Origin of the sequence: Polaribacter sp., assembly GCF_965656025.1 — a bacterium.
Taxonomy (GTDB): domain Bacteria; phylum Bacteroidota; class Bacteroidia; order Flavobacteriales; family Flavobacteriaceae; genus Polaribacter.
Genome location: NZ_CBFHJT010000011.1, coordinates 1 through 52,567 on the forward strand (window position 1 = coordinate 1; position 52,567 = coordinate 52,567).

General features: G+C 30.4%; 39 protein-coding genes, 3 tRNA genes and 1 pseudogene. 21 read left to right on the top strand and 22 right to left on the bottom strand.

Going from position 1 to position 52,567, the window contains the following annotated elements:
- Positions 1-382, bottom strand: a pseudogene (locus ACTG3S_RS03290) (hypothetical protein); the annotation flags it as partial.
- 681 nt (positions 383-1,063) lie between these two features.
- A complete protein-coding gene (locus tag ACTG3S_RS03295) occupies positions 1,064-1,906 on the bottom strand; it encodes an AraC family transcriptional regulator (RefSeq protein ID WP_439127948.1) in 843 nt (280 codons plus the stop codon).
- Positions 1,907-2,080: 174 nt separating this feature from the next.
- Between ACTG3S_RS03295 and ACTG3S_RS03300 the strand changes: the two genes are divergently transcribed.
- From ACTG3S_RS03300 to ACTG3S_RS03360, 13 genes are all read left to right on the top strand, one after another.
- Entirely contained in the window at positions 2,081-3,013 is a 933-nt protein-coding gene (locus ACTG3S_RS03300) for a dihydrodipicolinate synthase family protein (protein WP_439127949.1), read from the top strand.
- Positions 3,014-3,204: 191 nt separating this feature from the next.
- Positions 3,205-4,788 (top strand): aldehyde dehydrogenase (NADP(+)), encoded by a 1,584-nt coding sequence (locus ACTG3S_RS03305; RefSeq protein WP_439127950.1) that lies wholly within the window; start codon positions 3,205-3,207, stop codon positions 4,786-4,788.
- Positions 4,789-4,791: 3 nt separating this feature from the next.
- Positions 4,792-6,516: a DUF885 domain-containing protein gene (locus ACTG3S_RS03310; RefSeq protein WP_439127951.1), complete on the top strand. Its 1,725-nt coding sequence runs from the start codon at positions 4,792-4,794 to the stop codon at positions 6,514-6,516.
- The gene (locus ACTG3S_RS03315; RefSeq protein WP_439127952.1) at positions 6,509-7,519 is read left to right on the top strand and encodes a 4-hydroxyproline epimerase; all 1,011 of its coding nucleotides are present in this window, start codon (positions 6,509-6,511) and stop codon (positions 7,517-7,519) included. Before ACTG3S_RS03310 ends, ACTG3S_RS03315 begins: the two co-directional genes overlap by 8 nt.
- 23 nt (positions 7,520-7,542) lie before the next feature.
- Complete coding sequence (locus ACTG3S_RS03320) at positions 7,543-8,790, top strand: NAD(P)/FAD-dependent oxidoreductase (RefSeq protein WP_439127953.1); 1,248 nt, start codon at positions 7,543-7,545, stop codon at positions 8,788-8,790.
- Positions 8,791-8,802: 12 nt separating this feature from the next.
- Positions 8,803-10,017 carry a M24 family metallopeptidase gene (locus tag ACTG3S_RS03325; protein ID WP_439127954.1) on the top strand — a complete coding sequence of 405 codons (1,215 nt, stop codon included), beginning with the start codon at positions 8,803-8,805 and terminating at the stop codon, positions 10,015-10,017.
- A gap of 34 nt (positions 10,018-10,051) precedes the next feature.
- The gene (locus tag ACTG3S_RS03330) at positions 10,052-10,654 is read left to right on the top strand and encodes an alpha-ketoglutarate-dependent dioxygenase AlkB family protein (protein ID WP_439127955.1); all 603 of its coding nucleotides are present in this window, start codon (positions 10,052-10,054) and stop codon (positions 10,652-10,654) included.
- Between the two features lie 33 nt (positions 10,655-10,687).
- On the top strand, positions 10,688-11,578 hold the full coding sequence (gene rluF / locus ACTG3S_RS03335; RefSeq protein WP_439127956.1) for a 23S rRNA pseudouridine(2604) synthase RluF: 891 nt from the start codon (positions 10,688-10,690) through the stop codon (positions 11,576-11,578).
- A gap of 250 nt (positions 11,579-11,828) precedes the next feature.
- Positions 11,829-12,959, top strand: a complete 1,131-nt coding sequence (gene tgt, locus ACTG3S_RS03340) for a tRNA guanosine(34) transglycosylase Tgt (protein ID WP_439127957.1) — start codon at positions 11,829-11,831, stop codon at positions 12,957-12,959.
- Between the two features lie 69 nt (positions 12,960-13,028).
- Entirely contained in the window at positions 13,029-14,120 is a 1,092-nt protein-coding gene (locus tag ACTG3S_RS03345; RefSeq protein WP_439127958.1) for an LptF/LptG family permease, read from the top strand.
- Positions 14,107-15,021 carry a DMT family transporter gene (locus tag ACTG3S_RS03350; RefSeq protein ID WP_439127959.1) on the top strand — a complete coding sequence of 305 codons (915 nt, stop codon included), beginning with the start codon at positions 14,107-14,109 and terminating at the stop codon, positions 15,019-15,021. The genes ACTG3S_RS03345 and ACTG3S_RS03350 overlap by 14 nt, the downstream gene beginning before the upstream one ends.
- Before the next feature lie 73 nt (positions 15,022-15,094).
- Positions 15,095-16,048: an acetyl-CoA carboxylase carboxyltransferase subunit alpha gene (locus tag ACTG3S_RS03355; protein WP_439127960.1), complete on the top strand. Its 954-nt coding sequence runs from the start codon at positions 15,095-15,097 to the stop codon at positions 16,046-16,048.
- Positions 16,049-16,138: 90 nt separating this feature from the next.
- Positions 16,139-16,840 carry a DUF3667 domain-containing protein gene (locus ACTG3S_RS03360; protein WP_439127961.1) on the top strand — a complete coding sequence of 234 codons (702 nt, stop codon included), beginning with the start codon at positions 16,139-16,141 and terminating at the stop codon, positions 16,838-16,840.
- Between the two features lie 55 nt (positions 16,841-16,895).
- On the opposite strand, the gene ACTG3S_RS03365 is transcribed toward ACTG3S_RS03360, so the two are convergent.
- A complete protein-coding gene (locus ACTG3S_RS03365; RefSeq protein WP_439127962.1) occupies positions 16,896-17,996 on the bottom strand; it encodes a TlpA family protein disulfide reductase in 1,101 nt (366 codons plus the stop codon).
- 25 nt (positions 17,997-18,021) lie between these two features.
- Positions 18,022-20,586 carry an ATP-dependent Clp protease ATP-binding subunit gene (locus tag ACTG3S_RS03370; protein ID WP_439127963.1) on the bottom strand — a complete coding sequence of 855 codons (2,565 nt, stop codon included), beginning with the start codon at positions 20,584-20,586 and terminating at the stop codon, positions 18,022-18,024.
- Between the two features lie 262 nt (positions 20,587-20,848).
- Between ACTG3S_RS03370 and gyrA the strand changes: the two genes are divergently transcribed.
- Both gyrA and ACTG3S_RS03380 read left to right on the top strand, forming a co-directional pair.
- Positions 20,849-23,356: a DNA gyrase subunit A gene (gene gyrA, locus ACTG3S_RS03375; protein ID WP_439127964.1), complete on the top strand. Its 2,508-nt coding sequence runs from the start codon at positions 20,849-20,851 to the stop codon at positions 23,354-23,356.
- Positions 23,357-23,379: 23 nt separating this feature from the next.
- Positions 23,380-24,633 carry a tetratricopeptide repeat protein gene (locus tag ACTG3S_RS03380; protein ID WP_439127965.1) on the top strand — a complete coding sequence of 418 codons (1,254 nt, stop codon included), beginning with the start codon at positions 23,380-23,382 and terminating at the stop codon, positions 24,631-24,633.
- Between the two features lie 49 nt (positions 24,634-24,682).
- Here the strand turns inward: ACTG3S_RS03380 and ACTG3S_RS03385 are convergent, their stop codons facing one another.
- Both ACTG3S_RS03385 and ACTG3S_RS03390 read right to left on the bottom strand, forming a co-directional pair.
- Positions 24,683-25,453 (bottom strand): C40 family peptidase, encoded by a 771-nt coding sequence (locus tag ACTG3S_RS03385; protein ID WP_439127966.1) that lies wholly within the window; start codon positions 25,451-25,453, stop codon positions 24,683-24,685.
- Between the two features lie 14 nt (positions 25,454-25,467).
- Positions 25,468-26,643, bottom strand: a complete 1,176-nt coding sequence (locus tag ACTG3S_RS03390) for an acetyl-CoA C-acyltransferase (RefSeq protein WP_439127967.1) — start codon at positions 26,641-26,643, stop codon at positions 25,468-25,470.
- A 134-nt stretch (positions 26,644-26,777) separates the two neighbouring features.
- Here ACTG3S_RS03390 and ACTG3S_RS03395 point away from each other — a divergent pair, with 134 nt between their 5' ends.
- The 4 genes from ACTG3S_RS03395 to ACTG3S_RS03410 all read left to right on the top strand — a co-directional run bounded on the left by ACTG3S_RS03395 (position 26,778) and on the right by ACTG3S_RS03410 (position 29,228).
- Positions 26,778-28,841: an HD family phosphohydrolase gene (locus ACTG3S_RS03395; protein ID WP_439127968.1), complete on the top strand. Its 2,064-nt coding sequence runs from the start codon at positions 26,778-26,780 to the stop codon at positions 28,839-28,841.
- Between the two features lie 109 nt (positions 28,842-28,950).
- Positions 28,951-29,034, top strand: a tRNA-Ser gene (locus tag ACTG3S_RS03400).
- 15 nt (positions 29,035-29,049) lie between these two features.
- Positions 29,050-29,124, top strand: a tRNA-Pro gene (locus ACTG3S_RS03405).
- Between the two features lie 30 nt (positions 29,125-29,154).
- A tRNA-Arg gene (locus ACTG3S_RS03410) sits at positions 29,155-29,228 on the top strand.
- A 214-nt stretch (positions 29,229-29,442) separates the two neighbouring features.
- On the opposite strand, the gene ACTG3S_RS03415 is transcribed toward ACTG3S_RS03410, so the two are convergent.
- The 10 genes from ACTG3S_RS03415 to ACTG3S_RS03460 form a co-directional block, all read right to left on the bottom strand.
- The gene (locus tag ACTG3S_RS03415) at positions 29,443-29,706 is read right to left on the bottom strand and encodes a hypothetical protein (protein ID WP_439127969.1); all 264 of its coding nucleotides are present in this window, start codon (positions 29,704-29,706) and stop codon (positions 29,443-29,445) included.
- A 243-nt stretch (positions 29,707-29,949) separates the two neighbouring features.
- Entirely contained in the window at positions 29,950-31,485 is a 1,536-nt protein-coding gene (locus ACTG3S_RS03420) for a hypothetical protein (protein ID WP_439127970.1), read from the bottom strand.
- A 36-nt stretch (positions 31,486-31,521) separates the two neighbouring features.
- Entirely contained in the window at positions 31,522-33,813 is a 2,292-nt protein-coding gene (locus ACTG3S_RS03425; protein ID WP_439127971.1) for an FdhF/YdeP family oxidoreductase, read from the bottom strand.
- 4 nt (positions 33,814-33,817) lie between these two features.
- The gene (gene fdhD / locus ACTG3S_RS03430; RefSeq protein WP_439127972.1) at positions 33,818-34,612 is read right to left on the bottom strand and encodes a formate dehydrogenase accessory sulfurtransferase FdhD; all 795 of its coding nucleotides are present in this window, start codon (positions 34,610-34,612) and stop codon (positions 33,818-33,820) included.
- A gap of 222 nt (positions 34,613-34,834) precedes the next feature.
- Positions 34,835-36,013: a class I SAM-dependent methyltransferase gene (locus ACTG3S_RS03435; protein ID WP_439127973.1), complete on the bottom strand. Its 1,179-nt coding sequence runs from the start codon at positions 36,011-36,013 to the stop codon at positions 34,835-34,837.
- 4 nt (positions 36,014-36,017) lie between these two features.
- On the bottom strand, positions 36,018-37,100 hold the full coding sequence (locus tag ACTG3S_RS03440; RefSeq protein WP_439127974.1) for an AI-2E family transporter: 1,083 nt from the start codon (positions 37,098-37,100) through the stop codon (positions 36,018-36,020).
- Positions 37,101-38,378 (bottom strand): hypothetical protein, encoded by a 1,278-nt coding sequence (locus ACTG3S_RS03445; protein WP_439127975.1) that lies wholly within the window; start codon positions 38,376-38,378, stop codon positions 37,101-37,103.
- Between the two features lie 48 nt (positions 38,379-38,426).
- A complete protein-coding gene (locus ACTG3S_RS03450; RefSeq protein WP_439127976.1) occupies positions 38,427-39,089 on the bottom strand; it encodes a pyridoxamine 5'-phosphate oxidase family protein in 663 nt (220 codons plus the stop codon).
- 36 nt (positions 39,090-39,125) lie between these two features.
- Complete coding sequence (locus ACTG3S_RS03455) at positions 39,126-39,464, bottom strand: n-acetylglutamate synthase (RefSeq protein ID WP_439127977.1); 339 nt, start codon at positions 39,462-39,464, stop codon at positions 39,126-39,128.
- Between the two features lie 78 nt (positions 39,465-39,542).
- Entirely contained in the window at positions 39,543-40,055 is a 513-nt protein-coding gene (locus ACTG3S_RS03460; RefSeq protein WP_439127978.1) for a GNAT family N-acetyltransferase, read from the bottom strand.
- Between the two features lie 84 nt (positions 40,056-40,139).
- Here ACTG3S_RS03460 and ACTG3S_RS03465 point away from each other — a divergent pair, with 84 nt between their 5' ends.
- A complete protein-coding gene (locus ACTG3S_RS03465; protein WP_439127979.1) occupies positions 40,140-41,630 on the top strand; it encodes a PLP-dependent aminotransferase family protein in 1,491 nt (496 codons plus the stop codon).
- Here the strand turns inward: ACTG3S_RS03465 and ACTG3S_RS03470 are convergent.
- The 6 genes from ACTG3S_RS03470 to dnaN all read right to left on the bottom strand — a co-directional run bounded on the left by ACTG3S_RS03470 (position 41,605) and on the right by dnaN (position 49,923).
- Positions 41,605-42,468 carry an RluA family pseudouridine synthase gene (locus ACTG3S_RS03470; protein ID WP_439127980.1) on the bottom strand — a complete coding sequence of 288 codons (864 nt, stop codon included), beginning with the start codon at positions 42,466-42,468 and terminating at the stop codon, positions 41,605-41,607. The genes ACTG3S_RS03465 and ACTG3S_RS03470 overlap by 26 nt on opposite strands.
- A 50-nt stretch (positions 42,469-42,518) precedes the next feature.
- Positions 42,519-45,770, bottom strand: a complete 3,252-nt coding sequence (locus ACTG3S_RS03475; protein ID WP_439127981.1) for a S41 family peptidase — start codon at positions 45,768-45,770, stop codon at positions 42,519-42,521.
- 86 nt (positions 45,771-45,856) lie between these two features.
- Complete coding sequence (locus tag ACTG3S_RS03480; RefSeq protein ID WP_439127982.1) at positions 45,857-46,273, bottom strand: VOC family protein; 417 nt, start codon at positions 46,271-46,273, stop codon at positions 45,857-45,859.
- A gap of 81 nt (positions 46,274-46,354) precedes the next feature.
- Entirely contained in the window at positions 46,355-48,046 is a 1,692-nt protein-coding gene (gene ggt / locus ACTG3S_RS03485) for a gamma-glutamyltransferase (protein WP_439127983.1), read from the bottom strand.
- A 59-nt stretch (positions 48,047-48,105) separates the two neighbouring features.
- Positions 48,106-48,720: an ACP phosphodiesterase gene (locus tag ACTG3S_RS03490; protein ID WP_439127984.1), complete on the bottom strand. Its 615-nt coding sequence runs from the start codon at positions 48,718-48,720 to the stop codon at positions 48,106-48,108.
- Positions 48,721-48,804: 84 nt separating this feature from the next.
- On the bottom strand, positions 48,805-49,923 hold the full coding sequence (gene dnaN / locus ACTG3S_RS03495) for a DNA polymerase III subunit beta (RefSeq protein WP_439127985.1): 1,119 nt from the start codon (positions 49,921-49,923) through the stop codon (positions 48,805-48,807).
- 266 nt (positions 49,924-50,189) lie between these two features.
- Between dnaN and ACTG3S_RS03500 the strand changes: the two genes are divergently transcribed.
- The coding region (locus tag ACTG3S_RS03500) for a PIG-L family deacetylase (RefSeq protein ID WP_439127986.1) at positions 50,190-52,567 on the top strand (2,378 nt) is incomplete at its 3' end.

Sequence of the window (52,567 nt, forward strand, 5' to 3'; positions counted from 1 at the left end):
TAGAACCTAGTTTCCCATTAATATTGAATTCAAATCCAGTCAATAATTCTGCTTCGCCATCAATAACATTTCTCAATCCACGAATACTTACAGTATCTGCTTGTATTACTTTCACCATAGATTGATGTAATCTACTTACCACTCTATTGTCAGATGCATTTAATAGAAGCAAACGCAATGCAACTCGCAACACTTTACCAGCTTTTCCTGCTCTTCCAAATTCAGAACCATTTTCTCGGGTTCTTTGAAACGCAGGATCATTTGCAATTCTTTGAGCGTCTACGCCTCCTTTTTCTCTGGCCAAATGACCATCTTTTGTTTTGTAAAAAGTAATATCTCCAATAGTACCTTTTAGTTTAATAATTCCTTTTTGTCTTGCCATAATTTCTAATTTTTAATGATTATACACTCAAATATTAGAGGTTTTGATCAATAAAAAAAGAAGGGGTTGTTCTAGATGTCACTCAATGGTACAAATGGCAAACAGCGTCATTAATAGTGGGAATAAGTTGGCTAAAAATCAGTATATTGATGGTGTAAGACAACACCATAGTAAAAGTATAGATAGTATATGAAAAAAGAGATGCAAAGAGTATGCATCTATCCAAAAGACGTTCAGATCATTACTGGTAAAAGTTATCGTCAAAGCGTTAGATTGGTGCATAAAATTAAAATAGAGCTCAATAAAACTACCAAAGAGTTCCTAACTATTGATGAGTTTTGTGAGTACACAGGCATAAAATATGAACAAGTTTCCCACTTGATTTTAGGCTAAAACACTAAAGAGGTAAACTTCACACAATTCATTTCAAAACTCAAACTAACATTTTTAAATACCAGTTCATTTATTAGTATAGTTTCTATAAAAATTACTTTGAAATAGTTTCAATTTTTGTTATCTTTATATTATACAATTTAGTGTTTTTTAGTAGGTAAAAATAGGGGTCTAAATCGGTGTCACTTTTCAAATAAAATTTGTAAATAACTGATTATCATATATAATATAAAGAGGTTCAACACCCTCTTTCTCCGCAAAACCTCGCAATTTTATTGTGAGGTTTTTTTATAAAAACTTTTTTCTATATATAGAAGGACTCATTTTTTTTATACTTTTAAATTGTCTGTTAAAATTAGAAATATTTTTAAAACCAGATTTATAGGCCATTTCTGCTAAATTTAAATCGCTATTAGAAAGTATTAGTTTACATACGTTTTCTACTCTTAGTTCATTTAAAAACCTAAAATAACTTTTGTTTGTTCTTTTTTTGAAATATTTACAAAAAGCATTTTTAGTCATAAAAGCAATATTAGCAATAGCCTCTAAATTTATATCGTTTGTATAATTATTTATGGTGTATTCAAAAATGGCACGCATTCTATTTCCTTCGTCAGTTGTATATTTTTTCTCATAAATAAAAGAAGATAAACTTTTGTACTCTAGGTTAGAAAGTCTCTTTAATAGTTGTAATAAGCCCACAAAACGTTCAAATTTGGTTACTTTTTTTAAATTGATAAAAAGAGAATTTAAATTATATTCAGAAGTAATTTTAAAGCCATGTTTTGCATTTTTAAAGAAGTTTTTAGTTTCATGCAATTCTTCTAATTCAAAAAAATGATTACCAAAAGAGTTTTCTTTGAAGAATAACGTAATCATGTGCGATTTTTGATTGGAGTTTACTAAACTTCTAAACACGTGAGGCAAATTACTTCCCAAAACTAAAACATCACCTGTCTTATAATTATTAATAGTATCTCCAACAATTAGTGTTCCTTCACCTTTTAATATATAACTTATCTGAATCTCTTCATGCTGATGTAATTTGTTGTAAAAAGATATCTCAACATCTTCTTGATAGACTAATGCATCATTTTTAGGTTTTGGAATTTGAAAAGGAAACACTTTCATATTGTAAATATATGCAAATAATAACCTTAAATAATTTTTTTATTTATTATTTGGATAATATAGTATCTATTTTGGATAAAAGTAAGTTAACATCCAAAGTATTTCAAAATGTAAATTTGTAAGAATGTATTATAACAAACAAGAAATATCATGTGTATACAATGGAGTGGAGTAATGCCAGCAGTATTTACGTGGCTTAAAGAGTCAAAATCTGGCGCTTTTGAAATTGACTTTGATGTAACACAAAAACAAGCTGCAAGTATTTTAAAAATTCAAGGAAGGGGCGGAAGTAGAATGAGTGGACTAATCGGATCTGGCACTTTAGGTGAGAATAGTTACCTGAGCAACAAACAACGTCTTTCTTTATTGAAATCACTTTCTGAGGTTGCTAAAGAACACAATGTTCCGTTAATTAGTGGAGCTGCAGCAGAAACTAAAGAAGAACTTGCTAAAATTGTTGAAGGGCTTGCAAAAGTTGGAGTTGATACCGTCATGGTAATGCCACCAAAAACAATGGAGGTTCCTACAGAAAAAGAAATGTATGAGTACTATGCACTTTCCGAAGCAACTGCAAAAGATGTAGGTGTAACAATTATGCCTTATAACAATCCTGATGCAGCTGGTTATCATGCGCTCTCAACAGATCTTCTTCTTAGACTTTCTGTTCTTCCTGAAGTAACTGCACTTAAAATATCTACAATCGATGTTTCAATTATTGAAACCCTAATGTTAGAGAACAAATATTTAAAAATTTTAGCAGGAGTAGATACAGTCACTGTATATGCTGGACTTGCTGGTGCATGTGGTGGAATAACGGGTGTAGGTTGTATCTTTCCAAAAGCAAGTGTCACTATGCAAGAGTATATTTTAAAAGGAGATTGGGCAGAAGCAAATAAAATTTCTCAGGCTTTAAATTCCCTATCTTTTTTGGATGCTCAGCCACTACTTTTGGAATATCTTAAGTTTGCTATGGGAATTCATCATAACGATGTTACCGGAGGGCTGCGTACCTTTGGTAAGAAATTAACTCAACAGCAAATTGATGATGTCCGTTCAAGATATATTTTGGCGAAAGAAAGGCTTGAAGTTTTAGACTTAATAAGTTGATCTTTTTAAATATTTCTTAATAAGAAAGCTTCGTTTTTTAACGATGTTATAATTAAAAATTATAATAATTTTAGTGATGGTTATGAGAAAAGCTTTTCTTTTCAAGGTATTATTGTAAAGTTGTTTTTTATCAAAAAAATTAGCTTACAAACGAGTAAAATTGAAAAAAAATATCAAAAGAATAATTAAAAATGATTACAGGAAAAAATTATATTGGCAATTCTTTGTCATCAAAAGGAAATAAAACATTTACAACATTTAATCCGCAAAAGAATATTGAAAATAATTGGGTTTTTAATGAAGCAACTTCTGAAGAAGTAAACCAAGCATGTGAATTAGCTGCAAAAGCATTTAAAATATATTCTAAAATCTCAGGAGCAAAAAAGGCTGAATTTTTAAGAAAAATTGCAGAAGAAATAGAAGGTTTAGGAGACCAGTTATTAAAAGTATATTCTTTAGAAAGTGGTTTGCCAGCAGGAAGAGCAGCAGGAGAAAGAGGTAGAACTCTAAGTCAATTACGAGCATTTGCAAATCATGTGGAAGAGGGTAATTGGGTAGAAGCAACTATAGATACTGCTCAACCAGATCGTGAGCCAATGCCAAGAGTAGATTTACGTAAAATGAATGTTTCTTTAGGTTCAGTTGCAGTTTTTGGAGCTTCTAATTTCCCACTAGCGTTTTCCACTGCAGGTGGAGATACTGCAGCAGCTTTAGCAGCAGGTTGTCCTGTAATTGTAAAATCGCATCCAATGCATGCTGGAACTGGAGAATTAGTTTCTTTAGCAATAATAAAAGCAATAGAAAAAACAGGAATGCCAAGTGGTGTTTTTTCAAATTTAAATAGTAGTGGTATTGAAGTAGGACAAGAATTAGTACAAAACCCAAATATAAAAGCAGTTGCTTTTACAGGAAGTTTAAAAGGAGGAAGAGCTTTGTACGATTTAGCAGCAAAAAGAGACGAACCAATTCCGGTTTTTGCAGAAATGGGAAGTGTAAATCCTGTAGTTATTTTGCCAAAAGCACTAGAAAATAGAGCAACAGAAATTGCAAAAACATATGCTGGTTCTATTACTTTAGGAACAGGACAATTTTGTACAAATCCAGGCTTAATTTTAGGAATAAAATCTGCAGGATTAACCAATTTTGTAAATACCCTAGCAGAAGAAATCGTTGCTATTGAACCTTCTTGTATGATACACCCAAACATTGCAAGTACTTATGAGAAAAATAAAAGTAAAGTAGTTTCTCAAAAAGGAATTGATATTTTGGCTGAAGTTTCCAAAAATGTACAGCCTAATTTTGCAAAACAAGTTGTAACTTCTGTGAAAGGAAAAACGTTTCTGGAAAACCCTACTTTACATGAAGAAGTTTTTGGACCTTATTCTATAGTTGTTCAATGTGAAAACGAAGATGAACTACAAGAAATAACATCAAAATTAGAAGGGCAGTTAACAGGTACTATTATTTCTGATGATAATGAAATTAGTGAATATGTAAATGTGGTTCACGAATTGGAAAATAGAGTGGGAAGAATTATTTTTAATGGAGTTCCAACAGGTGTAGAGGTTTGTCCAGCAATGCTACATGGTGGTCCATATCCTGCATCAACAGATAGTAGGTTTACAGCCGTTGGTGTGGACTCTATAAAACGTTTTGTAAGACCTTTCAGTTTTCAAGATTGGCCAAATAATTTATTACCAAAAGAACTCCAAAATAACAATTCTTTAAATGTTTTAAGAACTGTAAATGGTAAAAAAACAACTGATAATATCTAAAGAATGAAAAATTATAAAATTTTTGGATTTTTTTTAATTCTTAGCTTTATTTGCTGCAAAAATGAATCGCCAAGCGAAACTTTAGCTAAGATAATTTCTAAACATGAAAATAGAATACAACCAGAGTTTGATCCTTATGAATCTTTAGAAAACCACAATAAATTTCATCAATTACAAGCAGAAAAAGCCCAGAATTTAATAAAGGAACTCGAATTAGTACCTGAAGACGGTTTATCTGAAAGCGAAAACATTTCAAGAGATTTATTATTGTTTGTTTTACAAGATAAAATAGACAGAAATAGATATAAAATGCATCTTAATCCTATGACAAATGAAGTAGCATTTCATTTAAATTTAGGAAACATGGGAAACAATAAACTAAAAACTAAAGAAGATGTAAAAAAATATTTACAGCAACTAGAAAGCTTACCCAAAAGAATCGATTTTAATATAAGCTTATTAAGAGAAGGTGTAAAACAAGGTGTTTCTCAACCTAGAAAAGCCTTTAGTAACTTCAGTTTTACGTATAATAAGCATATTGTTTCAGAAGTAAAAGAGAGTGTGTTTTACAAACCATTTTTAAAATTTCCTTTAAACTTATCAGAAAAATTTAAAGATTCGGTTTTAAAAGTTGCAAACATGAGTGTTCAAAATAACGCCATTAATCAATACAAAAAAATCAAAACTTTTTTTGAGGAAGAATATTTTCCAAACACTAGAAAGGGTTTAGGAGTTGGTTCAATAAAAAACGGAAAAGAATTTTATCAAAATAGAATAAACTTCTATACAACCAGCACAAAATATACTGCAGACGATATTCATAAAATAGGCTTACAAGAAGTTGCAAGAATAAAAGCAGAAATGCAAAAAATTATTGATGATTTGGGTTTTAAAGGTTCTTTTTCGGAATTTTTACAGTTTTTAAGATCAGATGAGCAATTTTATCCAAAAACAGCCAAAGAACTATTAATGTTTGCAAGAGATATTTCTAAAAGAATTGATGCAGAATTGCCAAAATATTTTAAAAAACTACCAAGAAAACCTTATGGTGTTGTCCCGGTACCAGCTGCAATTGCTCCAAATTATACTGGAGGTAGATACTCTGGTTCTCGTAATGAAACTACCGCTGGTTTTTACTGGGTAAACACCTATAATTTACCAAGTAGAACTTTATATACGATTCCTGCATTAACAGCTCATGAAGCAGTTCCTGGGCATCATTTACAAATGTCTTTAAACAATGAAATGCCAAAAGATAAAATTCCAAAGTTTAGAAGAAATCTTTATTTATCTGCTTATGGAGAAGGCTGGGGTTTGTATGCAGAAACTTTGGCAGACGAAATGGGGATTTATACAACACCTTACGAAAAATTTGGAAAATATACCTACGAAATGTGGCGTGCTTGCAGATTGGTGGTAGATACAGGAATTCATGCGAAAGGTTGGACTAGATTACAAGTAATTAATTATATGGCAGCAAATACAGCTCTTTCTATTCACGAAGTAACTACGGAAACCGACAGGTATATTACTTGGCCTGGGCAAGCAATTTCTTATAAAATTGGCGAAATTAAAATTCGTGAATTGCGTAAAAAAGCAGAAAATACATTAAAAGATAAATTTAATATTAGAGATTTTCACGAAGTTATTTTAGGCGAAGGAACTGTAACTTTAGCTATTTTAGAAAACCGAGTAAATAATTATATCAATCAGAAATTAAATGAGTAGAAATACTTTTTTTTGTGTTGATGCACATACATGTGGCAACCCTGTTAGGGTTATTGCTGTTGGAGGCCCAAACTTAGTTGGTAATAATATAAGTGAAAAGCGTCAACATTTTTTAAAAGAGTTCGATTGGATAAGGAAAGGATTAATGTTTGAACCAAGAGGTCATGATATGATGAGTGGTGCTATTTTATTTTCTCCTCACAACCCAGATAACGATTTTGCCATTTTATTTATAGAAACCTCAGGTTGTTTGCCAATGTGTGGTCATGGTACAATTGGTACCATTACAGTTGCTATAGAAGAGGGGTTGGTAACCCCCAAAATCCCAGGGAAAATTAAAATGGAAGCACCAGCAGGTTTAGTAGAAATTGAATACCAACAAACAGGAAAAAAAGTAGATTGGGTAAAATTAGTAAATGTAAAAAGTTATTTAGCAGCAGAAAACTTAACAATTGATTGCCCAGAATTAGGCGAACTTATTTTTGATGTAGCTTATGGTGGTAATTTTTATGCAATTGTAGATCCGCAGAAAAATTTTGGAGGAATTCATCACTTTACAGCGGGAAAAATTGTGCAATATTCTCAAATTGTAAGACACAAAATCAATGAGAAATATCCAAATATATTTGTACATCCAGAAAATAAAACAATTAGAGATGTATCTCATATGCTTTGGACAGGCAATCCAATAGATCTAAATTCTTCTGGTAGAAACGCTGTTTTTTATGGAGACAAGGCAATTGATAGAAGTCCTTGTGGAACAGGAACTTCTGCAAGATTGGCACAATTACATGCTAAAGGAAAGTTAAAAGTTGGCGATAGTTTTATACATGAAAGTTTTATTGGTTCTAAATTTACTGGTAAAATAGAAAGCGAAACAACTATAAATGGAAAACCAGCAATTATACCAAGCGTTCAAGGTTGGGCAAAAATTTATGGATATAATAATATTATTATTGATACCGAAGACGATCCTTATGCATATGGTTTTCAGGTGATTTAGTTTTAATTATTTTTTAGATAAAAATGAGTAAAAGTATAGCAATTATTGGAGGTGGAATTATAGGCGTATGTACTGCCTATTATCTTCAAAAAGAAGGCTACAAAGTTACAATTATTGATAAGTCAAACATGTCTTCTGGAGCGTCTTATGTAAATGCAGGATATATAACTCCAAGTCATTTTATACCTTTGGCAACACCAGGTATTATTACAAAAGGAATCAAATGGATGTTTGATGCTACAAGTCCTTTTTATGTAAAACCAAGGTTAGATTTAGACTTTTTAAAGTGGAGTTTAGCTTTTAAAAAATCGGCAACAAAAGCAAAAGTAACCAAAGCTATAAAACCAATTTTAGATATTAATTTGTTGGGTAGAGATTTGTATGACGATTTAAAAACGACAAAAGATTTCGATTTTCATTATGAGAAAAAAGGCTTGTTGATGCTTTATAAATCAGACAAAGTAGGAGAGGAAGAATGGAAAATTGGAAAATTGGGGATTCAACAAGGTTTAAACGTTGAAAATTTGTCTAAAAAGCAAGTTGAAAAAATAGAACCTAATGCAAATTTAGATATCAAAGGTGCTGTTTATTTTCATTCAGATGCACATATGACACCAAACCTATTTATGGAAGAGATGATTTCATATTTAGAAAAAAAAGATGTTATTTTTTATAAAAATGAAGAGGTACTTGATCTAGAATTAAAATCAAAAAAAATAACAAAAATTATAACGAACAAAAGAGAAATTAAAGTAGATGAAGTAGTTTTAGCAGCCGGAAGTTGGAGTCCTTTAATCACAAAAAAAATAGGTTTAAAAATACCTATTCAAGCAGGAAAAGGGTATTGTTTAAATGTAAAAAGTGATACAAAAATTTCAATACCATCAATCTTGTGCGAAGAAAAAGTTGCTGTAACACCAATGCAAGGTTTTACACGTTTTGCTGGTACTATGGAAATTGCAGGTATCAATCATAAAATAAACCCTAAAAGAGTAGAAGCAATTGCAAAAGCAGGTAAAAGATACTACAAAAATTTAGAAATCACATCCGAAGAACAAGAAAACGCAACTTGTGGTTTACGACCTTGTTCTCCAGACGGATTACCTTATATCGGTAAATCTGAAAAATGTAAAAACCTTACAATAGCAACTGGTCATGCTATGATGGGTTGGAGTTTAGGACCTGCAACTGGTAAATTAGTTTCAGAAATTATTTCAGAACAAAAAACTTCTGTTGAAATTTCTTCATTTCATCCAGATAGAAAATTTTAAAATAAAAAAAGTATGCAAAATTTTGGAATTGGAGGTTCTACTCCAGAAATTGAATTAGAAAAAATAACACCTTTAGAAAACTGTCCAGAACCCATTCAAAAAGAAGAATATAAAAATCGAATTCAAAAGGTTTGTAAGTTGATGGTAGAAAATAATGTACAAGCCATGTACCTGAATGCAGGTACAAATTTATTATATTTTACAGGAACACATTGGCACGCAAGCGAGAGAATGGTAGGAGTAATAATTCTACCAAATGAAGAAGTCCACTACATTGCCCCAAATTTTGAAATTGGCACCATAAAAGATTTTCTCGAAATAGAAGGTAAAATTCATGGTTGGGAAGAGCATGAAAGTCCACATAAATTATTTTTGCAAATTTTAAAAGAAAATAATATTACTGAAGGTGAGATTCAGTTTGATGAAACAACGCCTTTTTCTATTATAGATAGTTTATTAAAAGAAAAACACTCTTTTTTATTTGAAAAAGCTACAGAAATAATTGCTGCCTGTAGAATGGTTAAATCTTCTGCAGAAATAGCCATTATTAAACATGTAATGGACATCACATTAGAAGTTCAAAAAGCAGCTGCTAAAATTTTAAAAATAGGGATCACTACAAAAGAAGTAGAAAACTTTATTCACGAAGCACATAAAAAATATGGAGTTGCATCTGGATCTTATTTTTGTATTGTTCTTTTTGGTAAAGATTCCTCTTTTCCTCATGGAGTAAAAAATCCGAAAAAATTAGAGTTGAATGATATAGTTTTGGTAGACACAGGTTGCCAATTGCATGATTATATTTCAGACATCACAAGAACTTATATTTTTGGAGAACCAAACGATTTACAACGTAAAATTTGGAATATCGAAAAAGAAACCCAACAAGCAGCTTTTGATGCAGCTATTTTAGGCAATTCTTGTGGAGAAATTGATGATGCATCTAGAATTGTTTTAGAGAAACACGATTTAGGACCCGATTACAAATTACCAGGTTTACCACATAGAACGGGTCATGGAATTGGTTTAGATATTCACGAATACCCTTATCTATTAAAAGGAAATACATCAAAAATAGAAGTTGGTATGACTTTTAGTAATGAACCAATGATTTGTGTACCTAATGAATTTGGTGTGCGTTTAGAAGATCATATTTACATTACAGAAACAGGAGCAAAATGGTATACAGAACCTGCGCATTCTATAAAAAATCCATTTGGTTATTAATCGTTGTCTCAAAGAATAATTGTATTTTTATACAATGGATTTATTCTCTTCAGAAACTATAAAAAACATTCTTCCTTTTGATGGGGTAACCAATTATCATGGTATTGTTTTAAATAAAAAGCAATGCGAATTTTATTATCAAAAACTATTAAAAACCATCGATTGGAAAAATGATGAAGCCATTATTTTTGGTAAGAAAATTATTACCAAAAGAAAAGTGGCATGGTATGGAGAGTCAGCTTTTTCATATAAATATTCAGGTATTACAAAAACAGCAAATATTTTCACAAAAGAGCTACTAGAACTCAAAAAAATAGTTGAAAAAGAAAGTAAAGAAACTTACAATTCATGTTTATTAAATCTATATCATTCAGGTGAAGAAGGAATGGCTTATCATTCAGACGGAGAAAAAATGTTAAAAAAAAACGGTGCAATTACATCACTTTCTTTAGGTGCCACACGTAAATTTTCTTTTAAACACAAAGAAAATAAACAACGCGTAGACGTAATTTTAGAAAATGGTAGTTTGTTAGTTATGAAACAAGGCACCCAAACCAACTGGTTACATCGACTACCACCCACAAAAAAAGTGCAAACGCCTAGAGTAAATTTAACGTTTAGAACTATAGAATTGTAATCTTATAATTACTTTTGCAATAAAACTTTATACTTGAGTTCTAACAATCAACAAACCATAAATTTAAATAAATACATCAGCTCTTCAGGAATTTGTTCTAGAAGAGAAGCTGAAAGATTTATTAATGAAGGTAGAGTTACCATTAACGGAAAACCCACACAATTAGGAAATAGAGTTGGTAAAAAAGACGTTGTAAAATTAGATGGCAGATTGGTAACACCCAAAAACAAAACGTTATACATTGCACTTAATAAACCTGTAGGTATCGTATCTACCACAGATGGTAGAGAGCCCAATAATATTGTAAAACACATCAATCATCCAGAGCGTTTATTCCCAATTGGGCGTTTAGATAAACCATCAGAAGGACTTATTTTTTTAACCAATGATGGCGATATTGTAAATAAAATTTTACGGGCAGGCAATAACCACGAAAAAGAATATTTTGTTTCTGTAAATAAATCCATTACACCAAATTTTATTGATAAAATGAGTAATGGAATTCCCATTTTAGGAACCATCACCCAAAAATGTAAAGTCGAAAAAGTAGCAGATAAAATATTTAAAATTATTTTAACGCAGGGTTTAAACAGGCAAATTCGTAGAATGTGCGAATATTTAGATTACGAAGTTACCAAGTTAAAAAGAACCCGCATTATGAATGTGACATTAGGGTATTTACAAACTGGCGATTGGCGTGAATTAACCGAAGATGAAATGAAAGAAATCAACAACATGATTTCTACATCTTCTAAAACGGAAGAGGCTTCTAAAATTCAAGAAAAACCCAAGAAGAAAATTTCTAAAAAAAAGCCAGTAGCCGCTAAAAATCCATTTAATAAAAAAAGTGCTACCTTCAGAAAATCATCACCAAAAAATAAAAGAAAAAATAATAGTTTTTCATCTAAAAAAAAACGTAGATAATTTTTCGGGCGTTCCTTTCAGGTCAGGCTTTTGCTACAATCTTTTTTTTATTAAACCTGTTTATATTTCATTTTTTGAATAGATAAATTCATTTTAAAAAGACTGTATTTAAAGTTAATTCAGAAAAAAAGGATTTCCACGTCAATCCTTAACGCATCTTTTTGCCAACAATTTCAAACCAATAATTTTTAGTTTTATATAACAACTCATTTTCAACATCAATTCTTAAATAATAGTATCTTTGTCGCCAATGAAATTCGATTTAAAAATAACAGATCCAAAAAGTAAAGCTAGAGCAGGCGTAATTACTACAGATCATGGAGCAATAGAAACCCCTATTTTTATGCCTGTAGGTACCGTTGGTACTGTAAAAGGCGTACATCAAACAGAATTAAAAGAACAAGTAAACCCAGATATTATTTTGGGGAACACTTATCATTTATATTTAAGACCAGGTTTAGATATTTTAGAAAAAGCAGGAGGTTTACATCAATTTATGAATTGGGATAGAAATATTCTAACAGACTCTGGTGGTTACCAAGTATATTCACTTTCTGGAAGAAGAAAAATTAACGAAGAAGGTGTAAAGTTTAAAAGCCATATAGATGGTTCTATGCACTTTTTTACGCCAGAAAACGTTATGGAAACGCAACGTACAATTGGTGCAGACATAATTATGGCTTTTGATGAGTGTACACCTTATCCCTGTGAATATAATTATGCAAAACGCTCTATGCATATGACACATAGATGGTTAGATAGATGCATTAATCATCTAGAAAAGCTACCTTATAAATATGGATATGAGCAAACTTTTTTTCCAATAGTACAAGGAAGTACGTACAAAGATTTAAGAAAACAATCTGCAGAATACATTGCAAAATCGAATCAACAGGCAAATGCCATTGGAGGTCTTTCTGTGGGGGAACCTGCTGAAGAAATGTATGCAATGACAGAAGTGGTTACAGAAATTTTACCTGAAGACAAACCTAGGTATTTAATGGGAGTTGGAACACCCATAAACATTTTAGAAAATATTGCCTTAGGTATAGATATGTTCGATTGTGTAATGCCAACCAGAAATGCCAGAAATGGAATGTTATTCACTGCCCACGGAACCATCAATATTAAAAATAAAAAGTGGGAAGATGATTTTTCTCCCATAGATGAAATGGGAATTACGCATGTAGATTTACTATATTCAAAAGCCTATTTACGTCATTTATTTGCAGCGAAAGAAATGCTGGGTAAACAAATTGCATCTATACACAACTTAGGTTTTTATGTTTGGTTAACAAGAGAAGCCAGAAAACATATTATTGCAGGAGATTTTAGAGAATGGAAAGATAAAATGGTAAAACAAATGGATAAAAGACTTTAGTTAATAGTTTTTGGTTAATGGTTTCTAGTTTAGAACCAGAAACCAGAAACCAGAAACCACATATAAAATTTGAAAATAATAGATTGGTACATATTAAAAAGATATTTGGTAACTTTTGTGTTTACCTTATTAATCTTAATTCCTATTGCAATAGCCATTGATGTATCTGAAAAAGTAGATAACTTTTTAGAACACCCCAATTTAGGAATAGGAGAAATTTTAAACGACTATTACTTAAACTTTACAATCTATTACGCTAATACATTTATGCCTTTGGCATTATTTATTGCAGTTATTTTATTTACCTCAAAACTTTCTAATAACACAGAAATTATTGCTATAACCAATGCAAAAGTTTCTTTTACCAGATTGTTATACCCTTATTTTTTAGGAGCCACTTTAGTAACCATTATTTCTTTAGGTATGAACCATTATGTGGTGCCAAATAGTAGTAAAGTTAGAAAAAGTTTTGAGAAAAAATATATTAGCAATGCCAAACAAAAAAACGAATTAAAATATGTATACAACTTTAGTTTACAATTAACAGATAGTACGTATGTGTTCATAAAAAATTTTAATACAGACACCAATGCAGGTTATGATTTTGCTTCAGAAACTTATGATGGATTACAATTAAAAACAAAGCTTTTTGCAGATAATATCAAGTTCAACCCAAAAGACTCAACTTTTGCCTTGTTAAATTGGAGACTAAGAAAAATATATAAAACCAAAGACAGTATTTTTAAAGGAAATAAATTAGATACTATATTTAATTTTACACCCAGAGATTTAATTTATAAATCTGCCTTTGCACAAGAAATGCCTTCTGGCGAATTGATAGATTTTATAGATTTATCTAAAAAAAGAGGTGTTAAAAACTTAAATGCTTATTTAGTAGAATTATACAAAAGAACGAGTTTACCAATAGCCTCTTACATACTTACTATTATTGCAGTGGCATTGGCTTTTAGAAAAAGAAGAGGTGGTACAGGTGTAAACTTAGCCATAGGTGTTGGTATTATGTTTTTATATGTATTTTTTATGAAAATTGGTGAAGTTTTAGGCTCAGTAGCCGGTGTAAACTCCCTATTATATGTTTGGATACCTAATATTATGTTTGGTATTTTATCAATCTACCTGTACATAAATGCAAGAAAATAAGCTAAATAACTATTTATTATTACATCTTATTGTATTTATTTGGGGTTTTACAGCTATTTTAGGTGCTTTAATCTCTATTGACGCTATTCCTTTGGTGTTTTTTAGAATGGCATTAGCTGTTTTGTTTATCATACTATACTTTTTAATTAAAAAAAAGAACTTTTCTTTAGATGCAAAAGGACTTATAAGGTTTTTAATAACAGGTATCATTATAGCGCTTCATTGGATCTTTTTTTTCAAAGCCATAAAAGTTTCTAATGTTTCCGTTGCTTTGGTGACTATGAGTACAGGTGCTTTTTTTACATCACTTATAGAACCTGTTTTTTTTAAAAGAAAAATAAAAAGCATAGAAATAGTTTTAGGACTTTTAGTAATCATTGGGCTTTACATTATTTTCAATTTTGAAAGTGAATATAAATTAGGTATTATTTACGCTCTTATTGCATCCTTTTTAGGAGCACTATTTGCAGTTTTAAATGGTCTTTTTATTAAAACTTATCAAGCAGATAAAATATCTTTATACCAACTTTTTTTTGGTACTTTATTTGTGGCCATTTACCTATTATTTACAGACAGTTTTAATTGGGCGTTTTTTAAACTTTCTAATTTAGATTGGCTTTATCTTTTTATATTAAGTTCTATTTGTACAGCCTATGCTTTTATAGCTTCTGTAAAAGTCATGAAGTTTTTATCTCCATATACAGTAATGCTTACCATCAATTTAGAACCCATTTATGCGATTGTTTTGGCTTTGTTGATATTTGGGGAAAAAGAACAAATGAGCGGTAAGTTTTATTTAGGTGCAATTATAGTTTTGTTGGTGGTTTTATTAAATGGAATTCTAAAGAATAGAGCAACGTTAAAACAAAAATTTGCACAAAAGCGAAACAGAAAAAAGTAAGATAATTTTACTCTAAAAAGTAAATTTTATAGTATGTTTGTGTTTACAAACTACTAAAATCAAATAACTACAAATGGAATATTTAGATTTTGAAATGCCAATAAAAGAACTGCAAGATCAGTTGCAGAAATGTCAAATTATTGGCGAAGAAAGTGAAGTTGATGTTACAGCAACTTGTAAGAAAATCGAAAAAAAACTAGAAAAAGCTAGAAAAGATATTTATAAAAACTTGACACCTTGGCAACGAGTACAATTGTCTAGACACCCAAACAGACCTTATACATTAGACTATATAAAAGCCATTTGTGGAGACACTTTTATGGAACTTCATGGAGACAGAAGTGTAAAAGATGATAAAGCAATGATTGGTGGTTTAGGTAAAATTGGCGATCAATCTTATATGTTTATTGGACAACAAAAAGGGTTTAATACTAAAACGCGCCAATTTAGAAATTTTGGTATGGCAAATCCTGAAGGATATAGAAAAGCCTTACGTTTAATGAAAATGGCAGAAAAGTTTGGAATTCCTGTAGTAACTTTATTAGATACACCAGGTGCTTACCCAGGTTTAGAAGCAGAAGAACGTGGACAAGGAGAAGCTATTGCTAGAAACATCTTAGAAATGACACGTTTAAAAACACCTATTATAACTATAGTTATTGGTGAAGGTGCTTCTGGAGGTGCGTTAGGAATTGGAGTAGGAGATAAAGTATACATGATGGAAAATACTTGGTATACCGTAATTTCACCAGAATCTTGTTCTTCTATTTTATGGAGAAGTTGGGAGTATAAAGAGCAAGCTGCAGAAGCCTTAAAATTAACGGGAACTGATATGAAAAAGTTAAAGTTAATTGATGGTATAATTAAAGAACCAGTAGGTGGAGCTCATTCAGATAGAGAGGGAGCATTTAAGGCTATAGAAAATCAAATTATTGCTGCTTTTGAAGATTTAAAAGATTTATCTGAAAAAGATTTGGTAGCTCAAAGAATGGATAAATATGCAAATATGGGAGTTTACAAAGAGTAAATTTTCTAAAAAAATAGAAAGAAATAAAAAAAGCGAAATTCAAAAAAGGGATTTCGCTTTTTTTATTTAAATTGTAACAATAATATAACTATGCCTTGTATAAATTGCAACACCAAATTCGAAGGGGATTTTTGCCCAACATGTGGCGAAAAAAAACATGTCGATAGAATAACACTTAAATCTTTTGTGCAAACTGTTTTTTCTGGATTAACTGAAATGGACAAAGGACTTTTATTCAATTTGAAAAATTTAACATTTTATCCTCAAAAAACAACTTTACAATATATAAAAGGTAAAAGACGTCAAGTACTAAACCCAATTAGTTACGCAATTATTACTATTAGTATTTATCTTTTTTTAGATTCTATATTACCAAAAGCTCAAGGGCTTAAATTAGCTAAAGAGGATGTTTTTGGTGCACAAGAAATGGGAGTAAAACTTGGCTATTTTATTAGAGGTAAAATGAAATTCTTATGGCTAACGTTTATCATTTATATATCTATTTTCACAAGGTTGTTTTTTAGAAAATTTAACTTTTTTGAACATTTAGCAATTAATTCTTTTATAGTAGGTCATGCTACTATCGTAGCAATTATTACTAGATGTATTTACAGTAAAGAGTTGCTTATTTTTAACTTTTTAGTTTATATTTATATGGCTGTTTTAATATATAAAGTTTTTAAAAACCCGAAAGATGCTTTTGGTACAGGAGCAATTTCTTTTTTAGTTGTTTTTTTAAGTTTTTTATTATTTTTAGGAGTCCCGTTTTTAATAGTAAATTTTTTTCAATAAAAAATGCGAAATCTAAAATTTTAGATTTCGCATTTTTAATATAATTTACTTAAAACTAAATACCTAAAGAAGTAAATAATTGTTTTAACCTTGGTTCTGAGGGTCTTGGAGCGTTTGCATCTACAATGTTACCTTTTGGGTCTATTAAAATAAATCTTGGAATGCCATTAATTTGATAGGCTTGCTGAAAGGAATAATCTTGTCCAGACCATAATTGTGTTCCCGTTAATTGTCTTTCTTTTACAAAGTTTCTCCATTTTTTTTCTGCAGCTTCCCAAGAACCACCACTTTTACGAGGTTCATCAGTAGAAATACTAACAAACTCAATATTTTTATTGTGATACTCTTTTTCTAAATCTTTTAAATAAGGAATTTGCTGAATACAAGGTCCACACCAAGTTGCCCAAATATCTAAATACACATATTTTCCTTTAAAAGAATCTAAAGATTTTTTACCACCTTTATAATCTAGATAATCTTGAAACTTTGGAGAAGGTCTGCCTTTTCCTGTTAAAAGGTAGGAGTCATTTGCTTGTTTAAAAGAATTAATCATTTGCTTATTTTGTATGTTAATCATACTCGCAAAAGCACTATCTAACTCATTGTAAGAATTTAGAATACTATCAAATTTTTCTTCAATATTGTTTATTTTTTCTGTAAACTCTTCTTTCTCTAAACTTACAATTAATTGTGGGTTTCCAATTTTTTGACTTTCTAAAACCTGAGCAATTATATAAGAACTATTTTCAGCTCCTTTCCCAGAAAATTTAAAGCTGTTCATAAAGTCATTCGCATTACCCTCTAAATAAATATCGAAACTATTTTTAAGATAAATAGGTGCTTTTTTAATATTACTTGTTTGCAAAACATAAATATCTGCTTTATCAACTTTTAAAGTATCTTTAAAAGTACCATCTTCATTAATTGTAATTGTTTTAATTGTATTATTTCTTCTATCAGAAATTGTTAACGTTTTTTCTTTATTATTTTCTAATTTACCTTTTAAAGTAATATAATTTAAAGGAGCTTCTTTTGTACAAGAAAATAGTGTGATTATTGCCAAAAATAATAGGCTAATTTTTTTCATTTTATTATAATTTAATTCTGCAAAGATATAATTTAATTCTACTTTTTCTATGTTTAAAAAAAATCCCAAACTGCTGTTTGGGATTTTTGATTGTTTAAGAATCAGATTCGTGTTCTGTTCGGGTTTCTTCTTTCTTTTTACCCTTTTTTATTTTGATGATAAGTTTATTGTTTTCTTCATCTAAATCCATGGCAATGGTATCACCTTCCGATAATTTAGAGTTTACAATTTCTTCTGCTAGAGCGTCTTCTATATATTTTTGAATAGCTCTTTTTAAAGGTCTAGCACCATATTTTTTATCAAAACCTTTATCTGCTATATAATCTTTAGCTTTTTCGCTTAAGTTTAAGGTATAGCCTAAATCAGAAATTCTGTGTAAAAGTTTATCTAATTCTATATCTATGATAGAGTGTATGTCTTCTCTTTCTAAAGCATTAAAAACAATTACATCATCAATTCTATTTAAAAACTCTGGTGCAAAAGATTTCTTTAAAGCTCCTTCTATTACAGATTTTGCGTGTGCATCTGCTTGTGCAGCTTTTGTGGCAGTTCCAAAACCAACTCCACCACCAAAATCTTTTAATTGACGAGCACCAATGTTAGATGTCATAATAATTATGGTGTTTCTAAAGTCTATTTTTCGACCTAAACTATCAGTAATATGTCCATCGTCTAAAATCTGTAATAACATGTTAAAAACATCTGGGTGTGCTTTTTCTATCTCATCTAAAAGAATTACAGAATAAGGTTTTCTTCTAACTTTTTCTGTCAATTGCCCACCTTCTTCGTAACCAACATATCCAGGAGGTGCACCAATTAAACGAGAAATAGCAAATTTTTCCATGTATTCGCTCATATCAATTCTGATCAAAGAATCGTCAGAATCAAATAATTCTTTTGCTAATACTTTGGCTAATTGTGTTTTACCAACACCAGTTTGTCCTAAGAAAATAAACGATCCAATAGGTTTGTTGGGGTCTTTTAATCCAACTCTATTTCTTTGAATTGCCTTTACCACTTTTGTTACTGCAACGTCTTGTCCAATTACTTTACCTTTAATTAGTTGTGGTAGTTCATGTAATTTATGACTTTCTGCTTCTGCAACTCTATTTACAGGAATACCTGTCATCATAGAAACCACTTCTGCAACATTGTCTTCTGTAACGATTTCTCTGTTTAGTTTAGAGTCATCTTCCCATTGTTTTTGAGCAGAATCTAAAGCAGCCTCCATATTTTTTTCGTCATCACGTAGTTTGGCAGCTTCCTCATATTTTTGGCCATTTACAGCTTCTGTTTTTTTGTCTCTAATTATTTCTAATTGCGTTTCTAGCTCTAAAACTTGTTTTGGTACAACAATATTTGTGATATGAATTCTTGAACCAGCTTCATCTAAAGCATCTATAGCTTTGTCTGGTAAATATCTATCAGTCATATATCTATTGGTTAATTTTACACAGGCTTCAATGGCATCATCTGTAAAATAGACATTATGATGTTCTTCATATTTACTTTTAATATTGTGTAAAATTTGTATAGTTTCTTCTACAGTAGTAGGGTCTACAATTACTTTTTGAAAACGACGCTCTAAGGCTCCGTCTTTTTCTATATTCGTTCTATATTCATCTAAAGTTGTTGCACCGATACATTGTATCTCTCCTCTTGCTAGAGCAGGTTTTAACATATTAGAGGCATCTAAAGAGCCTGTTGCGCCCCCAGCACCAACAATCGTGTGTATTTCATCTATAAAAAGAATTATGTCTTCATTCTTTTCTAGTTCGTTCATTAACGCTTTCATGCGTTCTTCAAATTGCCCACGGTATTTTGTACCGGCAACTAAACTTGCTAAATCTAGAGAAACCAGTCTTTTATCAAAAAGGATTCTAGAAACTTTACGTTCTACAATTCTTATTGCCAAACCTTCTGCAATGGCAGATTTACCAACACCAGGTTCACCAATTAACATTGGATTGTTCTTTTTTCTACGACTTAATATTTGAGAAACACGTTCTATTTCTTTTTGTCTACCAACCACAGGATCTAGCTTACCATTTTCTGCAAGAGCTGTTAAGTCTCTTCCAAAATTATCTAAAACAGGTGTTTTAGATTTTTTTACAGTTTTACTTTTTTGAGGTTGTTCAAAAGGATTCGATTTTTCAGAAGCAAACTCATCATCAGAAGGTGTTTCTGCAATTGGGTTTTCTGGCAAATCTGTATCTTCTGCATGTAATTGTTTGTACAAAGCTTTTGCTTCATCGTAATTTACATGGTACTTTTGAATCAACTTTGTAGTTGGGTCATTTTCATTTCTAAGAATACAAAGTAACAAATGTGCAGTGTCTATAGATTCACTTTGATATAGTTTTGCTTCTAAAAAAGTCGTTTTTAGCGCCTTTTCTGCTTGCCTTGTTAAGTGTAAGCTTTTCTTTTCTTTCCTTTCTGCAAATGCAGGATTTACGGGGTTTAATAATTCTAGTTTTTTTCGTAAAAGCGTAGTGTCTACATCAAATGCAGTTAAAATTTCCATTGCTTTTCCTTCTCCTTTTCTTATTAAACCTAATAAAAGGTGCTCTGTTCCAATAAATTCGTGACCTAATCTTAAAGCCTCTTCTTTACTAAATGCTATAACATCTCTTACTTTTGGTGAAAAATTATCGTCCATATTTTATTATCTATTGATGTAAATTTAGTCCTTTTTTTTATTAATAATTACAAAAAAGATGCCAACTCTAAAAAACTGACAGTTTGACTATCCAACTAAGTTAGAAAACAATTGAAAATCAACCAAATAAAATAGTGTTAAAAATTATCAAAAAATGTTGATAACTCTCCTTAATTCAGAGCCTATAAATCTTTGTAAATATTGGTAGAAATAGTATCTTGCCTTGTTTTAAAAAAATGAATAATATTAATAGAAAATATATATGGCAGACGGAGAAAAGTTAATTCCAATTAATATTGAAGAGCAGATGAAATCTGCATACATTGATTACTCAATGTCAGTAATTGTTTCAAGAGCATTACCAGATGTAAGAGATGGTTTAAAACCAGTACATCGAAGAGTTTTATATGGTATGCACGAGTTGGGTATTAAAGCTACGGGTTCTTATAAAAAATCGGCAAGAATTGTTGGAGAGGTTTTAGGTAAATATCACCCACATGGAGATACTTCTGTGTACGATTCTATGGTGCGTATGGCTCAAGATTGGAGCGTACGTTATATGATGGTAGATGGTCAAGGAAACTTTGGTTCTGTTGATGGTGATTCTCCTGCTGCAATGCGTTATACAGAGGTTAGAATGCAAAAAATATCAGAAGAAATGTTAGCTGATATTGATAAAGATACAGTAGATCATCGTTTAAATTTTGATGATACTTTGCAAGAACCTACTGTTTTACCAACAAGAATACCAAATTTATTAGTAAATGGTGCATCTGGTATTGCTGTTGGTATGGCAACAAATATGGCTCCACATAACTTAACAGAAGTAATTAGTGGTACAGTTGCATATATAGACAACAGAGATATTGAAATTGATGAATTAATGCAACACGTAACTGCTCCAGATTTTCCTACAGGAGGTATTATCTATGGTTATGATGGTGTAAGAGATGCTTTTCATACGGGTCGTGGACGTATTGTAATGCGTGCTAAAGCCAATATCGAAGAAGTTAAAGGTAGAGAGTGCATTATTGTAACAGAAATACCTTACCAAGTAAATAAAGCAGATATGATTAAAAAGACTGCAGACTTGGTAAACGAAAAGAAATTAGAAGGAATTGCGAATATTCGTGATGAGTCTGACAGAAATGGTATGCGTATTGTATATGTTTTAAAACGTGATGCAATACCAAACATTGTGTTAAATAAACTTTTTAAATACACCCAATTACAAACTTCTTTTAGTGTAAATAATATTGCATTGGTAAATGGTAGACCAGAGCAATTAAACTTAAAGCAATTAATCCATTATTTTGTTGAGCACAGACATGAGGTAATTGTCAGAAGAACAGAATATGAGCTTAAAAAAGCAGAAGCAAGAGCACACATTTTAGAAGGATTAATTATAGCATCCGATAATATTGATGAAGTTATTGCAATTATTAGGGGATCTTCTAACGCAGATGAAGCCAGAGAAAAGTTAATTGAACGCTTCGAATTATCAGAAATACAAGCAAAAGCAATTGTAGAAATGCGTTTGCGTCAGTTAACAGGTTTAGAACAAGATAAATTACGTTCTGAATATGAGGAGATTATGTTAACTATTGCAGATTTAAAAGATATTTTAGCGAATGAACCAAGACGTTACCAAATCATAAAAGATGAATTACTTCATATAAAAGATAAATATGGTGACGAGCGTAGGTCTACTATAGAATATGCTGGTGGAGATATGCGTATAGAAGATATGATTCCTGATACTAAAGTTGTTGTTACAATCTCTAATGCAGGTTATCTTAAAAGAACAAATTTAGATGAGTACAAAGTTCAAAATAGAGGAGGTAGAGGTCAAAAAGGAGCTACCACAAGAAATGAAGATTTCTTAGAACATTTATTTGTAGGGACAAACCATCAATATATGATGTTCTTTACTCAAAAAGGAAAAGTATTTTGGATGCGCGTTTACGAAATACCTGAAGGGGGTAAAAATACTAAAGGTAGAGCCATGCAAAATTTAATCAATATAGAACAAGACGATTCTGTAAAAGCCTTTCTAGTAACTCAAGATTTAAAAGATGAAGATTACATTAATAGCCATTACGTAATTATGGCAACCAAAAAAGGTCAGGTTAAAAAAACATCTTTAGAGCAATACTCTAGACCAAGAACCAATGGTATTAATGCTATTACTATCAAAGAAGGAGATGAGTTGTTAGAAGCAAAATTAACTACTGGAGATAGTCAGGTTATGTTGGCATTAAAGTCTGGAAAAGCGATTCGTTTTGAAGAAGCAAAAACAAGACCAATGGGTAGAACAGCTTCTGGTGTAAGAGGTATTACTTTACAGCACGATAATGATGAGGTAATTGGTATGGTTGCTGTAAACGATATGGATAGCAATATTTTAGTTGTTTCTGAAAAAGGTTATGGAAAACGATCTAGCTTAGAAGATTACAGAGTTACCAATAGAGGAGGTAAAGGTGTAAAAACGCTAAATATTTCTGAAAAAACAGGAGACTTAGTAGCTATTAAAAATGTAGATGATTCTAACGATTTAATGATTATTAATAAATCTGGACTAACCATTAGAATGGCTGTAGAAGATTTGCGTGTTATGGGGCGTGCAACACAAGGTGTTAGGTTGATAAATATTAAAGATGATGATAGTATTGCGGCTGTTGCCAAAGTAGTTCATGAAGAGGATTCAGAAGACGAAATAGAAAATGGCACGGAAATTGAAAATAATGACAGTAATAATATTCAAGAATAATAATAAATTAAATAATCATTAAAATGAAAAAACAAATAATAACACTTTCTTTAGGTCTAATGACGGTCTTAGCATTTGGACAAAAGAAACAATTAAGAACTGCAGAAAAAGCAATTAAAAAGCAACAATATGCAGAAGCATTAACTACCATAAGTTCTGTAGATGGTATGTTAGCAGATATGGATGAAAAATATAAGGCCAAATATTACTTTTTAAAAGGACAAGCCTTAGCGGGTAAGAAAAACTTTGAAGAAGCTGCAGAGTCTTTTAACACACTTTTTTCTTATGAAAAAGAAATTGGTAGACAAAGATATACTAAAGATGCACAACCTATGTTAAACACAATGATTCAAAAAGTGTCTGAACGTGCTATAAACTTATATAATAAAGATCAAGACTTTAGCGAGGCAGCAAAAAACTTTGCTTTAACCTACAAGTTGAGTCCAAAGGATACAGCTTTTTTATACAATGCTGCTTTGAGCGCTTCTAGAGCAAAAGAATTAGATGCTTCTTTAAAATATTTTAGAACTTTAAAAGAGGTAGGATATACAGGTATAGAAACTCAATATCTTGCTACAGAGAAAGCTACAGGAAAAGTTGCAAATCTTGGAAGTAAACAACAAAGAGATTTAATGGTAAAATCGGGTACTTACACAAATCCAGAAAATAAAGTAACAGATTCTAAGCAAGCAGAAATTGTTAAAAATATTGGTTATATTTTAGTGCAACAAGGTAAAACTGAAGAAGCAATAGTTGCATTACAAGAAGCTAGAAAAGCAAATCCAAAAGATGTAAATTTAATTTTAAATGAAGCTCAATTATACATCAAATTAGAAAAAATGGATAAATTTGGAGCTTTAATGAAAGAAGCTGTACAATTAGATCCAACAAACCCAATTTTGTTTTTTAATCTAGGGGTGGTGAATGCGAATGAAAACAAACACGAAGAGGCAATTAAATACTACAATAAAGCAATAGAGTTAGATCCTAAATATGGAGATGCCTACATGAATTTAGCTGTTTCTATGCTTGCAGGAGAAAAGGAAATTGTTGACGAAATGAATAAAAACTTATCTAATTTTAAAAAATATGATGAGTTACAAGAAAAGCAAAAAGCGTTATACAAAAAAGCTTTGCCTTTTATTATAAAAGCAGATAATTTAAAAAGAACAGAAGGTACCGTAAGATCTTTATTAAATATATACGATACTCTTAGAATGGAAAAAGAAGCAGATGCTCTTAGACCAATTTATAAGAAAATGAGAACAGGAAATTAATTTTAATTTTCAATATAAAAAAACCGAAACTTTTAAGTTTCGGTTTTTTTTATATTAATTTTTTTATCACCCTTAGTTTATGTGTGTGCTTTTGTAAGTCTGCATTAAAAATACCACTATGATCTAACGTATCTATTCTAACTTTACCATAGGCGTGTATAATATTATAATCATTTAAAATAATACCTACATGTGTAATTTCTCCTTCTTCATTGTCAAAAAAAGCTAAATCTCCGGCTTCACTTTCTTCAATAAAACTTAATACAATTCCTTGTTTTGCTTGGTCTTTAGCATTTCTTAGCAAATGGTAACCACATAGTTTGTAAACCATTTGTGTAAAACCAGAACAATCGATACCAAAAGGGGTTTTACCTCCCCATAAAAAAGGTGTATTTAAATAAGTAAATGCGGTTTTTATGATCTCTATTTTAGCTAACTTCCCTTTAAAAACTGCATTCTCATAAGTGTATTTTTGATTGTTTATTCTTAATTGACCATTGTTGTAAAATGGCAATTGAGCACCAATAGGCAATGTAGTTAGGTGATTTTCTTGCGAGGTAATAAAGTCTAAAAGTTCAGCAACGTACACACGTTCATCATTAATTAAACTTAAAAAGTCTTTTTCAGAAATTTCAACAAATTGTTTGTTATCAATGTATCCTTCAAAACCATCAAAATTCAATCTAATTTTGCTCCATTGTTTTTCTGTTTCTAAAATCTCAAAAACTTCACCAAAAAGAACCTGACTTGTCATTTCAGACATATCAGATTTATTTGCTCTTAAAGGAACAATACTTAAATTACAAATGCCAAAAAGCATAGATATATTTATAATTAAATTCTTTCTAAAACCATTGCACTTGCACCACCACCACCATTACAAATTCCTGCAGCACCAATTTTTGCGTTGTTTTGTTTTAAAATGGATGTTAAAGCAATAATTATTCTTGCCCCAGAAACCCCTAGTGGATGTCCTAAAGAGACAGCACCACCATTTACATTTACTTTATCATCTGTAATATTTAATAATTTCATATTGGCTAGACCAACTATAGAAAAAGCTTCATTTAATTCAAAATAATCTACATCTTCTATGGAGATATTTGCTTTATCTAATGCTTTTGGTAATGCTTTTGCTGGAGCAGTGGTAAACCATTTTGGTTCATGTGCAGCATCTGCATAACTTTTTATTTTTGCCAAAGGCTTTAAGTTTAATTCTTGCGCTTTTTCTAAAGACATTAAAACAAGTGCAGCACCACCATCATTTATTGTGGAAGCATTTGCTGCAGTAACTGTACCTTCTTTGGTAAAAGCAGGTCTTAAAGCAGGTATTTTTTCCATTTTTACGTTCTTGTATTCTTCATCTTCAGAAAAAATAATTGGTTCTCCACGTCTTTGTGGTATTTCGACAGGTATAACTTCGTCTGAGAATTTTCCATTTTTCCATGCTTCAGCAGATCTTTTGTAAGATTGTATGGCATAATTATCTTGATCTTCTCTAGAAAATTTATAAGTGCTTGCACATTCATCTGCACAAACACCCATAGCTACTTTATCATAAGCATCTACTAAGCCATCTTTCTGCATTCCATCTTCCATAGTTATTGGCCCAAATTTAGAGCCATTTCTTGCATGTTGATAATGAGGAATCGAACTCATATTTTCCATACCACCAGCAACTACAATTTCAGCATCACCCAAAGCAATGGTTTGCGCTGCTAACATAATAGATTTCATACCAGAGGCGCAAACTTTATTTATGGTTGTACAGGGTACAGTATCTGGTATGCCAGCATGTATTGCTGCTTGTCTTGCGGGTGCCTGACCTAAACCGGCAGAAACTACATTGCCCATAAATACTTCTTGTACCATATTTGGAGATAAATTAATTTTTTCGAGAGCTCCTTTTATAGCGATTGAACCTAACTTTGTAGCAGGTATAGAAGATAAACTACCCATAAAACTTCCAATTGGAGTTCTTGCAACAGATACTATTACTACTTCTTTCATATATAATGTTTTACTTTAATTTACTTACTTTTTTGCTAAATTAACTAAATTTAATCAATTTTTTAGGGATTCTGTAATTAGTATTTTTAGGCTAAATTTATTTACTGTAAGTTTGTTATTATAACATTTTACATATGAGCAACATCGTAAACAAACTCTATCAAAATAATGCAATTATTTACAAAGTAATTTTGTTTTTAATTACAACAGTTGCTATTGTATATCTTTTTCCAAAAGGAGGGCAGTTTAAATACGATTTTAGCAATGGACAATTATGGAAATACGATAATTTATATGCTCCCTTTGATTTTGCTATTCAAAAAACAGATGAAGAAATTAAAATTGAAAAAAAACAAATAACAGCAAACGCAAAGCTTTATTTTGATTATGATTCTTCTATACCAAATGAAGTTATTAATGTATACAAAAGAAGATTAAGTACTTTAAAACAAAACGATACGCTTACAAAAGAACAAATTCAAGATTTTGAAAAAGTTGGTATTAAAATAATAAATAACGTTTATGAAAATGGTTTTTTAGAGGTTATTAGTCAAGATCGAGTTTCAAACCCTAATGAAGTAGTTGTTGTAAAAAAAGAAAATTTTATAGAGGACGTTTTATTTAAAAACCTATATAATTCTAATGATGTTTTAAAAGAAATAACAAAGGGTTTAGATAATAAAACCGGTGCCTATCCTAATAGTGAAGTTTTTAATTTTTTATCAGAAATAATTACTCCTAATGTAATTTATAATGCCACATTTACAGATAAAATTATAGAAAATGAAATAGAAAATATTTCCTATACAAAGGGTAAAGTATCTTCTGGTGGACTTATAATTTTAAAAGGAGATATTGTAGAAGGAAAAAAACTAGCTATTTTAAACTCCTTAAAAAGCGAATCTGAATCTAAAGTTTGGACAGACTCTAACTATAACTGGATTATTTTCGGATATACAATTCTAGTCGCATTAGCATTATTAATGTTGTTACTTTTTCTACAAATAAATAGATTAGAAATTTATAACAATAACAACAAAGTAACCTTTATCTTTTTTAATGTTTTTATAATGATATTTATACAAACATTGGTTATTAAGTATAATTCAGATTATTTATATGTAGTGCCATTAAGCGTTTTGCCTATAGTGCTAAAAGCTTTTTTTGATGCTAGATTAGGCTTATTTACACACGTTTTAACGGTGTTGTTACTAGGTTATGTAGTTCCAAACAGTTTCGAATTTATATATCTTCATATTATAGCTGGTATTGTTACTATTTTGACTGTTTCAGAACTGTATAAAAGAGCTAATTTATTTATTTCTGTAGCTCAGATTACACTGATCTATATGATAACTTATTTTGCTTTTTCTATAATTAAAGAAGGCAATGCATCACAAATAAACTTAGATTATTTTATTCTTTTTGCCATAAATGGATTGCTTTCTTTTTTAGCAATCATATTAATTTATATTTATGAAAAAGTTTTTGGATTGGTATCTGATGTAACACTTCTAGAACTTTCTAACACAAATACAAAATTATTAAGAGAGTTAAATGAAAAAGCACCTGGTACTTTTCAGCACTCTATGCAAGTAGCAAATTTAGCAGAATCTGCAGCTAACGAAATAGGGGCAAACTCTATGTTGGTTAGAACTGGTGCCTTATACCACGATATTGGAAAAATGGTAAACCCTATGTATTTTATAGAAAACCAAACAACAGACGTAAATCCGCATAACGATTTATCTCCAGAGGATAGTGCAAAAATAATTACAGACCATGTTATAAAAGGGGTGGAGATAGCAAAAAAATATAAATTGCCTGACAGAATTATTGATTTTATTAGAACACATCATGGTACAAGTACTGCATATTATTTTTATATGAAAGAAAAGGAGCAAAACCCAGATGCTGATATTAATATTAAAAAATTTCAATACAAAGGTCCAAATCCATTTTCTAAAGAAACAGCTATTTTAATGATGTGCGATGCTGCAGAAGCTGCCTCTAAAAGTTTAAAAAAACCAACGGCTCAATCAATTAATGACCTCATAGATAGGATTATAGAGAAACAGATGTCAGAAAATCAATTTTTAAATTCAGATATTACTTTTAAAGAGATAGAAACCATAAAAAAAGTAATAAAGAAAAAGTTAATGAACATCTATCATTTGAGGGTAGAATATCCAGAATAAAGAAACTAAAAAAAAATAAAAAAAACTGAAAAACATCTTGGTAAATTGTTTTTCTAATATTACATTTGCACTCGCAATTTTAAGTTCGTTATTTATAATTGAACTTTCGGGAGAGGTGGCAGAGTGGTAATGCAGCAGATTGCTAATCTGTCGACGGGAAACTGTCGCCAGGGTTCGAGTCCCTGTCTCTCCGCTATAAAATTGCACTCGGGGTGTAGCGTAGCCCGGTCATCGCGCCTCGTTTGGGACGAGGAGGTCGCAGGTTCGAATCCTGCCACCCCGACAAAGTTGGTCGTAACAACTTAAAAATTACGGGCTCTTAGCTCAGCTGGATAGAGCACCTCCCTTCTAAGGAGGCGGTCGAAGGTTCGAATCCTTCAGGGCTCACTTAAACCTTCACTTTAATTAGTGGAGGTTTTTTGTTTTCTGTAAATGATTCTTTGTTTTATTGTATGGTCAATTAATTTATAAAAGAAAACGTTCTTTTGAAATAATATTCTTTAATTGATTTTTTTTATCAAAAAAAAAGAGTAACCAAAATTGATTACTCTTATTACGTTTTTAATAAAAAAACGTTTTATAAACTAACTTGTGGGAGTAGTTATCTTTTTGAAATTGTAGAAAATACTTTTAAAGTATCTTGTTTTACAATTTTTGCATTGTCTAAGGTCACTTTAATTACATGCTCTGGGTTAGATACCTGAAAAACATAACTAAATTGTCTGAAAGATGTAATGTGGTAATTTGGAAATTCTTTTTCTACAACAGCTTTATTTGATTCGTAATGCTGTAATTCTGTTTTTACTGGTTGGCAACTTGTTAGTAATACCCCTACAAATGCTAATACAAATAACACTTTTTTCATAATAAATAATTTTTATAAATTTTAATAAAAACTATTATTCTATTTCAAATATAACTCTTAGAGGATTTATATTTAAGTCTTTTTTGAAACTATAATAATAGTACAAAAAATACATATAAAGTAAGGGGTTCTTTAATCTGTATTACAATAAATAATGTTTAAAGGGGAAACATTTTAATTTTATTATAAATTTTAAAAGGGAGTAACAATTATTACTAATTGATGATGCAAATATACATAAAATTATTTCATATTTAAAAAAGAAAAATTATAATTTATTCCTAAATTTATAAAAGTATTACTTAAATTACCACCTTTTGCTTTTACATATCCAATAGAACTTCTTAAGTTTAAGTTGTTATTTATTTGATAATCAGTACCAATACTTGGTTTTATGATAAGGCCTTCCCCAGTGCTAATATTACCACCACCTGCAGCACCTGCTAAAAATTGGCCGAAAAAACGGGTATTAATACCTATAAACTTTTTAGATTTTATTCCTAAACCCACTAAACCTTCTGCATAAGCACCTGCATTTCCAAAGTTTGCAAAAGATGTTTGTCCTGCTACATATAAATGTTTATTTAAATCTAAATTTATTTGTAAAGATATTTGATGCATATCTTCAGTAGGGTTTTCCATTCTTTTTGCATTAAAGTACCAATCTTGCTTTACAATAAAATCTAATCTTTTAAATTTACCTGATTTAAACGTTTTACCTTCAGCTATTGTTCCATTTCTATCTACATAATATTTTAAACCAATACCATAAGAAGATGCAGAAAATAATTGGCTAGGAGTTAACAAGTATCCTTTATTAATGGCCACAAATGTATTTTTAAATATTTTTTGTTCTATAGAAATATCAGGAGAAATCATAAAACCTCCATCTGAATTTACACCACCACCACCTGCAGCACCAACACTAAATTTTGTTAAAATATTAGTTCTATTTTTATTAAAGCTAAAATGATAACCACCACCTAAAAAAACATCCATATAACCTGCTCTAATGCCACTATAAGCACCATCTACTTTAATAAATGCAAACCAATTTTTATTAAAATAATTGGCAAACTCAAAACCAGCTAATCTTATGGTTTTACCTTCAATAATTTCAGCTTGATTAGGTAATCCTTTTGTAACATTTAAGTTGTTTAAATGGACCATTAAAGAGGTTGTTTGTGTGTTTTGTTTCCAGTCAGTTTTATGAAGCTCTCTTAGTTTGTAAACTTTTTCACTTTCAGTATAACTTGCATAATTGTAATCTAAAGGAATTTCTAGAGCTACATTTAATTGATTTCCTTTAATTAATCCATCATCAAAAAAGTTTACATAACTCCAACCCGTATTTAAAGAAAAATATTTAAAATGATATCCTAAATTAAAATGAGGCAAAATGAAAGCTCCACCACCATCAGGTGCGCCAGCTCCACCACCACCACCAAAATGGAAACCAGTGTCTAAATATAATTTTTCGGTTAAAAATTTTTTGTATCCAGCATTTACTCCTAAAGTAAAAAAACCACCTCTTTTTCCTGAAACAGCGCCATATATACCTAAACCCGTGTAAAAAGATTTATTTAAAAATAGATTATAATGTATACCTGCAAAACCCATATTAGGTTCATTAGCAATATTAAATTCTGGCATATCTATCGAAAGAACATCTATTTTTGCGAACCCTTTTTGTGTTTTTTTATTTGGAAGTATTTCGTTTTGAGAAACTAAAACTTGACTTGTTAGAATTGAAATAATTAAAAGAAAAAATTTTTTCACGAAATGGATTTTTAAATGATTTTTTACAAAGATAAATTATCTTTTTTCAATACTAATAATTACTGTTTTAGAAGCTGGTGTATTACTTGTATGTGCAACGCTATTTATTGGCACTAATACATTTGCTTCTGGAAAATAAGTGGCTGTACATTTTTCAGGAATGTCATAAGCAACTACTAAAAAGCCTTTTGCAATTCTCTCTTCATTATTAAAATAACTCTTTAAATCTACCAAATCTAAAGGATTTAATTGCTGCTTTTTCATGTCTTCAGCATTCATAAAAATAATTCTTCTCTCGTTTAAAACTCCTCTATATCTATCATTTAAACCGTAAATTGTAGTGTTGTATTGGTCATGTGTTCTTATGGTCATCATTATAAACTGGTTTTCTTTTAGTTTTATATCTGATGGTATATTTAATGTAAAATTAGCTTTACCTGTTTTTGTAGGTTTAAAATTATTTTCTCTTGCGTTGTTGGGTAAATAAAAGCCTCCCTTTTTTCTAACTCTTTCGTTATAACTTTTAAAACCAGGAATTACTTTTTCTATTTTGTTACGAATTAAATCATAATTTGATATAAGCTCTGTCCAATTTACTTTTGTATTTTTAAATGTTGCATTTGCTAAACCAGCTACAATTGCTGGTTCACTTAATAAATGTTCTGAAACAGGTGATAGATGACCTTGAGATTTTTGCACAACTCCCATAGAGTTTTCTACAGTAATAAATTGCTCGCCGGAAACTTGATGGTCTTTTTCTGAGCGTCCTAAACAGGGTAATATTAATGCTTTTTTACCATGAATTAAATGACTTCTATTTAGCTTTGTAGATACATGAACCGTCAATTGACAATTTTGTAATGCTTTGGCTGTGTAATTTGTATCTGGTGTTGCAGAAACAAAATTACCACCCATTCCAAAAAATATTTTTGCTTTTTTTTGATGCATAGCTTCTATGCATTCTACCACATCAAAACCATGTTTTCTTGGCGATTGAAAATGAAAAGTATCATCTAATTTATCTAAAAACTGTTTCGGCATTTTTTCCCAAATACCCATAGTTCTATCTCCTTGAACATTAGAATGACCTCGAACAGGACAAGTACCAGCACCTTTTTTACCTATACTACCTTTTAATAGTAAAATATTTACAAGTTCTCTTATATTATCTACAGAGTTTTTATGTTGCGTTAAACCCATTGCCCAACAGATAATTATATTATCATTATCGATAATCATTTTTGTGGCTTGTTCTATTTTATCTAAAGTTAACCCTGTTTGAGGAAGTAAATCTTCTATTTTGTAACTGTCTAAATCTGCAAGCATTTCTTCTAAACCAACAGTTTTTTCTTCAATAAATTCATGATTAAATACTTTACCAGGGTTTTCTGTCTCTTTTTCTTTCATCAATTTTAAGATGATTTTTAGCAAAGCAACATCACCGTTAATTTTTACTTGCAAAAATAAATCAGTTAAATCTTGCCCAGAACCTATCCATTTTAATGGATTTTGTGGGTCTTTAAAATTCATTAAACCGACTTCTGGTAGTGGGTTTATAGTAATAATTTTACCACCTCTTTTTTTTGTTTCTCCCAAAGCTGTTAGCATTCTTGGGTGATTTGTGCCTGGGTTTTGCCCAATAACAATTACCAAATCTGCATGGTTAAAATCATCGAGTGTTACAGAACCTTTACCAATACCTAAAGTTTCGGAAAGTGCAGCTCCACTAGATTCATGACACATATTAGAACAATCTGGTAAATTATTTGTGCCAAATTGACGAACAAAAAGTTGATACAAAAAAGCGGCTTCGTTACTTGTTCTTCCCGAAGTATAAAAAATGGCTTCGTCTGGAGTTTCTAAAGAATTTAATTCTTTGCCAATTAGATTAAAAGCATCATCCCAAGAAATTTCTTCATAATTATTTTTACCTTCAGGTAAATACATTGGATTTGTAATTCTGCCACTTTTACCCAATTCAAAATCAGACCATTTAGACATTTCTGAAACAGAATTTGTGGCAAAAAACATCGGAGATACTTTGTTTTTCGTAGCTTCTTCTGCCACAGCTTTTGCACCATTTTCGCAATATTCTGCTAAAAAAGCTCGTTTTGCATCTGGATCTGGCCATGCACAACCTGGGCAGTCAAAACCATCATATTGATTTAAATTTTTTAAAAGTTTTATTCCTTTTAAAACACCAACTTCATCTTTAATATGTGTTAATGCAGATTTAATTGCTTTAACACCCACCGAAGTTTTGGGTACTTCCGTTAATTTTATACCTGTTAATTTTTCTGGTGGTTGTGGATTCATTTCTTTTGACATGGCTTTATTTTTTTAAGGAGGATGCATTTGCATAAACCGTCATTTTAGAATCTCTGGTAAAACCAATTAAGCAGATACCAAATTCCTTTGCAAAATCGATTGCTAAAGAAGAGCAAGCAGAAACTGCTACAATTATGGGGATTTTTGCAATAAATGCTTTTGATACAATTTCGTAAGAAACTCTGCCACTTACTAATAAATAGGTTGCTTCTTTTAGGTTTTTATTTTCTAACAATTCACCTATCGTTTTATCTACAGCATTGTGGCGTCCTATATCTTCTTTAATAGAAAGTAGTTGATTATTTTTATTAAAAATAGCTGCAGCGTGACTGCCTCCTGTTGCTTTAAAAGTATTTTGTAAACTACTCATTTCACTAAACATATCCTTAATTTCTAATATAGATATTTCTGTTTTTGATGATAGTTTTTCTCCGCTAACTTGTAGGTCTTTTAGCTCTTTTTTACCACAAATACCACAAGAAGAAACAGATAACAAAGTTCTCTTATTTAAATAACCATTACCCAACTGCTCTTTTGGTATTTCTATATTTATAATGGCGGGAATATTGTTTTCCTCTTCTTCTATGCTCCATTTAAAGCTATCTTTATTCTTAAAAATATCTTCTGCATATAACAATCCTCTTATCAAATCGATATCGTTATTTGGAGTTCTCATAACAACAGTATAGGGTGTGTTGTTAATATTTATTTGCAAAGCAGCTTCTACAACAATATTATCTAAAGTAAGTTGTTGTAATTGATGGTTAATTTTTAATCCTTGGTAAGTGTTTGTTTGCATAAAATACAATAAGTGTATATACAAACTTAACAAAAAGAAGTGTAGTATAAAAAAAACAAAAGTCTTAGAAAATTATCTAAGACTTTTCTAAGTGTTTTATACCCCTAATAATAAAACACCTAAATGTTGAGCAAATATATTATTGTTAATTTAAAATGTTAATTTTCAGGATATTAGTTATTAACAAATTTTTCAAAATTGACTATTTTAAATTGTTAACAACTACGTTAATTTATTGCAAATCAAAACTATAGACTTGTTTTTGTTGTTAGTTGTACAGAAGATAAATATATGACCACCTTCTTTAATTTTTGTCTCTTTTCTTATTTGAGCTACCGTTTTTTGGAAATTTCTAGTAGTAATATTTGCTTTTTGATTGCTAATTAATTTTTTAATATTCTTTTTATCGTAAGGAATATAATGTTCTATTTTAAAACTTCTACCTGGAAAATCTATAATTTTATTAGAAGTGTAAAGATGCGAATGTTTTTGTAATTTAAACGCATCAAAATATTTTGTAATTTCATGAAAAGCACCTGCCTTTAATAAGGCTGCATTGGGTTCATAAATATACTCTAAAGGCTCACTATAAATAGATTCAGAAGCTTCTAAATATTTAAAATTAAATTTTTCTAAAGTTTCTTTTTTGAAATTGATAGTCTTTATATCTATGGTATCTGAATAATTCTTTTCTAAAAGAAAAAGAAGTTCTTTTACTTCGTTGTTTACAGCAACAACGTGTACTTCTTTTACTTTTTTTAATTCTTTAATAGTTTGTGAAATATCTAAAATTGGTGAAGTTTTAATAAGGATATTTTTAGCCCTGGTAAATAAAAAATCAATTTTTGGTGGTACTTGTGGCTGACAGTCTTTTAATAAAAAAACTTTACCTTTTATATTATCTCTTCTTGATGGGTCTATATAAATACAATCAAATAAGGTGTTGTTTTCTTTTAAATAATTAACGCCATTTCCAGCAATGGTTTTTATATTTTTTGTTTTTAACTGTTGATAATTGTAGCTAACAATTTCTGAAAGTTCTTTATTAATTTCACAGTGAATTACCTCTTTGAATTGTTTAGAAAAATAAAAACAATCTACACCCAATCCACCTGTAAGATCAATAATTTTATCACCAGAAATAATGTTTGCTTTGTATTTTGCAGTAATTTCCGAACTAGTTTGCTCTACACTAAGTTTAGCTGGATAATAAATATTAGGTGTTTGAAACCATGTGGGGAGTTTATTTTTAGATTTTTGTTTGGCTAAAATTTGATTCGCCAATTCTTGAACTGTAATATCAGAAAAAGGACTTCCTTTTAAGATTATTTTGGTAATATCTGTTTTTAAATTATGATGTATAAACGCTTGTACATCGTCTTTTAAAATAGCTAAATTCAAGATTTTAAATATTTTTCGTTAGAGATTTTACTATTTTATTTTCTGATAAAAATTCTTTTAAAATTACTTTTAACGCTGTATAAAGTGGTACAGCAGTAATCATACCAACAATACCAAATAACAAGCCACCAATAATGATAATTAAAAATATTTCTAAAGGATGAGATTTGGTAGTTTTAGAAAAAATAACTGGCTGACTAACAAAATTATCGACAAGTTGTGCTATAAAATAACCTATCATTACATAAATAGTTGTTGGTAAAATTTCTGTTTGAAAATCTAACCCAATATTGCTTGTCATGGAAAGAAATAACATAATTACTGCCCCAATTAAAGGGCCAACATAAGGTATTAAATTTAACAAAGCACATAAAAATGCAATTACTACAGCGTTGTTGATACCAAAAATTAGTAAAATAATGGTGTATAAAACAAACAGAATAGTAATTTGTATGATTAAGCCAATAAAATATCTAGAAAGTAAATCGTTAATGGTTTCTAAAGACTTAGAGAACCTGCCTTCTGTTTTATTCGGTATTAAAACCATGACACCATTTTTTAGCAAATGACTATCTTTCATAAAGAAAAAGGAGATAAAAAGTACAGAAAATAAGCCAACACTTAAAGAGCCAACTGTACCCAAAACATAGTTTAATAAATTAGGTATTTCTTTAAATTGTGATGCAAAATCTACATTTTTTAATTCGCTTAAAACATCTATGCCTCTTGCTGAAAAATAAGCTGTTATTTGATTAAAAATATTTTGTATGTTTTGTTGTAATTCATCTACCTGTAAAAGCGATAAACTTTTGCCTTGTTCTGTAATTAAAGGTATAAATAGTATAATTACGCCTGTAATAATCCCTAAAAATAGCAGCATTGTTGTAACTACTGCTATTGTATTTGGAAACTTTAGCTTTCGTCTAAAAAATAGAATAATAGGTCTTGCAATTAAAGATAGTATTGCAGCAATAATAATGTAAATAATTACAGATTGAATTTTTAAAAGAAAATATCCTAATAAAAAAACACCTAATATAATGGCTATTGCCCTTAAAATTCCGTTTGCTATTATTTTTGCTGTCATTTAATTATAACCTTTAACTTCGCCCATACTTAATTTTCCGCCATTTCCAAAAGTATGGTTGGTTGGTAATAAAGCACCACTTTCTGTAGTAATCCAATCTTCCCAAGTTGCTGGTGTGCCATTCATTCTGCCGTTTTTTAAATACATTTTATAACTTTTTGGAACGTAGGTTGAGTCTAAAATCCATACATAAGAGTCTCCAGGAGTAGTTCCTCCACTGGTATATGTTACCCTTAATGCTTTTTTATCATCAATTTGTTCTAATGTTCTAACCACACCATTATCAAATAATTTATGAGGAGCTACCAACCAGAAAGAATCATTATTAAAAATATCCCAAGCCCTTTTTACAATTTTATTTGGTGTGTTATTTTGTAGTTTTTCATTAAAATAGACGGTGCTTTTTAGAGTATCTGCAGGATGTAAATTTACACGAATGGTATCCCAAGATACATCTACAATATTTTTTTCTTTGTCCCATTTAAAATGTCTTCTTCCACCAAAACTCCATTCTATATAACGGGTGTTTTTATAAGCTTGATGATTGATTGCTTTTAGAATTTTATTCGCTAAAGTATTTGCATTTTGGTTGTAGGCTTTTACGTTACCCATTGAAATTTCTAAACCAAATAATGATAATTTGTGTTTTGTCGGTAGTTTTATTCCTGTTTCTGTGTTTTTCCAATCAGACCAAGTGGCGGTAACTCCGCCAATAGGAATAATTTTAGTCCACATTTTATAGGAAAAAGGGAAGTAGTTTTCATCTAAAATCCAGAGGTAAGAATCTCCAGGAGTTGAGCCACCAGAAGTGTAGGTTATTAATAATGCATCTTTACCTTTATGTTTTACAATTCGTCTTTCTGTACCTTTATCAAAAATTTTATAAGGAGCTACCAACCAGAAAGAATCATTATTAAAATACTCTTTTGCTTGGTTAATAAAATCTTTATTCTCCGTTTTGTTTCCGTTTACAAAAAGGGTCGATTTTTCTAACGATTTTGTGTCTAAAATTACTTTTTTATCATCCCAAGAGACGTGTACAATATTTTCTTGCTTAAACCATTTGTAATAATGTGCGTTTCTAAAACTCCATTCAATAACCTCAGTATTTTCATAAGCATCTCCATGTAAGGCATTTATCATTTTTATGGCCAAAGCATCTGCTTCTTTTCCTGTTTCACCTTCAGGGAGTGCTTCGTTTTTAACAAAATAAAAAATTATTGCTCCAACAAATAGTACTAATACAATGTAAGCTAAGATTTTAAAAAACTTTTTCATAAATAAAAAATGATAAATTAGAATGTAAATTTATCATTTTTAAATAAACTATGATTTATTTTGGTGATAATAATCTAAAACATGTTGTGGAATTGCCATTTTTTTTGGCTTCCCATGATCTGCAATTGGGTGAGTTGCCACTTGTTTTATGGGGATTAGACCAGCCCAAACCTCTAAATTATAATCTTCAGGTTCATCTACAACACCTACATCTCTAATTTTTGCAGAAGCACTTTCAATAGTCATTTCTACTACTAAAGTTCTTTCAAATTCTTCTGGGGTCATTTCACGAATTCCATCCCATCTACCTTTCATCATGTGTTCCATAAAACAGAACAAAGCTTCGTTTTTTTCCTCTTTATTGCTAATTTCTTTTACACTACCAAATAGTGTTGCAGATCTATAATTTACAGAATGATGAAAACCTGAACGCGCTAAAACCAGAGCATCTAAATGCATAACAGTCATACTCATTTCTGTGGCTTTTAAAAGCGAAGTTAACATTCTATTGGCTGTAGAACCGTGTAAAATAATGGTATTATTTTTTCTACCATAAGCCATTGGTATTGTAATAGATTTACCATCAAAAACATAACCTACATAGCCAATAAAACCAGCATCTAAGATTGCGTTTATTTTATCAATATCATAAGTAGCCCTTTTTGCACCTCTTTTTACTCTGTTTATTTTTGTTTTTTGATATTCTTTCATTTTTTTATTTTTAATAAAATCTAACTTTTATTATTTCTATACTTCTTCTATTATTGATTGTCCTTCTGATTGATCTCCAGATGTCCATTGCCAATTTTCATGAAGTCTGATTTTTCCATTTTCAAGAATTTCCGGTTTTGATTTACATATTCCTGTCATTAGTTTGTTTTTGTTATTTATTTGGTGATAACGTATATCTATATTACCATCTTCGTCAATAATACCAATGAGTTGCCCTTTTTTTATTTGACCACCTGAGTAATCAGACGTTATAATGTTTCCAACTTGTTGATATATAAAAACAGTCTTGTTTGATGTTTCTCCATTTTCTGAATTTAAAATTGGTCTAAATTTTTTTCCATTATAATTAATCATCTGTTTTTGTTTTATGTCTTTTACTTGATTTAAAACGATATGTTTGAGAAATCTTAATAACAATGTTCATAATTGGTCCTAAGCTCTTGCATAATTTTTATTTATAATACTCATATTGTATGTAGACCAATATTTGCTTCCAATTTTTGTGTTTTCTATTAACAATCCTTCAATTTTAAACCCACATTTTTGGTAGCATTTTATGGCATTTTTATTAAAATCATATACACCTAAATCTATTCTGTGTAAGTTCATTTCTTCAAAACCTACTCTTACTAACTCATTAACTATTAAAGTACCATAACCTTTATTTCTTGCTTTTTTACTACCCACTAAAACTCTACAAATTCTTGCACTTTTGCTTCTTTTATTAATGTTGTTTAATTCTGCATGACCAATTATTTCGTTAGAATTTGTATCCATAACTTTATAAATAACTCTATTAGGCTGTTGCGTGTATTCGTCTAATTGTGATTTAGTTATGGGGAATCTAAAAATGGTAGCACTAAAAACATACATTAAATACTCAGAATCAATCCAGTTGATTAACCTCTCATAATCTGATTCTCTAAATGGTTGTAATGTTATCATTATTGATGAATTTGTTTAACCAAAATTAGTATATTTATGGACTGTTGTAATCATCCAGAATTAAAATAATTAATAGTCCAGATAATGTTTCTAAATAAAACAACTTTTAAATTAGATAGAAAAAGTAAGCAAGCATTGTATTTGCAACTAGCAAACACATTTATAGAGTTGATTAAAAATAGAAAATTATTACCAAAAACAAAATTGCCAAGTAGCAGGGCTTTGGCAGAAAACTTAAACGTACATAGAAAAACAGTGGTAGCTTGTTACGAAGAACTATCGTTACAAGGTTGGGTAGAAAGCATCGCCAAAAAAGGAACTTTTGTAAATGCAAATTTACCAGAATTAAAGGCTCAAAATTTTATTACAGATGATAATAAAAATGCAAATCGTACAGGTTTTAATTTTTACAAGAATAAAGATTTTACAAGAATAAGTCCACAATTTAAAGATGAATTTATGTATTTAAATGATGGTATTTCTGATGCAAGATTAACACCAACTGAAGATATTGCAAGAATTTACAGGAGAATTTGTAGTAGAAAACATATTTATAAAGATATGTCTTATGGTTCTTTATTTGGCAACGAAAAATTACGAAAAACTTTGGCAAACTATTTAAATAAAACAAGAGGTTTGTCAGTTTTTTATGAGCAAATTTTAATTACAAGAGGTAGTCAAATGGGGATTTTTTTGGCGTCTAAACTACTTTTAAAAACAGATGATATTGTTGTTGTAGGAGAAACCAATTACGCATCTGCAGATAGTACATTTTTAGAAAGAGAAGCTAAATTAAATAGAGTTTCTGTAGATGAAAACGGACTAGTAACTAAAGAAATAGAAGAAATTTGTAAAAAACACCCAATTAATGCAGTCTATGTTACTTCACATCATCATCACCCAACTACAGTAACACTATCTGCAGAACGAAGGATTCATTTACTAAACTTAGCAAAAACTTACAATTTTGCCATTATTGAAGATGATTACGATTACGATTTTAATTACAATCATTCGCCAATTTTACCTTTAGCAAGTCATGATATTAATGGTAATGTAATTTATATTGGTTCTGTTTGTAAAACAGTAGCACCTGTTTTTAGAGTAGGTTATTTAATTGCGTCTAAAGAGTTTGTAAATGAAGCTGCAAATCAAAGAAGGTTTATAGATAGGCAAGGAGATGCTTTACTAGAACTTACTTTTGAAGAGTTTATTAAAAATGGCGATTTAGATAGACATATTAAAAAAGTAATGAAGGTTTATAAAACGAGAAGAGATATTTTTTGTCAACTATTAAAAGAAAGGTTTCAAGGTGTTTTTCAGTTCGAAATACCAAAAGGAGGGTTGGCAGTTTGGTTAATTTTACATAAAAAATATTCTTGGAGTAATATTGCAAAAATTGCAAGAAAGTATCAATTAGAAATAGGAGAGTGGCAACGTTATGATTCTGCTAAAACAAGGCACAATGCCATAAGAATAGGTTTTGCAACATATAGTGAAAAAGAAATTTATGAATTGATTCATAGACTTTCTAAAACAATATTAGAAGTTAAAAGTCTGGAAAAATCTTTATAAACTTTTTAGGTAATTTTATAGAAACAGAAATATTTTCTTTGGTAAACGGATGTTCGAATTCTAATTTTGCAGCATGTAAATACAATCCTTTTCCTTTTAAGATTAATTCAGTTTTACCATAATTTTTATCTCCTAAAATTTGATGACCAATACCTGCTAAGTGTTTTCTTAATTGATGCTTTCTGCCTGTTTTTGGTTGTAATTCAACTAAGTTTAAATACTCAAAACGTTCTGACTTTACTGCTTTTAAAACCTTAAATTCAGTTGAAGCATCTTTTTTGTCAATCTTAAAATTGATGGTTCCTCCTGAACACATGTTGCCAATTGTAATTGCGTAATATGTTTTTTGGATTTCTTTTTGTTTAAATAATTCACTTAATTTTTGAATAGCTGAACTCGTTTTTCCAATTAACAACAAACCACTTGTTGGGTAATCTAACCTGTGAATGGGTTGAGGTTTTACTGCATCCTGCTGATTACTTTTTTGTAAGTTTTGTGGAAGGGCATTTGCAATGGTTACAAACTTGTTTCCACTAACTAAAAGTCCTGCTGGTTTATAGATAACAGCTAAATAATCATCTTCGAATAAAAGTTCTAAATCTAATTTTAATCGTTTAAAAGTTAATGAATTTTTGGATTCCAACAACTCAATTTTTTCACCTCCAGAAATATATTTAGATGTTGTTGTTAAATTACCATCAATATAAATTAGCTTTTTTTTGATCGCTTTTTTAATTGCAGATTTTGTGGAAATTGTATTAAAAATTCCAACTCCATATTCTTGAAAACGAATTGGTTTTTCTTGTTTTGTAGCAATATGTATTTCAACTATTTTCATTTTAAGAATAAAAAATAATTCCCACAAAAGTGGGAATTATAATTAGTCTATTAATTGTCTTTTTTATATCCTTTAGGTCTTTTTGAACGAATTGGCGCTTTGGGTTCAGGTTTCATAATAAATTCATTTCCTTTTAATAAACGCAAAGCTTCTGCAACAGCTTTTTCTAATTGTGGATCTTTACCTTGTAAAACTTCTTTTGGTGTTTGATGCACTTCTATATCTGGAGCAACACCTTCTGCTTCAACAGCCCAATTACCATCTACATCATAAAAACCACCTCTAGGAGCTACCATTCTTCCTCCATCTATAAATCGTGGAGTATCCCAAGTACCTACTAAACCACCCCAAGTTCTTGTGCCCACTAATGGGCCTAAGTTTTTTTCTTTAAACATATAGGGTAATAAATCTCCTCCTGAACCTGCTCTTTCATTTATAATCATCACTTTTGGCCCCCAAATTCCGGCCATAGGAGTTGTCCAGGGTTTTCTGCTTTCACTTTTACTATTAAAATAACCTACCACTTCTCTAGACATAATGTCTATCATGTAATCTGCGGCAGATCCGCCACCATTATTTCTTTCGTCAATAATAACTCCTTTTTTGTCTTGTTGTGAAAAATAATAACGATTGAATGATGTAAAACCAGGTCCACTAGTATTTGGTACATAAACGTACGCTAATTTACCATTAGAAAGTTTGTCAACTTTTCTTCTGTTACTTTCCACCCAATCAATAGATCGTAAACTTCTTTCACTAAAAGTAGGTGTTATTAAAATGGTTTTAGCATCTTTTTCTGATGGTTTGTCATTAACTTTAATATAGATTTCTCTACCAGCAGTTTGTTCTAAAAGTTGATAAGGATTCATATCTGAAGTTAAATTTACTCCATTAATTGCTATTAAATAATCACCTTCATTCACATTGATGCCTGGTAAACCTAAAGGAGCGGAAATGTTTGGATTCCAACGTTCTCCTTTATATATTTTTTTAAATTGATATCTATCTTTTTTAATGGCTAAATCTGCACCTAATAAACCTACAGGAACTCTGTCTAAGTTAGGATAATCTCCTCCAGAAACATAAGAATGTCCAATGGCAACTTCGCCACTCATAATATCAACAACATAATTCAAATCGCTTCTGTGTTTAACATCATTTATCCAAGGAGCATACCATTCATAAATGTCATCCCAAGGAGCACCATGTACGTTATCTACATATAAGAAATCTCTCATAAAACGCCATCCTTCCTTAAAAATCTGATGTGCTTCAGCTTTAGGATTTACTTTAATTTTCATGTTTGTTTTCAAAGACTTTTTTCCTGCTTTTGGAGCTTTGGTGCTGTTTAAACTCCAATTGCCACGTTTAGATAATAGAATAGAGTTTCTATCTTCTGAAGCGACCATGGTTGAAACTCCCGTTGCAAAAACAGTTGCTTTTTCTTTTGTTACATCGTAACTATGCACATTTAAACCAGAAGAATTAGGAATTGATTCTGCAATAAAAACTTTATTTTTAGGACCTTTAAGTAAAGCCACATAATTTCTTGCAGGTAATTTTAAAGCGACAGCTCTATTAAAAATACCATTTTCATCAATTACAGTTTTGTTTTTAGGTGATGATTTTTTATCCTTTTTTTTATTCTTTTTTACATCTTCTTTTTTTTCTTTTTCTACAGATGCTTCATCTGTTTTTGGTAAAATAGGGGCTTTGTCCTCTGAACTTAAAACAACAGCATACAAAGTTCTAGATACACTTGGGTCATAAGAACTCATGTCTAGCCAACCAGTTTGTAAACCATAATCTGTGCTAGCTAAGGTGTAAATAAATTTTCCAGTAGCATCCCAAACAGGTGTAATTGCATCTGCAATTGGGTCTGTTAGTTGTACTGTTTTTTTGGTGCTTATTTGATAAGCATATATAGATTTAAAACTATTATCATTTTGTTTTGCGTAAGCAATCCAATCACTATCTGGAGACCATTTTGGATTCATGGTTCTGTTAGGATGCGCAAAACCGTCTGCATCTACTTTTGTAATCTTTTTATTTTCTAAGTTGATGATCCAAATCACAAAATTGGTATCTGTATACGCAATATATTTTCCATCTGGAGACCAATCTGGTTGAAAGTAAAACGTAGGATTGGGTAATTTTATATTTTCCTGATTATCGCCATTTTGATCTGCTAATACTAACTGATACTCTCCATTTTTATCAGAAAACCAAGCTACTTGATCGCCTTTAGGAGACCAAATTGGTGAACGATCTGCAATACCTGAAGAATTGGTTAAGTTTCTCCAAGTTCCGTTTTCTTTGGGTACTGTAAAAATTTCTCCTCGATATTCAAAAATGGCTCTATTTCCTTTAGGAGAAACATTTGGATTGTTTAAGTTTCTTCCAGAAACATTCATCCATCTTGTTCTTGAATAGTTTAAGTCTCCTTTTACATTGATAATTATTTGTTTTGTTTTTTTTGTTACAGGATTTAATTTATGTAAAAAACCACCATGCTCATAAACTATTCCGTTTTCATTTGCATCTAAATTTTTGACATCAAACTTTTTATGAAATGTAACCTGAGTTTCTGTTTTTGTTTTGATGTTGTATGACCATATATTGGCAGTATAATCTCTTTCTGAAATATAATAGACATCACCATTAAACCAAACCGGATTTGTGTGTCTTTCTCCATCTAATCGAGGTGTCTTTATTAAATTTTTGGTTTTCAAATTCACAATCCAAATGGGCATTGCTTGTCCACCTCTGTAATTTCTCCATTCTGCATCCCAACTGGTAATAGGTGTGTAAGCAATGTATTTGTTGTCGGGTGATATTTCACCAAATGCAGCTCTTGGAATATCGAAGGCTTTTGGCATACCACCTTCTGTAGAAATGGTGAAGAACTTGTTGGTTTGGGTGGGTCTAGCTTCTCTGTTAGATCTAAATAGAATTTTTCCATCAGTAGTCCAACCCTGTACAGCATCTGTTGATGGATGAAAAGTTAATCTCTTAGGCTCACCACCATTTATGGAAACTACATAAATATCTGTATTTCCATCATACTGTGCTGTAAAAGCTATCCATTTTCCATCATCAGAAAATTGTGGATTAGATTCAACACCATCATCACTGGTTAAACGAATAGCATTACCACCGTTTAAAGGTGCTTTCCATAAATCTGCAGCATATACAAAAACCACCTCTGTTTTAGAAAGAGTGGGTTGTCTTAATAACCGTGTTCCCTGAGAAAAACTTGGGTAACTCAATAATATCGAAAAAAGAAAGAGAATTTTTTTCATAATTTAAAATAGATTTGATTATTCAATAAAGATAAATAAATCTCTTGAAAAAGAGTAGGAAGTAGATGTTAAAGCCTATTTTTAAATTATTTAGCAAACAACTGACCAATATCCTTAAAGGCTTTAAACTCTAAAGCATTGTTTTCTGGATCTATAAAAAACATAGTAGCTTGTTCGCCTACTTTACCTTTAAAACGAATGCAAGGTTCAATTTCAAATTTGGTGTTTGCTGCTTTTAACCTTTCTGCTAAAGTATGCCAATCTTCCCAAGTTAAAACAACGCCAAAATGTGGAACAGGAACGTTATGACCATCTACCTCATTTGAAATTCTTTGAGGTTGAAAATCTTCTTTTACATGAATTACCAATTGATGACCAAAGAAATTAAAATCGACCCAATCTTCTGTTGATCTCCCTTCTTCGCATTTTAAAATGTCTCTGTAAAATGTTCTACATTTTTCTAAATTCTGAACAGGAATGGCTAAGTGAAATGGTTGTATCATTGTTAGTTGTTAGTTGTTAGTTGTTAGTTGTTAGTTGTTAGTTGTTAGTTGTTAGTTTTTGGTTGATTTTATAAATTTCTCCTAAAAACCTAGAGCAGTGTCATCTCCTCTTTTGTCTGCACCACCTTCTAATTTTTTGTTTTCTAAAACTAAAATGGCAGCTACTTTACCAATAATTGGCGAATTTGTTTCGTCTAAAATATAATTTTTCTTTTTAAGTTCATTTTTTACATCCTCAGAAAAACTATTGGGTTCCATTTTTATAGTATCTGGTAACCACTGATGATGAAATCTTGGAGCATTTACAGCTTCTTGCATGGTCATGTTAAATTCGTGTACATTTAAAATAGTTTGTAAAACTGAAGTAATAATGGTTGAACCTCCAGGAGTACCAACTACCATAAACAGTTTTCCTTTTTTCTCTACAATCGTTGGTGTCATAGAACTTAACATGCGTTTCTCTGGCGCAATTTCATTGGCTTTTGCGCCAATTAAACCAAACATATTGGGTACACCAGGTTTGCTTGAGAAATCGTCCATTTCATTATTTAAAAAGAAACCTAAATCTGAACAATACAATTTTGATCCATAAGCACCATTTATAGTTGTAGTTACAGAAACTGCATTTCCAAACGGATCTACAATGGAATAATGTGTAGTTTCATCACTTTCTATAATATTGATATTACCATTAGAAACTTCTGATGATAACGTAGCGTTATCAAAAGAAAAATTATCCATTCTATTTATCGAATATGTTTTAGAAATTAATTCTTTCTGAGGAATTGAAACAAAATCTGGATCTCCTAAAAAGTGACTTCTATCTGCATAAGCGCGCCTTTCAGCTTCTGTAATTACTTGAATGGATTTTGCTGAGTTGTGTCCAAATTTATGCAAATCGAAAGGTTCAATAGCATTCATAATTTGTGCCAAACAAATGCCACCAGAAGAAGGTGGTGACATAGATATAATTCTTAAATCGTCATAAGTAAAAGTAATGGGAGTTCTCCATTTTGGTTGATATTTTGCCAAATCTTCAAAAGACATAATACCACCATTTTCTTGCATAAATTTTACCAATCTTTTTGCAGTTTCGCCTTTATAAAATTCGTCTTTACCATTTTGTTGAATTCTAGTTAGGGTTGCTGCTAAATTTGGATATTTTATGGTATCATTTTCTTTCCAGTTTTTTTGAAATAAAATGGAATCTTTGTTTGCTTTCAAAAATGCTTCTTGATAAGATGCTAGTTTTTTTTCTTGTTTGTAAGTAACTACAACTCCCTTTTTTGCCAATTGAATAATAGGCTCTAAAATTTCATTCATCGGAATTGTACCAAACTTTTTATGTACTTCAAAAATACCAGCTATGGTTCCAGGAATACCAACAGCCATTGCACCCAATGTACTTTTGTTTGGTATTATATTTCCATCAACATCTAAAAACATATTTTTAGTAGCGGCTAAAGGTGCTTTTTCTCTATAATCTAATGTGCCAATTTTACCATCACTTTTTCTGTACACCATAAAACCACCACCTCCAATATTACCAGCATAAGGATAGGCAACTGCCAAAGCCAATTCTGTTGCAACCATGGCATCAAAAGCATTTCCACCTTTTTTAAGAATATCCACACCAATTTTAGAAGCTTCTTTTCTTGCAGCAACTATCATTGCTTTTTGGGTAATTAAACCTGTAATTTTTTCTTGTTTTTTAGATGTTTTACAGTTTGTTAGAAATAAGGAAAATATAAGAAGTAGAATTGTTTTTTTCATGTATAGTGTTATTTTTTTTCACTTCAACTTTATAGAAAAATCTAATTTAATTCGATTTCTCAATTACGTTTCTCTTCATTCGAAATGACAGTCAATTCTTTTAATTTTTGATTCGTAAACGCTATTAAATCCTCAAAAAATAAAGTAAAATCTTCTTGAAGTTCGTTTTTTAGTATTTTTAAATCTTCAATAGCTAAATTCATTTGAGATTTGCCTTTGGTTCTGTTGTTCATTCCTTTTAAAACACGTTCAATTCCATCTTCAAATTGATAGTTGTATAAAATATCATAATCAACCATATACGTTATAAATTGTTGCGATTTTAAAGGTAATTCAGCAGATTTTTCCATAAATAATTCATAAATACCTTTTGTGTAAATATTCAAAGGAATGGCAGAATAATTGGCCCAGTTTTTAGCTAAAAAATGATCGTATAAAATATCTATAATAACTCCATCATAATGTCTGTAACGTTTGTGTAATCTTCGTTTACTTTTTCTAACAACTTCATGTGCATCTGTAAATGTATCTATTGCTCTGTGTAAAAAAATACCCTGTTGTATTTCTTTAGAAAACATCAAGAAGTTATTGCCTCTAATATGATCTGCAATAAAATTCCCAACCATAATATTGGTATTGTTTTGTGATAGATAGAGATGTGCTAGGAAATTCATTTGCTAAAAATAAACAAAAAACCACAATCAATTGATTGTGGTTTTCTAATATATCTATAAATCTAAGATTCTAGTAATCTAAACTTAATTATTCAACATCACAGGCATTACCAACATTGTAACTTGTTCACCTTCATCAGTGCCATCAATTGGTGTTAAAATCCCTGCTCTGTTTGGTAAAGACATTTCTATTAAGACTTCGTTAGAGCTTAAATTGTTTAACATTTCACTTAAAAAACGAGAATTGAAACCAATTTGCATATCATCACCTTGATAATCGCAACTCAAACGTTCGTCTGCTTTGTTGGCAAAATCTAAATCTTCTGCAGAAATATTTAATTCTGTTCCTGCCATTTTTAATCTGATTTGATGTGTTGTTTTGCTAGAGAAAATAGACACACGTCTTACAGAGTTTAAAAAAGAAGCTCTATCAACTGTTAATTTATTTGGATTCTCTTTTGGAATTACAGCTTCGTAATTAGGATATTTCCCATCAATTAAACGACACACTAAAACAACATTATCAAAAGTAAATTTTGCATTGGCATCATTATATTCAATAGTTACATCACTTTCAGAACCACCTAAAATTCCTTTTAATAAATTTAAAGGTTTTTTTGGCATGATAAATTCCGCAGTTTGATCTGCAGTAACATCTGTTCTAGAATATTTTACCAATTTGTGAGCATCTGTAGCAACAAAAGTTAAACTTTGCGAGCTAAATTGAAAAAATACACCACTCATTACTGGTCGTAAATCATCATTACCAGCAGCAAAAATAGTTTTAGAAATGGCAGTTCCTAAAATGTGTGCAGGTACAACTGTTTTACTTGGACTTGGCAAAGAAACCGCTTTCGGAAATTCATCTCCACCAAAATAAGCCATGTCGTATTTTCCTTGGTCTGAGCTTATTTCTATAGTATTATCACCCTCTGTTTTAAAGGTTAAAGGTTGGTCTGGAAACGTTTTTAAAGTATCTAGTAATAACCTTGCAGAAACTGCTATAGAACCATTACTATCACTTTCTACATCAACTACAGAACTCATGGTTGTTTCTAAATCTGATGCAGAAACTTTTAATTCATTTTCAGACAATTCAAACAAAAAATTGTCTAAAATTGGTAAAGTATTATTACTATTTATAACGCCACCTAAAACTTGTAATTGTTTTAATAATTGCGAACTCGATACAATAAATTTCATTGATTTTTTTATCTTAATTAGTAATACAAATATAACCTTAATATGTGATTTTAAAAATTATTTTATTAACAGGTTATGAGCATTTTGTTGATGCACTTAAAAACGTTATAATTATGTTAATTCGCTTATTTTAGGTGATAAAAAAAGTACATTTGTTTGCTTACATTTTTCTTTATTAAGAAAATAAATGTCTCCTCGAGCGCAGTCGAGAGGTTTTACTTAGGTCTCGACTGCGCTCGACCTGACCATGAATTTTATTCGAAAAAATGAAAAAACGTTTATTCTCAATCATAATAATTTTACTGATTTCTACGGTAATATTTGCTCAAAAACCTCAAAAGTTAACCTCAAATCAGATTTATGAGAAAATTCAGAAATTAAACTTTTTAGGAACTGCCCTTTATATTGCTGCGCATCCAGATGATGAAAATACACGCTTAATTGCGTATTTAGCGAACAAAGTAAATGCAAGAACTGGTTACTTATCGTTAACTAGAGGTGATGGAGGACAAAATTTAATTGGGCCAGAAATTAGGGAATTATTAGGGGTTATTAGAACTCAAGAATTATTAGCCGCAAGAAATATAGATGGTGGGCAACAATTTTTTACAAGAGCCAACGATTTTGGATATTCGAAACATCCAGATGAAACTTTAAAAATTTGGAATAAAGAAGCCGTTTTAAGTGATGTTGTTTGGGTGATTAGAAACTTTAAACCAGACGTAATTATTAACAGGTTTAACCACAGAACACCAGGAACTACACATGGTCATCACACAAGTTCGGCTATGTTAAGTGTTGAAGCTTTTGACAAAGTTGGCGATAAAAACGAATATCCAGAACAATTAAAATATACCAATATTTGGCAACCAAAGAGATTGTTTTTTAATACTTCTTCTTGGTTTTATAGAAATCAAGAAGACTTTAAAAAAGCAACAGAAGGCAAACTAGCTTCTTTTGATATTGGTGTGTATTATCCCTTAAAAGGATTGTCTAATAATGAGTTAGCATCTCTAGCAAGTAGCCAACATTTGTGTCAAGGTTTTGGTAGATTAACTACAAGAGGTAGCCAAAATGAATATGTAGAATTTTTAAAAGGCGATAAACCAAAAGACAAGAATGATATTTTTTCGGGAATAAACACTACTTGGAATCGTCTTGAAAATGGTGGCGAAATTGGTGATATTTTATATGAAGTAGAAAATAATTTCGATTTTGTAAATCCGTCTAAACATTTACCAGCATTGTTAGAAGCCTATAAAATGATTCAGAAATTAAAAGATAATCATTGGCGAACTATAAAAGAAAACCAGATAAAAGAAATTATAGAGGCATGTGCAGGTTTGTATATAGAAGCTTCTGCAACAACTTCTTCTGCAACACCCAATGATAAAATACAAGTTAATTTTGAGGTTTTAAATAGAAGTGAGGTAAATGTAGAATTGACCTCAATAACATCTACAATTGATAGAAGAACCATTGTAAAAGAATTGCGTTTAGACCAAAATAAAAGAGTTAATTTTACAGAAGATATTACTCTAGAAAACAATTCTTATTCAGACCCTTATTGGTTAAGAAAAGAAGCTACATTAGGTATGTATGCTGTAGAAAATCAAAAATTAATTGGAAAACCAGAAACAGAAAGACCAACAAAAATACAGTTCAATTTAATTGTTGATGAAACCCCAATTTCTATTACAAAAAATGTGGTGAGGAGATATGCAGAGCGAGATCAAGGAGAAATTTACGAACCTTTCGAAATTTTACCAAAAGTAACTACAAAACTAAAAGATAAAGTACTTATTTTTTCTGATGATGATCCTAAAAAAATTGCAGTAGAGGTTAGCGCAGGTGCAGCAAATATTTCTGGAGTTGTTCGTTTAAACATTCCAACAAGTTGGAATGTTTCACCAAAAGAAATCAACTTTAATATTCAACAAAAAAACGACAAACAAACTATTGAATTTTTAGTGACACCTCCAAACAACCAATCTGAAGGGAAATTGGAAGTTATTGCAACTGCAAATAATAAAAAGTACACCAAAGAATTGGTGGAAATTAATTACAATCACATACCAAAACAATCTGTGTTACTAGATTCTGAAGCTAAAATTGTACGTTTAAACATACAAAAAGTGGGCGATAAAATTGGCTATATCAAAGGTGCAGGAGATGCTGTTCCAGAAAATTTAAGACAAATTGGATATTCAGTAACAGAAATCAATCCAGCAACAATAACCACAAAAAGTTTGCAAGGTTTTGATGCCATCGTTTTAGGAATTCGAGCTTATAATGTGGTAAAAGAACTAAAATTTAAACAAAAATATTTATTAGAATATGTAAAAAATGGTGGTAACATGATTGTGCAATACAACACCAATCGAGGTGTAGATGTTGCACCACCTTTTCCTTTACAGTTATCTAGAGACAGAGTAACAGATGAGTTTGCGGAGGTTAGAATTTTAAATAAAAATCACTCGCTTTTAAATTTTCCGAATAAAATTACAAAATCCGATTTTAAAGGTTGGGTACAAGAACGAGGTTTGTATTTCCCAAATTCTTGGGATGCTAACTTTACCCCAATTTTATCTATGAATGATAAAGGAGAATCTCCAAAAAAAGGAAGTTTATTGATTGCCAAATA

Excerpts from the sequence above, each read along its gene's own strand:
- fdhD (WP_439127972.1), bottom strand. The coding sequence starts at position 34,612 with ATGCAAACAAACACTTACCAAGGATTAAAAATTAACCATCAATTACAA.
- ACTG3S_RS03355 (WP_439127960.1), top strand. The coding sequence starts at position 15,095 with ATGGAATATTTAGATTTTGAAATGCCAATAAAAGAACTGCAAGATCAG.
- gyrA (WP_439127964.1), top strand. The coding sequence starts at position 20,849 with ATGGCAGACGGAGAAAAGTTAATTCCAATTAATATTGAAGAGCAGATG.
- ACTG3S_RS03330 (WP_439127955.1), top strand. The coding sequence starts at position 10,052 with ATGGATTTATTCTCTTCAGAAACTATAAAAAACATTCTTCCTTTTGAT.
- ACTG3S_RS03385 (WP_439127966.1), bottom strand. The coding sequence starts at position 25,453 with ATGCTTTTTGGCATTTGTAATTTAAGTATTGTTCCTTTAAGAGCAAAT.
- ACTG3S_RS03440 (WP_439127974.1), bottom strand. The coding sequence starts at position 37,100 with ATGACAGCAAAAATAATAGCAAACGGAATTTTAAGGGCAATAGCCATT.
- ACTG3S_RS03455 (WP_439127977.1), bottom strand. The coding sequence starts at position 39,464 with ATGATTAATTATAATGGAAAAAAATTTAGACCAATTTTAAATTCAGAA.
- ACTG3S_RS03315 (WP_439127952.1), top strand. The coding sequence starts at position 6,509 with ATGAGTAGAAATACTTTTTTTTGTGTTGATGCACATACATGTGGCAAC.
- ACTG3S_RS03300 (WP_439127949.1), top strand. The coding sequence starts at position 2,081 with ATGCCAGCAGTATTTACGTGGCTTAAAGAGTCAAAATCTGGCGCTTTT.
- ACTG3S_RS03350 (WP_439127959.1), top strand. The coding sequence starts at position 14,107 with ATGCAAGAAAATAAGCTAAATAACTATTTATTATTACATCTTATTGTA.
- ACTG3S_RS03460 (WP_439127978.1), bottom strand. The coding sequence starts at position 40,055 with ATGATAACATTACAACCATTTAGAGAATCAGATTATGAGAGGTTAATC.
- ACTG3S_RS03390 (WP_439127967.1), bottom strand. The coding sequence starts at position 26,643 with ATGAAAGAAGTAGTAATAGTATCTGTTGCAAGAACTCCAATTGGAAGT.
- ACTG3S_RS03395 (WP_439127968.1), top strand. The coding sequence starts at position 26,778 with ATGAGCAACATCGTAAACAAACTCTATCAAAATAATGCAATTATTTAC.
- ACTG3S_RS03305 (WP_439127950.1), top strand. The coding sequence starts at position 3,205 with ATGATTACAGGAAAAAATTATATTGGCAATTCTTTGTCATCAAAAGGA.
- ACTG3S_RS03320 (WP_439127953.1), top strand. The coding sequence starts at position 7,543 with ATGAGTAAAAGTATAGCAATTATTGGAGGTGGAATTATAGGCGTATGT.
- dnaN (WP_439127985.1), bottom strand. The coding sequence starts at position 49,923 with ATGAAATTTATTGTATCGAGTTCGCAATTATTAAAACAATTACAAGTT.
- ACTG3S_RS03380 (WP_439127965.1), top strand. The coding sequence starts at position 23,380 with ATGAAAAAACAAATAATAACACTTTCTTTAGGTCTAATGACGGTCTTA.
- ACTG3S_RS03480 (WP_439127982.1), bottom strand. The coding sequence starts at position 46,273 with ATGATACAACCATTTCACTTAGCCATTCCTGTTCAGAATTTAGAAAAA.
- ACTG3S_RS03415 (WP_439127969.1), bottom strand. The coding sequence starts at position 29,706 with ATGAAAAAAGTGTTATTTGTATTAGCATTTGTAGGGGTATTACTAACA.
- tgt (WP_439127957.1), top strand. The coding sequence starts at position 11,829 with ATGAAATTCGATTTAAAAATAACAGATCCAAAAAGTAAAGCTAGAGCA.
- ACTG3S_RS03310 (WP_439127951.1), top strand. The coding sequence starts at position 4,792 with ATGAAAAATTATAAAATTTTTGGATTTTTTTTAATTCTTAGCTTTATT.
- ACTG3S_RS03450 (WP_439127976.1), bottom strand. The coding sequence starts at position 39,089 with ATGAAAGAATATCAAAAAACAAAAATAAACAGAGTAAAAAGAGGTGCA.
- ACTG3S_RS03465 (WP_439127979.1), top strand. The coding sequence starts at position 40,140 with ATGTTTCTAAATAAAACAACTTTTAAATTAGATAGAAAAAGTAAGCAA.
- ACTG3S_RS03425 (WP_439127971.1), bottom strand. The coding sequence starts at position 33,813 with ATGTCAAAAGAAATGAATCCACAACCACCAGAAAAATTAACAGGTATA.
- ACTG3S_RS03360 (WP_439127961.1), top strand. The coding sequence starts at position 16,139 with ATGCCTTGTATAAATTGCAACACCAAATTCGAAGGGGATTTTTGCCCA.
- ACTG3S_RS03490 (WP_439127984.1), bottom strand. The coding sequence starts at position 48,720 with ATGAATTTCCTAGCACATCTCTATCTATCACAAAACAATACCAATATT.
- ACTG3S_RS03475 (WP_439127981.1), bottom strand. The coding sequence starts at position 45,770 with ATGAAAAAAATTCTCTTTCTTTTTTCGATATTATTGAGTTACCCAAGT.
- ggt (WP_439127983.1), bottom strand. The coding sequence starts at position 48,046 with ATGAAAAAAACAATTCTACTTCTTATATTTTCCTTATTTCTAACAAAC.
- ACTG3S_RS03445 (WP_439127975.1), bottom strand. The coding sequence starts at position 38,378 with ATGAAAAAGTTTTTTAAAATCTTAGCTTACATTGTATTAGTACTATTT.
- ACTG3S_RS03470 (WP_439127980.1), bottom strand. The coding sequence starts at position 42,468 with ATGAAAATAGTTGAAATACATATTGCTACAAAACAAGAAAAACCAATT.
- ACTG3S_RS03295 (WP_439127948.1), bottom strand. The coding sequence starts at position 1,906 with ATGAAAGTGTTTCCTTTTCAAATTCCAAAACCTAAAAATGATGCATTA.
- ACTG3S_RS03325 (WP_439127954.1), top strand. The coding sequence starts at position 8,803 with ATGCAAAATTTTGGAATTGGAGGTTCTACTCCAGAAATTGAATTAGAA.
- ACTG3S_RS03370 (WP_439127963.1), bottom strand. The coding sequence starts at position 20,586 with ATGGACGATAATTTTTCACCAAAAGTAAGAGATGTTATAGCATTTAGT.